50 protein-coding genes and 2 pseudogenes (1 of these 52 running past the window's edge) are annotated in these 56,594 nt (G+C 73.2%); 20 read left to right on the plus strand and 32 right to left on the minus strand.

Annotated elements, in window-relative coordinates; all coding sequences use genetic code 11:
• Positions 1-1,000: 1,000 nt before the first annotated feature.
• The 4 genes and pseudogenes from ACZ619_RS22825 (at position 1,001) to crcB (ending at position 4,424) form a co-directional block, all read left to right on the plus strand.
• Entirely contained in the window at positions 1,001-1,735 is a 735-nt protein-coding gene (locus ACZ619_RS22825; RefSeq protein ID WP_469602282.1) for a polysaccharide lyase family 7 protein, read from the plus strand.
• Positions 1,736-1,941: 206 nt separating this feature from the next.
• Positions 1,942-3,285: an endonuclease domain-containing protein gene (locus ACZ619_RS22830; protein ID WP_469601767.1), complete on the plus strand. Its 1,344-nt coding sequence runs from the start codon at positions 1,942-1,944 to the stop codon at positions 3,283-3,285.
• Between the two features lie 201 nt (positions 3,286-3,486).
• Positions 3,487-3,963 (plus strand): annotated as a pseudogene (locus ACZ619_RS22835) (fluoride efflux transporter FluC); the annotation flags it as partial.
• An 86-nt stretch (positions 3,964-4,049) separates the two neighbouring features.
• Entirely contained in the window at positions 4,050-4,424 is a 375-nt protein-coding gene (gene crcB, locus ACZ619_RS22840) for a fluoride efflux transporter CrcB (protein WP_469601770.1), read from the plus strand.
• 27 nt (positions 4,425-4,451) lie between these two features.
• Here crcB and ACZ619_RS22845 read toward each other — a convergent pair whose 3' ends face one another.
• From ACZ619_RS22845 to ACZ619_RS22860, 4 genes and pseudogenes are all read right to left on the minus strand, one after another.
• Complete coding sequence (locus tag ACZ619_RS22845; RefSeq protein ID WP_469601772.1) at positions 4,452-4,670, minus strand: hypothetical protein; 219 nt, start codon at positions 4,668-4,670, stop codon at positions 4,452-4,454.
• Positions 4,667-4,860 (minus strand): annotated as a pseudogene (locus ACZ619_RS22850) (cold shock domain-containing protein). The gene ACZ619_RS22845 and the pseudogene ACZ619_RS22850 overlap by 4 nt, the downstream one beginning before the upstream one ends.
• 182 nt (positions 4,861-5,042) lie before the next feature.
• A complete protein-coding gene (locus ACZ619_RS22855; RefSeq protein WP_469601775.1) occupies positions 5,043-6,305 on the minus strand; it encodes an esterase/lipase family protein in 1,263 nt (420 codons plus the stop codon).
• Between the two features lie 348 nt (positions 6,306-6,653).
• Positions 6,654-8,990, minus strand: coding sequence for an Orn/Lys/Arg family decarboxylase (locus tag ACZ619_RS22860; protein WP_469601778.1), 2,337 nt, complete (start codon positions 8,988-8,990; stop codon positions 6,654-6,656).
• Between the two features lie 394 nt (positions 8,991-9,384).
• Here ACZ619_RS22860 and ACZ619_RS22865 point away from each other — a divergent pair, with 394 nt between their 5' ends.
• Complete coding sequence (locus ACZ619_RS22865) at positions 9,385-10,851, plus strand: WGR domain-containing protein (RefSeq protein WP_469601781.1); 1,467 nt, start codon at positions 9,385-9,387, stop codon at positions 10,849-10,851.
• A 20-nt stretch (positions 10,852-10,871) separates the two neighbouring features.
• On the opposite strand, the gene ACZ619_RS22870 is transcribed toward ACZ619_RS22865, so the two are convergent.
• From ACZ619_RS22870 to ACZ619_RS22945, 16 genes are all read right to left on the minus strand, one after another.
• Positions 10,872-11,816 carry an aldo/keto reductase gene (locus ACZ619_RS22870; RefSeq protein WP_469601784.1) on the minus strand — a complete coding sequence of 315 codons (945 nt, stop codon included), beginning with the start codon at positions 11,814-11,816 and terminating at the stop codon, positions 10,872-10,874.
• A gap of 45 nt (positions 11,817-11,861) precedes the next feature.
• Positions 11,862-13,352 (minus strand): GMC family oxidoreductase, encoded by a 1,491-nt coding sequence (locus ACZ619_RS22875; protein WP_469601787.1) that lies wholly within the window; start codon positions 13,350-13,352, stop codon positions 11,862-11,864.
• A gap of 99 nt (positions 13,353-13,451) precedes the next feature.
• The gene (locus tag ACZ619_RS22880; protein WP_469601789.1) at positions 13,452-14,381 is read right to left on the minus strand and encodes a sugar nucleotide-binding protein; all 930 of its coding nucleotides are present in this window, start codon (positions 14,379-14,381) and stop codon (positions 13,452-13,454) included.
• Positions 14,378-15,418: an ROK family protein gene (locus ACZ619_RS22885; protein WP_469601792.1), complete on the minus strand. Its 1,041-nt coding sequence runs from the start codon at positions 15,416-15,418 to the stop codon at positions 14,378-14,380. The genes ACZ619_RS22880 and ACZ619_RS22885 overlap by 4 nt, the downstream gene beginning before the upstream one ends.
• On the minus strand, positions 15,399-15,782 hold the full coding sequence (locus ACZ619_RS22890) for a cupin domain-containing protein (RefSeq protein ID WP_469601795.1): 384 nt from the start codon (positions 15,780-15,782) through the stop codon (positions 15,399-15,401). The genes ACZ619_RS22885 and ACZ619_RS22890 overlap by 20 nt, the downstream gene beginning before the upstream one ends.
• On the minus strand, positions 15,775-16,983 hold the full coding sequence (locus ACZ619_RS22895) for a sedoheptulose 7-phosphate cyclase (RefSeq protein WP_469601797.1): 1,209 nt from the start codon (positions 16,981-16,983) through the stop codon (positions 15,775-15,777). Before ACZ619_RS22895 ends, ACZ619_RS22890 begins: the two co-directional genes overlap by 8 nt.
• Positions 16,964-19,039: a 4-alpha-glucanotransferase gene (gene malQ, locus ACZ619_RS22900; RefSeq protein ID WP_469601800.1), complete on the minus strand. Its 2,076-nt coding sequence runs from the start codon at positions 19,037-19,039 to the stop codon at positions 16,964-16,966. Before malQ ends, ACZ619_RS22895 begins: the two co-directional genes overlap by 20 nt.
• The gene (locus tag ACZ619_RS22905; protein ID WP_469601801.1) at positions 19,036-22,302 is read right to left on the minus strand and encodes a Cof-type HAD-IIB family hydrolase; all 3,267 of its coding nucleotides are present in this window, start codon (positions 22,300-22,302) and stop codon (positions 19,036-19,038) included. The genes malQ and ACZ619_RS22905 overlap by 4 nt, the downstream gene beginning before the upstream one ends.
• 5 nt (positions 22,303-22,307) lie before the next feature.
• Complete coding sequence (locus ACZ619_RS22910) at positions 22,308-23,264, minus strand: carbohydrate kinase family protein (protein WP_469601804.1); 957 nt, start codon at positions 23,262-23,264, stop codon at positions 22,308-22,310.
• Positions 23,261-24,364, minus strand: coding sequence for a sugar phosphate nucleotidyltransferase (locus ACZ619_RS22915; RefSeq protein WP_469601806.1), 1,104 nt, complete (start codon positions 24,362-24,364; stop codon positions 23,261-23,263). Before ACZ619_RS22915 ends, ACZ619_RS22910 begins: the two co-directional genes overlap by 4 nt.
• A complete protein-coding gene (locus ACZ619_RS22920; RefSeq protein ID WP_469601808.1) occupies positions 24,357-26,465 on the minus strand; it encodes a glycosyltransferase in 2,109 nt (702 codons plus the stop codon). The genes ACZ619_RS22915 and ACZ619_RS22920 overlap by 8 nt, the downstream gene beginning before the upstream one ends.
• Positions 26,462-27,913 carry a hypothetical protein gene (locus ACZ619_RS22925; RefSeq protein ID WP_469601810.1) on the minus strand — a complete coding sequence of 484 codons (1,452 nt, stop codon included), beginning with the start codon at positions 27,911-27,913 and terminating at the stop codon, positions 26,462-26,464. Before ACZ619_RS22925 ends, ACZ619_RS22920 begins: the two co-directional genes overlap by 4 nt.
• 8 nt (positions 27,914-27,921) lie before the next feature.
• Positions 27,922-28,722 carry an ABC transporter permease gene (locus tag ACZ619_RS22930; protein WP_469601813.1) on the minus strand — a complete coding sequence of 267 codons (801 nt, stop codon included), beginning with the start codon at positions 28,720-28,722 and terminating at the stop codon, positions 27,922-27,924.
• Entirely contained in the window at positions 28,719-29,591 is an 873-nt protein-coding gene (locus ACZ619_RS22935) for an ABC transporter permease (protein WP_469601815.1), read from the minus strand. The genes ACZ619_RS22930 and ACZ619_RS22935 overlap by 4 nt, the downstream gene beginning before the upstream one ends.
• Complete coding sequence (locus ACZ619_RS22940; RefSeq protein WP_469601818.1) at positions 29,588-30,634, minus strand: ABC transporter ATP-binding protein; 1,047 nt, start codon at positions 30,632-30,634, stop codon at positions 29,588-29,590. Before ACZ619_RS22940 ends, ACZ619_RS22935 begins: the two co-directional genes overlap by 4 nt.
• Entirely contained in the window at positions 30,631-31,923 is a 1,293-nt protein-coding gene (locus tag ACZ619_RS22945) for an aspartate aminotransferase family protein (RefSeq protein WP_469601820.1), read from the minus strand. Before ACZ619_RS22945 ends, ACZ619_RS22940 begins: the two co-directional genes overlap by 4 nt.
• Before the next feature lie 246 nt (positions 31,924-32,169).
• Between ACZ619_RS22945 and ACZ619_RS22950 the strand changes: the two genes are divergently transcribed.
• The 3 genes from ACZ619_RS22950 to ACZ619_RS22960 all read left to right on the plus strand — a co-directional run bounded on the left by ACZ619_RS22950 (position 32,170) and on the right by ACZ619_RS22960 (position 36,063).
• Complete coding sequence (locus tag ACZ619_RS22950; protein ID WP_469601823.1) at positions 32,170-33,237, plus strand: glucose-1-phosphate thymidylyltransferase; 1,068 nt, start codon at positions 32,170-32,172, stop codon at positions 33,235-33,237.
• Positions 33,238-33,577: 340 nt separating this feature from the next.
• A complete protein-coding gene (locus ACZ619_RS22955; protein WP_469601825.1) occupies positions 33,578-35,056 on the plus strand; it encodes an FGGY-family carbohydrate kinase in 1,479 nt (492 codons plus the stop codon).
• Between the two features lie 278 nt (positions 35,057-35,334).
• Entirely contained in the window at positions 35,335-36,063 is a 729-nt protein-coding gene (locus ACZ619_RS22960) for an MgtC/SapB family protein (protein ID WP_469601827.1), read from the plus strand.
• A 41-nt stretch (positions 36,064-36,104) separates the two neighbouring features.
• On the opposite strand, the gene ACZ619_RS22965 is transcribed toward ACZ619_RS22960, so the two are convergent.
• Positions 36,105-36,650: an EF-hand domain-containing protein gene (locus ACZ619_RS22965; protein WP_469601830.1), complete on the minus strand. Its 546-nt coding sequence runs from the start codon at positions 36,648-36,650 to the stop codon at positions 36,105-36,107.
• Between the two features lie 232 nt (positions 36,651-36,882).
• On the opposite strand from ACZ619_RS22965, the gene ACZ619_RS22970 reads away from it, so the two are divergent.
• Complete coding sequence (locus ACZ619_RS22970) at positions 36,883-37,422, plus strand: AMIN-like domain-containing (lipo)protein (protein WP_469601833.1); 540 nt, start codon at positions 36,883-36,885, stop codon at positions 37,420-37,422.
• A 34-nt stretch (positions 37,423-37,456) separates the two neighbouring features.
• Here ACZ619_RS22970 and ACZ619_RS22975 read toward each other — a convergent pair whose 3' ends face one another.
• The 4 genes from ACZ619_RS22975 to ACZ619_RS22990 all read right to left on the minus strand — a co-directional run bounded on the left by ACZ619_RS22975 (position 37,457) and on the right by ACZ619_RS22990 (position 41,361).
• Complete coding sequence (locus ACZ619_RS22975; RefSeq protein WP_469601836.1) at positions 37,457-37,681, minus strand: hypothetical protein; 225 nt, start codon at positions 37,679-37,681, stop codon at positions 37,457-37,459.
• Between the two features lie 153 nt (positions 37,682-37,834).
• Positions 37,835-37,969 (minus strand): hypothetical protein, encoded by a 135-nt coding sequence (locus ACZ619_RS22980; RefSeq protein ID WP_469601838.1) that lies wholly within the window; start codon positions 37,967-37,969, stop codon positions 37,835-37,837.
• A 220-nt stretch (positions 37,970-38,189) separates the two neighbouring features.
• Entirely contained in the window at positions 38,190-40,025 is a 1,836-nt protein-coding gene (locus tag ACZ619_RS22985; RefSeq protein WP_469601841.1) for a hydroxysqualene dehydroxylase, read from the minus strand.
• A 112-nt stretch (positions 40,026-40,137) separates the two neighbouring features.
• Entirely contained in the window at positions 40,138-41,361 is a 1,224-nt protein-coding gene (locus ACZ619_RS22990; protein WP_469601844.1) for an acyl-CoA dehydrogenase family protein, read from the minus strand.
• A 116-nt stretch (positions 41,362-41,477) separates the two neighbouring features.
• Here ACZ619_RS22990 and ACZ619_RS22995 point away from each other — a divergent pair, with 116 nt between their 5' ends.
• The 5 genes from ACZ619_RS22995 (at position 41,478) to ACZ619_RS23015 (ending at position 45,703) form a co-directional block, all read left to right on the plus strand.
• Entirely contained in the window at positions 41,478-42,020 is a 543-nt protein-coding gene (locus ACZ619_RS22995) for an RNA polymerase sigma factor (protein ID WP_469601847.1), read from the plus strand.
• Positions 42,017-42,835, plus strand: coding sequence for an anti-sigma factor (locus tag ACZ619_RS23000; protein WP_469601850.1), 819 nt, complete (start codon positions 42,017-42,019; stop codon positions 42,833-42,835). Before ACZ619_RS22995 ends, ACZ619_RS23000 begins: the two co-directional genes overlap by 4 nt.
• Before the next feature lie 95 nt (positions 42,836-42,930).
• Positions 42,931-43,737 (plus strand): ABC transporter ATP-binding protein, encoded by an 807-nt coding sequence (locus tag ACZ619_RS23005; protein ID WP_469601853.1) that lies wholly within the window; start codon positions 42,931-42,933, stop codon positions 43,735-43,737.
• Positions 43,734-45,134 carry a hypothetical protein gene (locus tag ACZ619_RS23010; RefSeq protein WP_469601855.1) on the plus strand — a complete coding sequence of 467 codons (1,401 nt, stop codon included), beginning with the start codon at positions 43,734-43,736 and terminating at the stop codon, positions 45,132-45,134. Before ACZ619_RS23005 ends, ACZ619_RS23010 begins: the two co-directional genes overlap by 4 nt.
• Positions 45,131-45,703, plus strand: a complete 573-nt coding sequence (locus ACZ619_RS23015) for a hypothetical protein (protein WP_469601858.1) — start codon at positions 45,131-45,133, stop codon at positions 45,701-45,703. Before ACZ619_RS23010 ends, ACZ619_RS23015 begins: the two co-directional genes overlap by 4 nt.
• A gap of 162 nt (positions 45,704-45,865) precedes the next feature.
• On the opposite strand, the gene ACZ619_RS23020 is transcribed toward ACZ619_RS23015, so the two are convergent.
• Genes ACZ619_RS23020 through ACZ619_RS23030 form a run of 3 tightly spaced genes read right to left on the minus strand, consistent with a single transcriptional unit; the run spans position 45,866 to position 47,541 of the window.
• Positions 45,866-46,564 carry a GntR family transcriptional regulator gene (locus ACZ619_RS23020; protein ID WP_469601861.1) on the minus strand — a complete coding sequence of 233 codons (699 nt, stop codon included), beginning with the start codon at positions 46,562-46,564 and terminating at the stop codon, positions 45,866-45,868.
• The gene (locus tag ACZ619_RS23025; RefSeq protein WP_469601863.1) at positions 46,561-47,064 is read right to left on the minus strand and encodes a flavin reductase family protein; all 504 of its coding nucleotides are present in this window, start codon (positions 47,062-47,064) and stop codon (positions 46,561-46,563) included. The genes ACZ619_RS23020 and ACZ619_RS23025 overlap by 4 nt, the downstream gene beginning before the upstream one ends.
• 51 nt (positions 47,065-47,115) lie before the next feature.
• On the minus strand, positions 47,116-47,541 hold the full coding sequence (locus ACZ619_RS23030) for an ester cyclase (protein ID WP_469601866.1): 426 nt from the start codon (positions 47,539-47,541) through the stop codon (positions 47,116-47,118).
• A 330-nt stretch (positions 47,542-47,871) separates the two neighbouring features.
• Between ACZ619_RS23030 and ACZ619_RS23035 the strand changes: the two genes are divergently transcribed.
• From ACZ619_RS23035 to ACZ619_RS23060, 6 genes are read left to right on the plus strand one after another with little or no spacing between them, the layout of a single operon-like run.
• Positions 47,872-48,486, plus strand: a complete 615-nt coding sequence (locus ACZ619_RS23035; protein ID WP_469601869.1) for an amino acid synthesis family protein — start codon at positions 47,872-47,874, stop codon at positions 48,484-48,486.
• On the plus strand, positions 48,483-49,034 hold the full coding sequence (locus tag ACZ619_RS23040; RefSeq protein ID WP_469601871.1) for an amino acid synthesis family protein: 552 nt from the start codon (positions 48,483-48,485) through the stop codon (positions 49,032-49,034). Before ACZ619_RS23035 ends, ACZ619_RS23040 begins: the two co-directional genes overlap by 4 nt.
• A 6-nt stretch (positions 49,035-49,040) precedes the next feature.
• Positions 49,041-49,772 carry an alpha/beta fold hydrolase gene (locus ACZ619_RS23045; protein WP_469601874.1) on the plus strand — a complete coding sequence of 244 codons (732 nt, stop codon included), beginning with the start codon at positions 49,041-49,043 and terminating at the stop codon, positions 49,770-49,772.
• On the plus strand, positions 49,765-51,255 hold the full coding sequence (locus ACZ619_RS23050; protein WP_469601875.1) for an aldehyde dehydrogenase: 1,491 nt from the start codon (positions 49,765-49,767) through the stop codon (positions 51,253-51,255). The genes ACZ619_RS23045 and ACZ619_RS23050 overlap by 8 nt, the downstream gene beginning before the upstream one ends.
• An 11-nt stretch (positions 51,256-51,266) precedes the next feature.
• Positions 51,267-51,485, plus strand: a complete 219-nt coding sequence (locus ACZ619_RS23055; RefSeq protein ID WP_469601878.1) for a tautomerase family protein — start codon at positions 51,267-51,269, stop codon at positions 51,483-51,485.
• Entirely contained in the window at positions 51,482-52,525 is a 1,044-nt protein-coding gene (locus ACZ619_RS23060) for an LLM class flavin-dependent oxidoreductase (RefSeq protein ID WP_469601880.1), read from the plus strand. Before ACZ619_RS23055 ends, ACZ619_RS23060 begins: the two co-directional genes overlap by 4 nt.
• A gap of 25 nt (positions 52,526-52,550) precedes the next feature.
• Here ACZ619_RS23060 and ACZ619_RS23065 read toward each other — a convergent pair whose 3' ends face one another.
• From ACZ619_RS23065 to ACZ619_RS23080, 4 genes are all read right to left on the minus strand, one after another.
• On the minus strand, positions 52,551-53,216 hold the full coding sequence (locus tag ACZ619_RS23065) for a nitroreductase (RefSeq protein WP_469601883.1): 666 nt from the start codon (positions 53,214-53,216) through the stop codon (positions 52,551-52,553).
• 33 nt (positions 53,217-53,249) lie between these two features.
• A complete protein-coding gene (locus ACZ619_RS23070) occupies positions 53,250-53,909 on the minus strand; it encodes an MSMEG_1061 family FMN-dependent PPOX-type flavoprotein (RefSeq protein ID WP_469601885.1) in 660 nt (219 codons plus the stop codon).
• Positions 53,910-53,979: 70 nt separating this feature from the next.
• On the minus strand, positions 53,980-54,753 hold the full coding sequence (locus tag ACZ619_RS23075) for an SCO2400 family protein (RefSeq protein WP_469601887.1): 774 nt from the start codon (positions 54,751-54,753) through the stop codon (positions 53,980-53,982).
• A 154-nt stretch (positions 54,754-54,907) separates the two neighbouring features.
• Positions 54,908-56,594: the 3' portion of a PAS domain S-box protein gene (locus ACZ619_RS23080; RefSeq protein WP_469601889.1), read on the minus strand. It continues 296 nt past the right edge of the window; the window shows 1,687 of its 1,983 coding nt (coding positions 297-1,983); the start codon falls outside the window, past its right edge; it ends in the stop codon at positions 54,908-54,910.

A 56,594-nucleotide genomic window follows, 5' to 3' on the forward strand; every position in this document is an offset into this window, starting at 1 on the left:
CAGCGGCAGCGGCAGCGGCAGCGGCGAAGAAACCCCCGCAACCACAACCCCCGGCTCGACCTTCCCCGCCCGCTACGCAGCCCCCTACATCGAGACCTGGAACCCCCCGACCGTCCTCACCCAGGCACACGAAGCCGGCCTGCGCTACGCAACCCTCGCCTTCGTCCTGGACGGCGGCAACTGCACCGCCACCCTCAACGGCAACCAGCCCCTCACCGACCAGAACTGGCTCCAGGCCATCCACGCACTACGCGCCGACGGCGGCGACGTCATCGCCTCCTTCGGCGGCGCCGCCGGCACCGAACTCGCCCGCGCCTGCACCACCACCAGCACACTCGAAACCCAGTACCGCAACGTCATCGACACCTACGGCCTCACCCGCCTCGACTTCGACATCGAAGGCACCACCCTCACCGACACCACCGCCAACACCCGCCGCAACCAAGCCCTCGCCAACCTCCAGAAAGACATCGAGAACACCGGCGGCCACCTCGACATCCAATACACCCTCCCCTCCGGCACGAACGGCCTCCAGACCGACAGCCTCACCCTCCTCCACAACGCCGAACAAACCGGCCTCCGCATCTCCCTCGTCAACATCATGACCATGGACTACGGCACCCACACCCACGACATGGGCCAAGCCGCCATCGACGCCGCCACCGCCCTGCACACCCAACTCGCCACCATCTGGCCCTCCCTCACCGACCAACAACTCTGGACCAGACAAGGCAACACCCCCATGATCGGCGTCAACGACACCCCCGACGAAACCTTCACCCTCCACGACGCCACCCGCCTCACCGACTTCGCCACCCACAAAGGCATCCAACAACTCGCCTACTGGGCCCTCGGCCGCGACACCCCCTGCACCACCACCGGACAACTCTCCGACACCTGCTCCGGCACCCCACAACAACCCCACGACTTCCTCACCACCTTCAACAAAACAACCACCACCACACCCGGCACGCCTACCGTCACCGAACCGGTCACGGGCCTGACGACCGGCGGTGCCACCCCGTCGCCCTCCGCGAGCACGGCGAGGCCGGAGACCGGGGGCGGCGGCAGCGGCCGTAGCGGTATCGACCTGTCGATCTGGCAGCTCCAGGAACCGGTCGGCTCCTCCGGGTCCCCGACCACGATCAGCGCCTCCCAGCTCCAGAACGGCTACGAGGACGACTACTTGTACACCGGCACGGACGGTGCCCTGACCTTCTGGTCGCCCGAGGCGGGCGTCACCACGCCCAACTCCAGGTACCCGCGCTCCGAGTTGCGGGAGATGGGGCAGGGCGGCGGCAGCGCCAACTGGTCGCTGTCGGGCACGCACCGCATGAGCGCCACCCTGCGCGTGGAGTCGGTGACGTCCAACGTGTGCGTCGGCCAGATCCACCTCGGTGAGGGCGGCGGCTCCACGAAGCCGTTGCTGGAGCTGTACTACCGCTCCAACGGCGACATCGTCCTGGGCACCGAGAACTCGCCCGCGGGCGGCCAGACCCTGCACGACGTGGGCAACGTCCCGGTCGGCGAGAAGTGGAGCTACACGATCGGCGTCTCCGGCGGCGACACCATCGACCTCACCGTGAACGGCAGCACCACGCACTATCCGATCGCCGACTCCTTCAAGTCCTACCAGCAGTACTTCAAGGCCGGCGCCTACAACCAGTCGGCCTCGAACAGCACCACCAAGGGCGCCAGGGTGGCGTTCTACGCCCTGGACGTGACCCACAACTGACACCCACAACTGACACCCACCACTGATCCACCACTGACCCATTCACACCCCCGCGCGGGCCCGCCGCCGGCGAGCGCCGGGTCCCACGGCCCGACGTGGGTGGAGTTCGTCGGCGAGCGCCGGGTCCCACGGCCCGACGTGGGTGGAGTTCGTCGGTGAGTTCCCGGTCTGCCGGGGGCCGGGACGGAGACGGTTAGCCTGTCGGTATGTCGGAGCGTGTGGTGTCCGGTCGGTCGGACGGGCTGATCACCTTGGCGGGCGCGGATGCTCTGTGGGCCGACGCGACGGCCGCCGGTGCCGTGCCGACGGCTTCGGGGGCCCTCACTCGCCCTCCCGCCCACCCCGAGGCGGGGTATGTCCTGCTCGGCGGGTGTGCGGTGGGGACGGTGGGGGTGCGCGGCGGCGAGTGGCGGGTGCGGGAGGCCGAGGTGCGCCGGGCGGCCGCGGAACTGAACGCGGTGGGGATGGACCGGCAGGACCTGGTTCGTGTCGGTCCGTTTCGCGGGGTGCCCAGGCAGGAGCGCGGGGAGGGAGCGTCGCTGCGTTGGCGCCGGCGCATCGCGGGGGAGGCGCGGGAGCCGGGTGGCCCCGGGCTGACGGCACGACGTGAGGCCGGCCGGCCGGACCATCTGGCGGGGATCGACTGGCGGCGGCTGCTCGTGGAGCGGACCCGGGACGGGGCGGAGCGCACGTGGTGGCTGCCGCGTACCGTGGTCAGGCTGCTGGACGCGGCCGAGCACGCCGAGGCGCGGTGGGTCCGGGCCGAGCGGTCCCGACCGGCAGGCGCGGCCGTCATCGAACGGCCCGCCCCCACCCGCCCGGCTTCGGACGCCGACGGTCGGCAGCCGACGGGCCCCGACAGCCCGGCAGTCCCACCGCGTCCGTACGGCAGGGAGCTGGAGGGCCAGTTGTACTCGGTGCTCAGCCGGAAGCCGGGTACCTCCCGCAGGGTGGCCGGGTGGGCGTGCGCCGTCTGCCGTACCGCACCGGCCACCGTGCTCGACCACTGCCACGAACACGGCTACGTCCGCGCCCCCGTCTGCCAGTCCTGCAACACCCAGGAACGCCCCGACCACCTGTACAGCAACGACATCCGCGTCGCGAACCGCTACACACGCCTCTTCGGCACCGGCACCGAAGACTGGCTCCGCCACTGGCACCGCTGTTCCGGCTGCCGCGCACGCACCACTCTTCCCCTGCCGCACCTCGCCGCCTGGACCGCCCACACAGCCTGCCGACCGCTGCGTCCGACCCACCCCGCCGCCGGTGGCCGCAGGCCCTGCGGTTCCCTGCGGGTGTCGTGGACGGGCAGTCAGAACACGCCCCGCACCTGCCTGTTCACGGTCGCCGTCGACTTCTGCCCCGTCGGGGAGCACCGCGTCCTGGCGCGGGTGCCCTACCGCGAAGCCGCCGAGCGGTTTCGCGCCTGGCTGGCCGAGACGGCCCCCGCGGTGGCCGCCGCGGCCGGCCCCGACCGCCTGGACGGCCTGCCCGCCCGGTCCCGGCCGGTCGTCGCGGACACCGGCGGCGAGGACCTGGAACTGTTCTGAGCGGGCCCGGGACCGGAGCCGGGCCTCGGGCGCGGGGTGATGCGGGGCGGGGCTATCCTTGTCGACGGCTGCGGTCTGTCGTCGCAGCGCGGCGGTGGGGCTCGCCGTGACCGAACCGCGGCAAGGACGCCGCCAACAGTCCCTACTTGCGAAGGTGTGTGCCCGCGTGCGCGGGCCCCGGCGAGTAGGAGACGTGTTTCCATGACGGCCCCGCGATCCCGTACGACCGACGATCCCACGGATCCCGATGTCGATCCGCGCGTGCCCGCTCAGCGGCGGCCGTCCTGGCGGCCCCGGAGACCGGTCGTGGCGGTCGTCGCGCTCGGCGGAGCGGTCGGGGCGTCGGTCCGGTACGGGGCGTCACTGGTGTGGCCGGCGGCGGGCGTCTTCCCGTGGACGACGCTGTGGGTCAACGCGGTGGGATGCGCGGTGATCGGCGTGTTCATGGTGCTGATCACGGACGTGTGGGTGGCGCACCGGCTGGTGCGGCCGTTCTTCGGGACCGGGGTTCTCGGAGGTTTCACGACGTTCTCGACGTACGCGGTGGACATCCAGAAGCTCGTGGACGGCGGCCATCCCCGGACCGGGCTCGGGTACCTGGCCGCGACGCCGTGCGTGGCGCTGGCGGCGGTGTGGGTCGCGGCGGCGGCGACGCGCGGCCTGACGACGGGGAGACGGCGGGGAGGCGGCGGTGGCAGGTCTGACAGTGCCGGCGCCCTGCCGGTGGCGATCGTGGTCGGGGACACCGAGGACGGGGTGAGGGCGTGAACTGGCTGCTCGTGATCTGCGGTGCCCTGGTCGGGGCACCGTTGCGCTACCTGACCGACCGAGCGGTGCAGAAGCGGCACGACACGGTGTTCCCATGGGGCACGTTCACCGTGAACGTGGTCGGCTGCCTGATCCTGGGGCTGCTGTCGGGGGCCGTGTCGGCAGGGGCCGCCACGGCGCGGGCGCAGCTGTTGCTCGGCACGGGCCTGTGCGGTGCGCTCACGACGTACTCGACGTTCTCCTACGAGACGCTCCGGCTGGCCGAGGACGGGGCGCGGTTCCTCGCCGTGGCCAACGTGGTCGCGAGCGTGGTGGCCGGCCTCGGGGCCGCGTTCGTCGGCGTGTCCCTCGCGCAGGCGCTGTGGGCGTGAGGCTGCCGGTGTCCGGCACGCTCGCGCTCAGGTGGGGAAATCCTCGTTGTCGCAGGTCAGCCAGGACTCGGTGATGGTCCTTGCCTCGTCCGCCTGTTCCGGTGTGACGACGCCCTCCATGTCCGGGCCGCGGCCCAGCAGGTCCCTGACGCATGCGCGCTCATCGGCGCTGACCACCCAGACGGACGAGGTGGAGGACCCGTCGTCGTGCCAGTCGAGCACGCTCAGGGTGTGCCGGTGGGTCATCGCGTCCTCCCAGCCCATTGGTTACGGGATGCGCGGATCGGCCTCACGGTCTCGGCCTGCGGGTGCTCCGGGCCCTGGGTGACGCTGTACTCCGCCTTCCGGTTCTCCTCCAGGGAGCGGTACGAGCCCGGTCCTGCCTCGATCGCCGAGAAGTGGACGAAGACGTCGGTGCTGCCGTCGTCCGTTCGATGAAGCCGAAGCCCGCTGCGTACGCAGCGGGTACACCGCCAGAAAACGACTGCCGACTCCACGGTATCGCCGACGCCCCCACCCCGCGCGCCGCCCTCGGCGACGCCGGCCCGGCCCATGGGGTGCGGGGCCCGGGGCGGGCGGGCTCGTGCGGGTGCGGCCCGCCCGCCCCGGTGAGGGGTGTCAGCCGGTGGCGACGATCTCGTTCACGATCCAGGCGCCGAGTTCCTCGGTCATGGTGGTGTGCGGTTCGTTGCGGCTGGCGCAGAGGAAGGCGTCGAGTTCGCTGCTGTCCGGAGCGATCGGCTTGTAGAGCGCCGTCTGGTCGTCGATGTCTCCCGCGGCGACGGCACTGATGCTGGGGATGAAGCAGGACGTGCGGATGACGTCCTTGTCCACGGTGTTGCCGAGGAACGCCATGAGGAGGCCGGCCAGGCCGAAGCTGCCCGGGTCGCTGCCGTCCGGCAGCGGCAGCGTGAACAGGCCGCCGGGCGCGCCGTCGATCTCGGGCAGCCCGCTGGTGCGGACCTCGACCGGCTGGCCGTTGGCCTTCTGCAGGCGGGCGACGACCTGGTCGCCCTGTGCCTGGGTCTTGAGCCAGGTGTCCTTCAGCGTCAGGCCGTCGCCCCTGACCGCGGTCACGTCGGCGTGGACGCCGTTGCCGGTGCCGGTGTCCACGCCGTTGGCGACGGCGATCCTGCGGACGGCGCGCGGCCATCCGCCGAGCTGGTCGAGTTCCCTGAGGAACGCCACCCGCTCCGGGGCGGGCGCCGGGGTGTCGTCGGTCTTCGCGATGTACCAGCGCGCCATCTGCTTCGCGGCGGGGCTGTTGAGCAGGCCGGAGAAGAGGCGGAGGGATTCGCCCACGACGGGGTGCTCGCTCCAGTTGTCCGCCGCGAAGTGGACGAACCCCTGGAGGGAGACGGGGAGCCAGGCGCCGTGGTGGGGGGAGTCGTAGGAGAGGTGGAGGGACGTCTCGTGGTCGGGGAGGGAGGGGTCCTGCTCCATCTTGGCCAGCGCGTAGCGGGTGACGATGCCGCCCATGCTGAAGCCGCCCACGACCAGTTTCGCGCGGCCCACCCGCTCGCTGAGGGCGCGGCGGATGCAGTCGATGGCGGTGTCGGCGTTGTCCGTGATGGACGCCGTCCGGTCGGTGTAGCCGAGGATGATCACGTCCCGGCCGGTGGCGTGGAGTTCGGAGATGAAGCGGAAGTCGCCGTTCTCCTCCAGGCCGTGCCAGAGCAGGTCGAGGTCGCTGGTCCCGCTGGAGAAGCCGTCGGAGAGGATGACGGGCCGGACGAGCTGCCGGCGGTTCAGCGGGCTGTAGTAGACCCAGGCGGTTCCGCCGGCGAGGGACCACTCCTCGTGCGGCTCCGGTGCGGAGGCGATCGCGGCGCGGGGTTCGGGGGAGACAGGGCCCCAGATGTCAACGACGGGGGTAGGCATGATCGGCTGACTCCTTGCGTGGTGGTGGGTTCGTCGATCGGCGGTCCCGTCACGTCGTCTCGTGCGATCACGACCGCCCGGAATCATGGTTGCAGAAGGTAGTCGAATCGCTACTTAGCGCGAATGTTCGGTCGTGTCCGGTCGTGCCTGCTGCTTGACAGCCGCCTGAGTGCCACTGTGCCGCCCCGCCCGGACGCCGGCGGGCCCGCACCGTGCGCGGTACCGGGGCCCGACGTCTCCCGGACGATGAGCCGAGTGGCCGTCATCCTGCCGCGAGCGTGGCCGGTGGCGACGGTGCTGAACGCGGGGAATCGCCGCCGCGGGCGCGGAAGGCGGACGGGGCTGTGGCTACGGGGCTTCCTCGTGCGGTGTGCGGAGGCATTCGACCAGGTAGTCGCCCGTGTCGGGGTCGGTGGTCACGCCGTGGGCCTCGCTGCCGAAGCCGGGGAAGGCGCGGTCGAAGGACTCCAGGGCGGTGAGGTAGCGCAGCAGCGGGCCGTCGGGGGCGCCGAGGGACTCGCCGGGCATGAGGACGGGGATGCCGGGCGGGGTGACGGTCACCATGGCGGCCGCGGTCCGGCCGGCGGCCTCGGCCAGACGGACGCGCTCCGTGCCCCCGCGGACGAGCTGCTGGTAGCAGTGGCGGGGCGGGTGGACCGGCGTGGGCAGGTGGCGGAAGGCCTCGTCGAGGGCGGCGACGAAGGCGCCGCGGGTGAGGTGCCGGTGCATCTGCGCGCACAGCTCGCGCAGGGTGGTGTTCCGGTAGCGGGCGGGATGCCGTTCGGTGAGGGCGCTCAGGACGCGGTCGAGGGGCGCGTCGCCGTCGTACAGGGCCTTGAAGTCCATGAGGGCGTCCATCAGGGTGCCCCACTTGCCCTTGGTGATGCCCATGGAGAACAGGACGAGGGCGGTGTAGCTGTCGGTCTTCTCGACGACGATGCCGCGGGCGGCGAGGTACTCCGTCAGGACACGGGCCGGGATGCCCCACGGCCGGGTCTCGCCGGTCGCGGTGACACCGGGGCAGGTGAGGGTGACCTTGACGGGGTCGAGGAGGCAGTAGCCGTCGGTGAGACCGTCGAAACCGTGCCAGGGCGCCCCCGGTTCGAGGTGCCAGCAGGACGGCTCGGTGGCCAGCAGCGCGGCGGGGGCGTCGGCGAACGCGATCCGCGTGCCGGTGGCGGGGTCGGTGACCTCCGGGGGCTGCCACACGCCGAAGAACCAGTCCGGCCGGTCTCCCGCGGCGGTGATGCGGCGGCCCGTGCGGACGACGGCCTGCCGGAAGCGGATCGCCTCGGTGACGGCCTCGTCGATCAGCCACCTGCCCTGCGGTCCGTCCATCATCGCGGTCGCCACGTCGAGGGAGGCGATGCCGGGGTAGAACGCGGAGGTGGTGCCGTGCATCATGAACGCCTCGTTGAAGCGGTCGTGTTCCACGGGTGCCCGGGGCGCCGGCCGGACGTGCACCATGGCGCACTGGGAGAGCGCGGCGAGGAGCTTGTGCGTGGAGTGGGTGGCGAACACCGTCGGCCGGTCGCCGTCCGCCAGGGTGTCCGGGCCCACGGCCATGCCGTAGCGGCCCCGGTAGAGGGGATGGAAGCGGGCGTACGCGAACCAGGCCTCGTCGAAGTGCAGCCGTGGCGTGCTCGGCGCGAGGGCGCGGGCGGTGGCCACGGTGTCGTAGCACAGGCCGTCGTAGGTGGAGTTGGTGACGACCGCGTACTGCGCCCGCGGTGAGACGGCGCCGGTGGTGAGCGGGTTCTCGGCGACACGCGCGCTGACCGCGTCCGGGGCGGTGACACCGGGCGGGAGAGGGCCCGCCAGGCCGTAGCCGTTGCGGGTGGGTACGAGGTAGACGGGACGGGCCCCGGACAGGACGAGGCCGTGCAGGACGGACTTGTGGCAGTTGCGGTCGACCAGGGCGATCTCGTCGGCGGTGACGCTGTAGTGGCCCACCATCCGGTTGCAGGTGGAGTCGCCGTGCAGGACGAAGTAGGTGCGGTCCGCGCCGAACACCCGGGCCGCGTTGCGTTCGGCGTCGCCGATCGGCCCGCTGTGCTCGTAGAGGGAGCCGAGCTCGCCGACGGAGATCGACAGGTCGGTACGGAAGAGGCGCTCGCCGTAGTAGTCGAAGAACGCCCGTCCGGCCGGCGACTTGAGGAAGGCCACGCCTCCGGAGTGGGCGGGGGTGTGCCAGGAGTACTCGTGGGCGTCCTCGAACCGGCTCAGGGCGCGGAAGAACGGCGGCAGCACGTCCTTGAGATAGGCGCGGGCGGCGGACGCGACGCGGCCCGCGATGAAGGCGGGGGTGTCCTCCAGCGGCCAGATGTAGCCGACGACGGTCTCCGACACCCACAGCGGGAGGCGTTCGAGGTCGTGGTCGGAGTTCTCGGTCATCAGCAGGAACACGGGCAGGTCCTTGAAGCGGCGCCGGATCCGGTCCAGGACCTCGGCCCCGCCCGTGGGGGTCGTGGGGGTCGTGGGGGAGGGGAGGTCCCAGGCGACCACGGCGGCCGCGATGCCCGCCTCCGTCTGGAGCACGGCCCGTGCGTCACGGGCGTCGGCGGCCTGCCGCAACTCCAGCCCCCGGTCCGCCAGTTCCTTGCCGATCCGCCGTAGGTGCTCCGCGCTGACCCCGCCGCCGAGAGGGTCCTCGTGCAGTGCCAGGAGCACCGTGCCGCTCGCCATGGATCGATCCGCCCGCCTTCCAGCGCCCAGGAGTGCCCCCGCCAGGCCGGGACACCGGAACCGCCCGACATCCGGTCGAACCGGTATGTGCGGGACGTGCCCAGTCTGGCCGGGACGCCGAGGACGGCCGCGGCCTTCGCGGGCGGGTTCACCCGCACGAGGTCGTCCGCGGACCCGGGCACGGCCGGTTCCGCCTCCGCCCGCTCCGGCGGCCGTCGGCGGGCGGGAAAATCCCCGGCGGGCTCAGGGACGAGGACGTCCTCGCCCTGGGGCACGGCAGCGATCCCTGCCTGCGCTGACGGGGCACCCCGCCGTTGTCAGTGGTGACCATTAGCTTGGGAGTCACTGGAGATCGGCCGAACCGGCTGACCGGGCCTTTGGGGAGGGGTGTGCTGTGTCCGCTGCGCAGGCACGACAGTCGGGGAGCACGACGTATCTGGAGCTGTCCCAGGAAGGCGGGGGTGCCCACAAGTTCTACGAGGTGACCGTCGAGGGGCTCGCCGTGTCCGTGCGCTACGGACGGATCGGCGTGGACGGGCAGCGCCAGACCTCCGCCTTCACGACCGTCGAGAAGGCGGAGGCCGCGGCGGCGAAGAAGATAGCCGAGAAGGTCCGCAAGGGGTACGCGCCCGCCGTGCAGGGCCGGCGCGCGGCCCGGCCCGTGACGCGGCGCCAGGTCACGTCCGCCCCGTCCACGGCGCGCGCGACCGCCCCGGTCCTGTGGCGGTTCCGCACCGGCGCCTCGGCGTTCGGCATCCATGTCGACGAGGACCGCTGCTGGGTCGGCAACCAGGACGGCCATGTCTACAACCTGAGCCACGACGGCGAGGTGCTGGCCCACTACTCCCTGCCCGACGGCGTGAAGTGCCTGGTCGCCGACGACTTCTGGATCTACGCGGGCTGTGACGACGGCCGGGTGTACGACCTCTCGGCGAAGGTGCCGTTCGCCGCCTACGAGATCGCGGCCGAGGTGGACATCTTCTGGCTGGACATCCACGCGGGCGTGCTCAACGTCTCCGATCGCAACGGCGGTCTGACGGTGATCGACCACGAGGACGAGTTCCAGTGGTCGCGCAACTCCTCCGGAGAGCACGGGTGGATGGTGCGCGCCGACGAGCACGCGGTGTACCACGGGCACAGCGGCGGTGTGACGGCCTACGCGGCCGACGGCAGCGGCCAGCTCTGGCACACCGTGACCAGCGGCAACGTGCTCTTCGGATGGCAGGAGGCGGACGCGGTCTACGCCGGGACGGGCCGGCGGGTCGTCCAGCGGCTCGCCAAGTCCTCCGGCGCCGTCGAGGCCTCCTACCACTGCGACGCCGCGGTGTACTCGTGCGCCACGTCGCCCGGCGGCCGGTACGTCTTCGCCGGCGACTCCGCCTCCTCCGTCTACTGCTTCACCGCCGACGGCACCCGGCTGTGGAAGCTCGGCACGGGCGGCGGCTCGGCGCTCTCCATGCAGTACCACGACGAACGGCTGTACATCGTCTCCACGGACGGCTCGCTCGCCTGCATCGACGCGAGCGAGGCCGCGATCAACGCGGCGCAGTCGGGCAGCGTCCCCGTCGCCGAGGACATCAAGCTGGCTGCCGCACTGCCGACGTACGCGCCGCTGACCACCGCCGCCTCCGTCGCCACCGTCAGCGCGGTGCCCGCGCCCGGGAGCGGGGTTGTCGTGGAGTGCTTCGAGCAGGGCGGCCGAGTGCGCGTGCGGGTGGTCTCCGACGGCTACCAGCCGGGCTGGAACGTCCAGTTCCCGCGCGCCATCCGCCAGGCCGGCGCCCGCTACGTGGTGGACGCGCTGCACTCCTCCACCGGTGGCTTCTACCGGGTGCGCGGTGAGATCAGACGTCTGGTGTGACGGGCGGGACACCCGGCCGGTCAGGGGAGGGGCGTCCCGCGCGCGGCGGTCCACAGCGCGTACCACTCCTCGTGGGTGAGGTCCGGTTCGCGCAGGACCGCGTCCCGGCAGGCGGTGATGCGCTGCGGGCTGGTCGTGCCGACGACCGGGGCGATGCCCGCCGGATGGCGCTGAAGCCACCACAGGAGGACGGTCTCCGGGGTGGTCTCCTTCCGCCGGGCCAGGTCCGCGACCAGCCGGCTCACCGGAGCGTCGGGGTCGGCGGTCAGCCGGCCCCGGGCCAGCGGACCCCAGGCCTGGAGCCGGATGCCCTCGGTCGCGCAGTACTCCAGCGTGCCGGCCCCGAAGCCGTTCCGCGTGCCGGCGCCCGTGTTGAACAGCACGCCCGCCTCCACCCAGTCCCGCCGGGCCAGGCTCATCTCCAACTGGTCGACGACCAGCGGGACGCCGAGGTGGGCCTGGAGGAACGCCAGGTGCGGGCCGCTCATGTTGGAGACGCCGAACTGCCGGACCAGCCCCTGGGAACGCAGGGCCGCCAGGGCCTCGGCGATCTCCTCGGGGTCGGCGAGCGGGTCCGGCCGGTGCAGCAGGAGGACGTCCAGCGCGTCCGTGCGCAACCGGACCAGACTCTCCTCGACCCGCCGCAGGATGCTCGCTCCCCGCAGGTCGTAGTGGCCGGGCCGCTCGCCGTCGGGCAGCCGGATACCGCACTTGGTCTGCAGGACGATGCGCTCCCGCAGCCCCGGGGTCCGGGCGAGCACCTCGCCGAAGACGGCCTCCGACTTGCCGCCCTGGTAGATGTCGGCGTGGTCGAACGCCCTGATCCCGGCGGCCAGCGCGGTCTCGATCGCGGTCTCGGCGTGCTGGATGTGCTCGGACGTGTACGGCCGGCTGTCCCAGCCGCCGCCCAGCCCCATGCAGCCGTACACCAGCCGGTGCGCGCGTATGTCGGGCTGTGCTGCCATGGCGGGTCTCCGTGGGCAGAGGTGGTGGGGGCGGGGGAGGCGGGGTCAGGCGCGCAGGGCGTCGGCGAGCATCTCGGCGACGGCCAGGACCGGCAGCTGGGTGTTGGCGGCGGGGACCGTCGGCAGCACGGAGGCGTCGGCGATCCGCAGGTTCGCCACGCCGTGGACCGTTCCGTCCGGGCCGACCACCGCGTCGGGGTCGTCCGCCGGGCCCAGGGCGCAGGTGCCGACCGGGTGCCAGTAGGTGCCCACCCGGGCGCGGAGGTCCGCGTCGGACAGCGTGTGGGCCGCCACCGGCTCCGCGGGAGCCGCCAGCGGCCGCAGCGCCGCGGCCAGTTCGGCGACCTTGCGCAGACCCGACCGCAGCACCGCCGTGTCGCGGCCGTCCGGGTCCGTCAGGAACGCGGGGTCGATCTCCGGGGGTTCGAGCGGATCGGCCGAGCGCAGCCGGACATGTCCGCGGGAGACCGGCTTCATCAGGAAGGCGGATATCCCGGCCTCGTACCGGCCCGGCGGGAGGCTGCCGAACAGCGGCGGGCCCGCCGTGGGGAGCAGGTGCAGGTCCCACGCCCCGTCCTGGCAGTACTCGCTGGCCGTCCGGATCAGCATCCGGCTGACGTACAGCCGGCCGTCCGCCTCCTTCGCGGCGAGGGCCGCGTCCAGCCCGGGTGTGGGGGACAGGGGCACGAACACACCGGGCTGGTCCGACAGGTTGGCGCCCACGCCCGGCAGATCCGCCTCGCACCGGACGCCGGTCTCCTCCAGGTGGGCGGCCGGTCCGAGGCCGCTGCGCAGGAGCACGGCGGGGGAGCCGTAGGTGCCGGAGGCCAGTACGTAGGTGCCGGCCGTCAGCGTCGTCCGGCCGCCGTCGCGCACGACCTGCGCGCCGTGGACCCGGCCGTCGCGCACGACCAGCCGGTCCACCAGGGCGCGGTCGAGGATCGTCAGGTTGGGCCGCGCCCGGACGGCCGGGTCCAGGTAGGCGAAGGCGGCGTTGACGCGCAGCCCGTCCACCGCGTTGAGCAGGGGGCGTCCGTAGCCGGGTGGCCCGGGGGTGCCCATGTCCACCTCGGGGTAGCCGAGTTCGCCCGCCGCCGTGAGCGCGGCCGAGGCCCAGGCGGAGAGCTCCTCGTCCGGCCCCGTGCGCAGGCCCATCCGCTCCACCGCCCTGCGCCGGTACGGCTCCAGGGCCCCGGCCGACCACCGCTCGCCGCCCGCGCGCGTCCACTCGGCGTGGTCGGCGAGCGAACCCCAGGTGTTCCAGGCGCCGTTGACGCACGAGGAGCCGCCGAGGACCCGGGCCCTGATCCGGTAGAACGCGGTGTGCCGCTCCCACACGTCGTCACGCGGGAGGGAGCGGGCGTCGCGCAGCCGCGGCGGCCACTCGGCCTGCGCCGGGCCGTAGTCGGGTCCCGCCTCCACCAGGCACACCGACCGGTCGGGGTCCTCGCTGAGGCGGGCCGCCAGGACGCACCCGGCCACCCCGCCGCCGAGGACGACGACGTCGTGGCCGGACGGGAAGGGGGATCTTGTCATCGTCACTCCGTTGTGGTGTCGGCGCGCCCGGGCCGCGGCGGGCAGGAGGCCGGAAGGGGGGGCGCGGCGGCGGGCCGGGAAGCGGGTGTGCGTGCGGGGTCAGGCGGCCGGGGGAGCGGCGAACGAGGGCGCCAGCAGGCGCGCCCCCTCGTCCACGCCCCGGAGGGCGATCCCCTTCACGCCGGGCAGATCCGCGAGGAGTTCACTGCTGAGACAGGTGTTCTCCGGACGCGAGGCGTAGCGGGTGCCGGCCCGCGGAACCGCGGTCACCAGGTCCGCCGGGGCGCGCAGCGCCCGCGCGATGGCGCGGGCCCAGTCGGCCCGGGTGACACGGTCCGGGCCGCCCAGGTGCAGCAGCGGGGGCAGCGGGTGCCCGGCGTGCAGGAGCGCCGCCGTCACCCGCGCGACGTCGTCCAGGAGCACCGGTGTCGTCCACTGGTCCTCGGGGACCTCGATCCGCTCGCCCCGGCGCAGGCGGTGGGCGCAGGAGGCGAAGAAGTTCAGCCACTTGCCCGCGTCGGCCGGTTCGTGGCCGTAGACGAGGCTGACCCGCAGGACGACGGCCCGGCCGGCCCCGGCGAGCAGCGCCTCCTCCGCCGCCAGCTTCGCCCGGCCGTAGGCGTTCGCCGGTGACACGGCCGTGCTCTCGGTGTTGTGGGCCGAGCCGCCGCCGAACACGTTGTCGGTGGAGATCATCACGATCCGGGCGCCCGGGGCCAGGGCGGCGAAGGAGTCGGCGACGGCGACGTGCGCGGCCCGTGCCTCCTCCGGGTGGTCCTCGCACCAGGTGACGTCGGACGGTCCGTGCACCAGGACGACCCGGCCGGGGCGCAGCCGGTCGAGCAGCCGTCGGCAGGCCCCGGCGTCGGTGGCGTCCAGGGCGCTCCAGCGGGCCCCGAACGCGGCGGCGGGCCGGGCGGGCGGGCGGCGCGAGGCGAGTGTCACTGGCTCGCCCGCCGCGGCGAGCCGGCGGGCGGTCGCGGCGCCGATCAGGCCGCTGCCCACCACGAGGGTGTGCTCCCCGGTCATGACGCCTCCCGGACGAAGGGCACCGGTGCGCGGTTCGCCAGCAGGCGGCCCACGCCGACCAGCCCGTGGTCGTCGTCGGCCACCCCGAGCGACACCATCCGGTCGATCTGCGCGGCGTCCAGGCCGAAGCAGCCGAGCCGCGCCAGCTCGGCCACCAGCAGGCGCCGGTACGGTTCGCCGACCGCCAGGGCGAAGCCGCCCATCAGGACGTAACGGCACACCCCGATCGACGCGAACACCCCGCCGATCGCCTGGGCCAGGCAGGTCACGGTGGCGCGCAGCACCTCCGTGGTGAAGGGGTCGCCCGCGCGGATTGCCTCGGCGACCAGCCGGTTGTCGACGCGGTCCGCCTCGCCGTCGCACGCCGCGCCGAGCCGGGAGCGGCGGAAGGCGGCGGTGTCGGCCCGTGCGGCCCGGCGGGCCGCGGCCAGCACACCGCGCCCGGAGGCGATGGCGCCCAGGTGTCCGCGGCCGCCGCAGTCGCACAGCGGCGCGTGCGGGGACGGGTCGCAGACCCAGTGGCCCAGCTCCCCGCCGTGGCCGTCGGCGTCCACCAGGACCTCGCCGCCGCGGAACACCTTGTTGCCGATGCCGGAGCTGACGGTGAGCAGGCAGAAGTCCCCGGGCTCGGTCGCGGCGTACCGCCAGGCCGCCGCCGTCAGGTCGTTCACCACGACGGCCGGTGTGCCGGTCCGCTTCGTGAGCAGTTCGCCCAGCGGCAGGGGGTCTCCGCGCCGCCCCCAGACGGTGGGGGCGGCCAGCACGAGCCCGGCGGCCGTGATCGGCCCGGCGAAGGCCACGCCCAGCGCCCGCGGCGACCGCCCCGCCGAGTGCGCGCCGACCTCCCGCACGATCTGCTCCACCACCCGCCGCTGGAGCACCGGCACCGGTGCGCCGGGGTCGCGGTGCATGCCGTCGACCGGTGTCCGGCGAACCCGGGACAGGACGCCGGTCGCCGGGTCGTAGGTGCCCACCCGGAGCGTGGTGCCGCCCACGTCGAGCACGGTGAAGGTGTCGTCAGCCGGCACGGCGCTCACCCGGTTCCTCCTCCAGTTCCACCTCGAAGACCAGCAGGCGCAGGTCCCGCTCGCCGTCGTTGAGCAGGCCGTGCTCCCCGTGGGGGCCGTTGACGACGATGTCGCCGGGGCCCACCCGGAACTCCCGGCCGTCCCGGTACATCAGGCCGTCGCCGTCGAGCACGATGTAGGTCTCGCGGTCGGCGCCGTGCCGGTGCCGGCCGATCGAGGTGCCCGGCGGCAGGACGGCCAGGTCGATGAAGTCCGCGCCCGGGCCGCCGGGAGGGCGGGCGAAGACACGGTGGGCGAGGATCGTGCCGAGACCGCCGTGGTCCCCGTCCTTGCCGGCCAGCAGGTCCCGCAGGTTGACCACGTCCTCAGGCATCGTGCCGCTCCCCGTCCGCCGCGAGGGACCGCAGGGCCGCCGTCAGGACGTCCTCGGGCACGTCCTCCAGCTCCTCCACGAAGGCCGCCTTGCCGATGCCGGTCGGCACGACCAGGTGCAGCTTGCGGCCCCGGCGCTGCCAGGAGGCGCTCAGGGCCTGTGCCATCAGCTCCGGTGTGCAGGTGGCGGGGTCGAAGACCGGCAGCCCGATGCGCCGCAGCAGCCGGACGATCCGGTCGCAGGTCTCCCCGTCCGCGAGGCCGAGCAGGCGCGCCAGGTGCGCGGACAGGGCCATGTCGACGGCGACCGCCTCGCCGTGCTCCAGGCGGTGTCCGCCGGCCGTCTCGACGACCGGGCTGAAGGTGTGGCCGAAGTCGACGAGCCGGGCCAGCTCGTGTTCCTGGAGGTTGGGGCAGAGCTCCTCCATCATCAGCCGCATCGAGGTGCGCAGGACGTAGGTCTCCAGGCCGCTGTCGGAGCGGTCCGCCCCGGTGCCGTCCCCGGGGCGGCGGAACGCGTCGGGGTGGCGTTCCAGTGCCCGGAACAGGTCCGGGTCGAGGATGACGGCCATCTTCACGATCTCGGCGAGCCCGCAGCGGATCTCCCGGTGCGGAAGCGTGGTGAGGAAGCCGGGGTCGTTCAGGGAGGCGTGCGCCGGGTGGTAGGCGCCGAACATGTTCTTCGTCTGGAGGGCGTTGACACCGGTCTTGACGCCCACGCCGACGTCGACCTGGCCCACCAGGGTGGTGTTGACCTTGATGTAGCGGACTCCCCGGGCGTAGATGGACGCGGCGAAGCCGACCACGTCGGCGACGATGCCGCCGCCGACGGCGAGCATCACACCGTGCCGGTCCAGGCCGTCCGCCTTGGCGAGGGCGCAGACGTGCTCCGCCGCGGCGAGCGTCTTGTGGTGCTCGCCCGTCGGTATGACGTGCAGGGTCCACTGGCCGGGCCCGGTGCGGGCGTCCAGGTAGGCGCGCAGCCGGTCGCCGTAGAGCCGGTGGACGGTGGGGCCGGTGAAGACCACCACCCGTCGGCCCTCCAGCCGGTCGGCGAGCAGGGTGTGGTCGGGGTCGAACAGCCCCGTGGTCAGATCGACCCGGTAGCGCGTGCCGTCCGGGGCGCTCAGGTCGAATCCGCCGGGATCCTCGCGGACCCCCGCCGGCGGATGGCCGACCCGATCAAGAACCTGGCCTGACATCTTTCTCCTCAGTCTTCTCACGATGCCGTCGAAGGTCCGCGAACACCCCGGACAGCGCGGCCGTGAGCGGCCGGCCGGGGAGGTCCTCCAGCGGTACGGGACGTCCCCGCTCGTCCGCCACGGGCAGCCGCCAGTTGGGGTGCACCGTGGACGTGCCGGGAATGTTCTGGGGTCTGCGGTCGCCGGTCGCGTCCGGCAGCCAGACGCCGAGCAGGCGTGCCGGGGTGCGGCACAGGAACCGGTGCAGCGCGACCACGTCGCCGTCCGGGTCGGGCAGCAGTCCGAGCCGTTCCAGCTCGGCCAGCCAACCGTCACGCTCGGCGGCGGCCTGGGCCTTCTCCGTCGCCTCGGGCCCGGTCAGCAGACCCAGTCGCGCGCGGAGTTCCACGTGCTCGCCGCTGAGCCAGGCGGCGGTCGTCGGCAGGTCGTGCGTGGTGAGGGTGGCCAGGCAGTCCCGCCGCCACTGTCCGGGCGGCAGCGGGCCGTGCCGTCCCTCCGAGCCGCCGAGGTACTCGAAGCGCTGCACGGACGTGCCGAGGATGCCGCGCTCGTCGAGCGCGGTGCGCACGGACTCCTCGACCGTGCCGAGATCCTCGCCGATGACGGCCGCACCGGCCCGGTGCGCCTCCAGGGCCAGCACGCCCAGCATCGCCTCGGCGTCGTAACGGACGTACGTGCCCTCGGACGGCGGCCGTCCCTCGGGGACCCACCAGAGGCGGAACAGGCCCATCACATGGTCGATGCGCAGCGCGCCCGCGTGCCGCAGCCCGGCCCGCAGCAGCCCGGCGAGGGGCCGGTAGCCGGAGGCGGCGAGCCCGTCGGTACGCCACGGCGGCTGGCCCCAGTCCTGGCCGTGCGGGTTGAAGTCGTCCGGCGGAGCGCCGACGCTCATCCCCGCGGCCAGGCAGTCCTGGAGCGCCCAGGTGTCGGCGCCCTCGGGGGCGACCCCGACGGCCAGGTCGTGGATCAGGCCGATCCCCATGCCGGCCTCGACGGCCGCCGCCTGGGCGCGGGCGAGCTGTTCGTCGGTGACCCAGGCGAGCCAGCGGTGGAAGCCGACCTCGGCGGCCAGTTCCCGCCGGGCGCGGGCGACGGCCGGGGAACGCGGGTCGCGCAGCGCGGACGGCCAGGACCGCCACCGTCCGCCGTGCACACCGGCCAGCGCGCACCAGGTCGCGAAGTCGGTCAGCGCCTCGCCCTCGTCCGCGACGAACCGCGCGAAGGCGGCGGCCCGGCCGGGCGGGAGCGGGACCAGGTGCACCGCGCGCAGCGCCTCGTGCTTGAGCGAGCGCACCGTCTCCCGGTCGATGAGATCCGTGCCGCGCAGCACGCCCTCGTTCAGCTCCCGTGCCCGGGCGGCGCACCGGTCGGCGGTGTGCCGCGCCTCGCCCGTGAGGTACGCGTACTCGGGGATCGCCTCGACCCTGAGGTGCAGGGGGTCGGGGTACCGGCGCGAACTCGGGCGGTACGGCGAGGGATCCGGCAGCGGGCCCGGCTCGACGGCGTGCAGCGGACCGAGCTGCACGAAGTCCGCGCCGAGGGCCCGCCCCGACCAGGACGCCAGCTCCGTCAGGTCACCGAGGTCGCCCATGCCCCACGAACGCCGCGAGAGCACCGAGTACAGCTGGACGAGGAACCCCCAGTGCCGTCCGGCGGGCACGGGCAGCCGTTCCGGTACGACGAGCAGGGGCACGCGGGCGTCGCGTCCCGGTGCCCTCGCGTGCAGGACGTGGCGGCCGGCCGGCAGCGCGCCGGACAGGCGGGCCGCGCCGCCCCCCTCCAGTTCCACCTCGGTCCTCACGTCCGGGGCGAGGCCGAGCGGGGGCACGGTGCCCCCGCGCACGACGACGCACTCGGGCAGCAGCCGGGCCGCCGCGCGCTCGCGGTGCGCGGTGAGGGCGGCGCGGGCCGCCGCCTCGTCGGCCGCCGCCACCCCGCAGGCGGCGAGCACGGCCACGAGGGTGTCCGGGGCGACCTCGACCCGGTGACCCCGGTCGGTGGTGTACGCGGTGGATATGCCGTGGGCGCGGGCGAGTTCGCGCAGGCCGCCGGTCACCGGACCCGCTCCGGACCGGCTTCCGGGCCGCTTCGCGCGATGCCTTGCGCGATGCCTTCCGGGGGGCGTTGCGCGGTGCCTTGCGCGGTGCCGTCCGGGGCGCTTCGCGCGGTGCCCTCGGGGGTGCCTTGCGCGATGCCCTGCGCGGTGCCGTCCGGGCCGCTTCGCGCGGTGCCTGCGGGGGTGCCTTGCGCGATGCGCTGCGCGGTGCCGTCCGGGATGCCTTGCGCGATGCCCTGCGTGATGCCCTGCGCGGCGCCCTCCGGGCATCCGAAGAGACGTTCCAGGACGACGGCCACGCCGTCCTCCTCGTTGGTCGGCGCGGTCTCGTCCGCCATCGCCCGCAGCGCCGGGTGGGCGTTGCCCACGGCCACCCCGTGCGCGGCCCAGGCCAGCAGCGGGATGTCGTTGGGCATGTCGCCGAACGCGATGGTCTCGGCCGCGTCGAACCCGAGGAGCCGTGCCGCCCGTTCCACGCCGGCCGCCTTGGTGGTGCCGGCCGGGAGTACCTCCACCATCCCGCTCACCGAGTGCACGACGGTGACCTCGTCCCCGCACACCTGGCGGGCGGTCGCCGCCACCTCGTCCTCCGGTACGTCCGGGTGGTGCAGGACCAGCTTGTCGATGGGCTCCGTCCACAGCAGCCGGCGGTCGGTCGTGACGTCCCACCCGTGCCGGACGCGTTCGCCGAAGCGGGGGGTGACCTTGAACCGGCTCTCCGGCGGCGCCGTCACCACGCCCAGCTCCAGCGGCCCCAGTTCGGCCTCGACGCGTTCGGCCACCCGGCGCGCGAGGCCGAGGTCGAGCGAGGCCGAGGTGAGCAGCCGGTCGGCGCCCGCGTCGTAGAGCTGGGCACCCTGGCCGCACACGGCGAGACCGCGGTAGCCGAGGGCCGCCAGGTACTGCTTGCAGGCGGCGGCGGGCCTGCCGGTGACCACGAGGTGCCGGGCTCCCGCGGCGGCCACCGCGGCCAGCGCGCGCAGGGTGCGCTCGGAGACGGTCTGGTCGTCCCGCAGCAGGGTGCCGTCGAGGTCGGTCGCCACGAGCCGGAACGGCGGCGGGCCGGCCGGGGTCTCGACGGGGACGGTGTCCCAGGTGACCCGCCCCGACGCCAGGGTCAGCATGACGAGCAGCCGGTGACCGACGAGCGGCCCCTCCACCACGCCCCGGAAGACGCCCTCGCCCACCGGTTCCAGGGGCGCCAGGACGACCCCGCTGCCCGCGGGCACGGCCTCGTCCGAGGCGATGGCCTCCGCGGCGGACTCCAGGTCGGTGGCGCGGCCGCCGGTCCCGGGCGCCGCCGCCTCCACGTGCCGGGCCCCCGGGTGCCGGTACTCGACGTGCAGGCGGCCCGCCGGGTCCCGTCGGGCCCGGCACCGCTCGCGCACCCGCGCGGCCCAGTCCTCCCGGCCGGCCGCGCGCGCGATCTGTGCGCACCGGGCGAAGTCGGCCCGCGCGTGGGCGGCTTCGAAGAGCCGCTCGTAGGCCGCGTCGTCGAGCGGCGCGCAGCGGCCGTAGGCCGCCGTGTCGCCCAGGGCCGCGGCGGACCGTGCGACGGCCTCGCGGTGGCGGACCCAGTCGGCCGCGGGCAGGGCGTCGAACCAGCCGTAGCGGATCGCGTCCTCGGCGGGGAAGACCGGGGGGCGCTCGCGCAGGACGTCGGTGAACGCGGCGAGGCGCCGGTCCGCGCTGCGTGCCCAGGTGAACCCACGTGCCAGGACACGGGAGTTCGCCGACAGGCGGGCGTAGTCGTCGGGGGCCGCGCGCCGCAGGGCCGCGGCCTGGCGTATGCGCTCGGCGAGCGCGCCGGCGAGGTCCTGGTCGTCGTCGCGGAACGAGCCGGGCAGCGCGAACCCGGTGGCGCCCGGGTCGTCCGCGGGAAGGGCGTGCGCGAAGTGCGTCGTGACGCTCTGCGCGGTGGCGATCGGCACCGCGCCGCAGGCCATCGCCTCGGCCTGGGCGATCAGGAACCCGTCGAGCTCGAACTTCGAGGGGAAGACGCAGAAGTCCGCGCAGGCGGCCTGCTCGAACAGGGTGTCCTCGTCGGCCAGCCGCCAGTCCAGGTGGATCCGGCCGGGATGGCGGTCGGCGACCCGCTGGAAGTGCGCGTTGCCGGCGGGCGCGTCCTGCCCGCCGCCGCTGGTGGCGAAGCGCAGCAGGAAGACGGCCTCCGTGCCGCTGGTCAGGACCTCGTCGATGGCCCGGACCAGCTCCAGCTGCCCCTTGTGGTGCACCGCGTAGCGGGCGGCGTGGTAGAAGACCGGCAGCCCGGGGTCGAGGCCGAGGGAGCGCAGGACCGCCGCACGGTCGACCGCCGCGGGATCGCGGGCCAGCCAGCTGTCGGATATCCCGCAGCCCCCCATCAGCAGTTTGTGCGCCCGCTCGCGCAGCATCCGGGAGACGGGAAGCGTGTGGAAGAGGCTCTCGAACGGGGTGTCCCGGAAGGTGCTGTAGTAGTCCCGCTGCCCCGGCGAGACGAAGTCGACCAGGTCGGCGTGGGCCAGGACCATCGGCAGGAACGCGATGTGGTCCGGTCCGTACTCGGCGTGCATCCGGGTGCCGGCCAGCGCGCGTGCCATGGTCGCCGTCGGGCTGTCCTCGGGGGGCAGCGGCTCCTCGAAGGCGTCCAGGTCCGCGCGTACGCCGAACATCTCCAGCAGCCGCTCCACCTGCGGGCGGTACACCTTCTGCGTGATGGGCGCGTTGGCCGCGACCGTGCTCACCGTCCGCAGGGACGGATCGCCGGCGAACAGGGTCGGCAGCAGGTAGTGGTAGTAGGGCTCGAAGCCGTGCACCACCGCCTCCTCGCCCCGCAGGTGGCGCTGGACGAAGTGGGCGCCCGCGACCTGGAACACCAGCGGCTTGAAGAAGGCGAGGTCCCTGCCCTCGGTGCCGGGCGGCGGATAGAGCCGGTCGGGCAGCAGGTCCAGGTGGGCGTCGGAGAGGAAGTACACGTCCACGCCGGCCAGCCGCAGCCGGTGGGCCCGGGTGGTCAGCTCCAGGGTGACCTCGGCCGGGTGGTCCGGCCACACCTTGGGGTCGAGCACGAGCGGCACCCGGTGCTCGTGGACGTAGGGCAGTTCCTCGATCGGGTGGTCGTGCCGCAGCGCGTCCAGGAGCCCGTGCGCGGGGGTGACCAGCGAGACCCGGTGGCCGCGGGCGGCGTACTCGCGGGACAGGTTCCACACCAGCGGGGAGAGCCCGCCGCGCATCAGGCGGTTGTCGAACCCGCCGCACTCGAACGCGAAGTGGATGACGTGCACGCGCGTCACCTGCTCGCCACGGCGCGCGCACTGGCCGCGCGCAGTCCCGGCAGGTCGATGAACTCGGTGTGGGTGCCGACGCTGCCGCACGCGAACGCGCCGGCCACCGAACCGGCCAGCACGCACTCCTCCAGTTCCCGTCCCTCGAACAGGGAGTGCAGGAACGCGGTGACGAACGCGTCACCGGCACCGTTGGTGTCCACGACCGGTCGTTCGGGGCGTACGGCGGGGAAGCTGCGGATGCCGTCGGCGCCGCGCTCCAGCAGGTGGCAGCCGTCGGCGCCGTCGGTGGCGACCACGAACCGGGCCCGGCCCTCGGCGAGGATCGTCCGCAGCACGGTGTCCAGCCGGTCGTGGACGGCCGCCGCGCTGAGGAAGACGTAGTCGGAGTTGAGCGCGTAGTGGCGGTGGTGCGGGTTGTGCCCGTCCCAGTCGTGCAGATCGGTGGAGCTGGTCACGCCGAGGCGGTGGATGTCCTCGTACATGTCCTGGTTGTGGCCGACGATCGAGAGGTGGACGTGGGCCGAGCGCTCGACGAACGGCAGGTGGAAGTCGCGGGGCAGCCGGAGGTCGCCGGGGTGCCGGCCGTCGTAGAAGGAGAAGCGGCGGCCCTTCGGGTCGACGAGGTTCGCCGAGCGGGGCGTGCCGTGCGGGGAGACGAGGTGGCTGAAGTCGAGGCCCAGGCGTTCGTAGTGCTCCAGCACCATCCGGCCCTGCGGGTCGTCACCGAGGTAGTCGACGAACTTGGTCCGCAGGCCGAGCGTGTGCAGGCCCAGGGCCACACCGTTGCCGGTGTGCCCGACGTAGTCCCGCAGCGGCTCCACGAAGACCGAGTCGCCCGGGGGCACACGGAGTTCGTCCACGGGCACGATGGTGTCCACGCCGACGCCGCCGACCACCAGGACGTCGTATGCGGTCGGCCGCCGGTCCTCGTCGGGGCGTCGGTGTTCGGGCAGAGTCATGCGCTCACTCCTTCGGCAACGTGCTGAATGTGTCCGTCCTCCAGGACGACCGCTCCGTCGATGTCCGCGCCGGGCGGTATCACCGCGCCGGGCAGCACCACGCTGCGCCGCACCCTCGCCCCGGCGCCGATCCGGACACCGGGGAAGAGCACGCTGTCCGTGACGAGTCCGGCGTTGACGAGGTCGGCGGGGATCACCGACGCGCGCACCCCGGGAGCGTCCTCGACCCAGCGCCGTCCGACCGCCGGCCGCACCGTCCTGGGCATCCGCTCCACGGGCAGCGCGGGCCGGGGCCCCGCGAGGGCCAGGTGCGCCCGGTGGTAGCGCTCGACGGTGCCGATGTCCTCCCAGTGGCCGTGGACCTCGTGGCCGCGGATGTGCTCCCCGGCCGCGAGCATCGCGGGGATCAGGTCGCGGCTGATGTCGTGCTGCCAGTCGGTGCCGTCCAGCTCGCCCAGGTAGCGGCGCAGCACGGCGGCGTCGAACACGCAGAACGCCGCGAACACCAGGTCCGAGGTGGGGTTCTCGGGTTTCTCCGTGAACTCGGTGAGCCTGCCGCCGTCGTCGAAGCGGACCATGCCGAACAGGTGCACCCAGCGCGGGTCGATGCGCTGGTAGGCGACCGTCAGCGCCGCGCCCGAGGCCCGGTGCTCCTCGACCAGCGGGCCGTAGTCGTACCGGTAGACGTGGTCGGCGTGCAGGACGAGGACCTGCTCGGTGCCCGGCGTGAAGACGTGATCGGCCTTGCGGATCAGGGCGTCGGCGGTGCCGCGTTCCGGCGGCCAGGTGCGCGGCGGCAGGTGGGCGGGCACCTGCCGGCCGCGGTAGGCGTCGTCGTACGGTCCGAAGTGCACCCGGAATCCGGGCGCGCCGTTCCACACCCGGTGCAGGTCGTCCATCAGCTGCCGCTCCTCGTACTGGGAGAGGAGCAGCACCTGGGACAGGCCCGAGGCGCGGGCGTTGGCCAGGCTGAAGTCGATCAGCCGGCAGGTGCCGCCGTAGGGCACCAGGGGTTTGAGCCGTCCCGTGCCGAGCGGGCCCATACGGCGGCCCTCACCGCCCGCGAGCAGCACGGCGCGTACGGAGCGCAGGTCAGCCATGACGCACCTCGTCCCAGGTCGTCCGTCCCGAGGACAGGGTGAGCAGCAGCCGGCCGTCGGCGCTCGGAGCCTCGCCCACGAAGACGCCCGTCCCGGTGCGTTCCAGGGTGCGGACCTCGGGCAGGGCACGGGCCGAGCCCCGCCGCGGCTCGACGACTTCCACCCGTTCGGCGTGCGGCAGCCGGTACTCCACGCGCCCGTCGGGCAGGACGCGGGAGCGTTCGCGCAGCCGGGCGCTCTCCTCCCCGGGCACCGCCCCGGGGAGGCGTTCGAGGACACGCTCGCAGGCGGCGAAGTCGGCGCGCCGCCACGCGGCGCGGAACATCTCCACGGCGGCGCCGGCGTCGAACGGCGCACACCGCTCGTAGGCCGGGATGTCGCCGTGCTCGACGGCGGCGGCCGGGGTGAGCAGGTCGTCGGGGAGGAGGTCGAACCAGCCGTGACGCAGGGCCAGTTCGGGGGAGAGTTCCGCGGGCAGGCCCTGCCACAGCCGGGTGAAGGCCGCCAGGTGGAGGTCGGCGCAGTGGTCCCAGGTGAAGACGCGGGCGACGGCCGCGGCGCGCCCGGACAGTTCGCGGTAGCGGCCGGGATCGTCCGTCCACAGGGCCGCGGCCTGCCGGACGCGGTCGGCGAGTGCGGAGACGAGCAGTTCGTCGTCCTCCGCGAAGGACCGGTTCACGGCGAATCCGGTGGTCGTCCCGGGGCCTTCGGCGTGCCGGAAGTGCTCCATGCCGCGCTGGTCGGTGGCGATCGGCACCGCGCCCACGGCCATCGCCTCGCCCTGGGCGATCAGGAAGGTGTCCATCTCGAACTTCGAGGGGAACAGCGCGAAGTCGGCGGCGGCCGCGAAGGAGAAGACCCGCTCCTCCTCCACGCGCTCCCACTCGAAGTGCAGCCGCTCCGGGTGGCGCGCGGCGATCTCGTGGAAGAAGGGGTCGTCGATGCCGTTGCCGGAGATGCAGCGGATCACGAAGTTGGCTTTGAGGCCCTCGCCGAGCACGCGGTCGACGGCCCGCATCAGCTCGATCTGGCCCTTGTGGTGGACGGCGTAGCGGGCGTTGTGGAAGAACGTCGGCAGCGCGGGGTCCAGTCCCAGGCCGCCGAGCACCTCGGCCCGGTCGACCGAGGCGGGGTCCCAGGCCAGCCACCGGTCCGAGATGGCGCAGCCGCCGACGAACATCTTGGCTGCGTTGCGGCGCACCACGTCGGCGATCGGCAGCCGCCGGAAGAGCGACTCGAAGGGGGTGTCGTGGAAGCCGGCGTAGAAGTCCAGCTGGCCGGGGGAGAGGAAGTCGACCAGGTCGGCGTGGCCGGCGGTCAGTTCGTAGAGCGCCACGTGGTCCGGCGGGTAGGTGTAGTGCAGGTGGGTGAGCTGCTGGTACTGCACGACCGCCGCGGGCACGTCGGGCTCGGGGTCCGGGCCGGGCAGCCCGACGTCCACACCGAGCAGTTCGAACAGCTTCGCCACCTCGGGCGCGTAGACCTTCTTGGCGATCGGCATGTTGCTCTGCACGTTGCTGACGACCAGCTTCGTCGGGTCGTCGCGCAGCGCGGGCGGCAGCAGGTAGTGGTAGTACGGCTCGTGTGCGTGGACGATCGCCCTCTCGTCGCCGAACCAGGCGCGCAGGAACCGCACGCTGTCCACCTGGAACACCAGGGGCTTGAAGAACACCAGGTCGCGGCCCTTGGCTGAGTACGGCGGGTAGAAGGTGTCCGGCAGCCGGTCCAGGTAGTCGTTGGCGAGGAAGTACAGGTCCACGCCCTCCAGGCGGATGCGGTGGGCCGTGGTGCGCAGCGCCAGGTCGACCTGGTCCGGGAAGCCGTCCCAGACCCGGGGGTCGAGGACCACCGGCAGGGTGTAGGCGTCCTCGTAGGGGAGGTCCTCCACCTCGTAGCGCTGCCGCAGGTCGTCGAGGCGGCCGTGGGCGGGGGTGACGATGGAGACGGTGTGGCCGCGGGCGGCGAAGGTCCGGGAGAGGTTCCACAGGTAGACGGACGTGCCGCCCTGGAGGAAGGTGTGGTCGAAGCCGCAGCACTCGAAGTACGTCTCGACGATGTGCATCCGGGGCGCGTTCAGGACGGTCGTGTTCAAGACGGTCATGTCCTCGCGGGGGTGGTGGGGGCGGGGGCGGCCAGCGCGAGCGCGTGGCGCAGGTCGATCGCGGCGTGGTAGGGGCGGGCGTGGTCGTGGTTGTAGGCCAGCTCGTGCAGGAGGCGGCGCAGGTACAGCAGCCGTCTCAGCGGGCTGTCCGGGGTCCGTCCGAGCAGCAGGCGCAGCACGTGCTCGCGCCATGCGTCGGCGGTGCGGAAGACGCGTTCCAGCACCGCCCGTCCCGTGGCCGGCAGGCCGGGTGCCCCGTCGAGGGAGCCGTTCATGGTCTCGGTCGAGTCGATGCCGAGCCGGCGGGCACTCTCGAAGGCGGCCTCGTCGGCGGCGAAGTACTCCAGGGCGCGCTGCACGGCGACGAGGTCCTGAAGGGGGGACTGCGCGGCGTAGCCGGGGCCGTCCGCCGGCAGGGCGGGCGTGGACAGGTCGATGACGCTCATCCGCCAGTCGCCGTCGGGCCCTTCGGCGCACAGCAGGTGCGACAGGTGCAGGTCGCCGTGGCAGGGGCCGGCCCCCGGTGCCGTCGGGCTGTCGGCGAACTCGGCCCGCAGTGAATCCAGTTCGGCCTCCAGGGCGTCGAAGGCCGCCCGCCTGGCGGCGCGGGGGAGGGGCGCGTCGGCCGCGGCCAGCGTGTCCCGCCGCGCCGAGGCCGCGGCCAGGGCGTCGGAGACCGGGTAGCCGGCGGCGGGAGCGCCGAGGCGGACCGACAGCTCCCGGTGTAAGGTGCCGAGGAAGTTCCCCGCGGTCCGCAACCCCGCTTCGAGCGGCCGCAGATGGTGGCGCACGAGCTGCTTCGGTACGGCGCCGTCCGTGAGCCTCGGCCACAGCGAGCGCAGGTTCTCCCGCAGCGGTGTGTCGATGCCGTGCCCCGGCACGTGGCGGTACAGCACGCCCAGCGGGTGGCGCGTCCCGCGGACCGGGTCGGTGTACGTGCTGTCCCCCGCCCACCGGGGCGTGTGTCCGCTGCCGCTCATGAGGCGCAGCACCTCGGGCTCGTGCACCGCAGCGCCCAGCGACCGGTAGGTCTTGTGGATGTACGGCGAGCCGCCGATCCCCACCAGGGACAGCGAGTTGGAGGACCAGCCCTGGTCGAACGGCAGCGGCCGGACCTCTCCGGCCGGCGGCGAGGGCGCCCGGCGGAAGTCCAGGTGTCCGCCGTGCCGGGTGCGCAGCCGTGTCCCGGCGAGCACACGGCGCACCGCCGCGAGCCCGAAGGTGCCCTCGCCCCCGGCCTCGGTGACCGCGCCCGACGCATCCCGGTGCGCGGGGACGAGGAGCCGCTCGCCCGAGGCGGGGCCGCCGAGCGCGGTGACGACCAACAGCAGCTCCTGCGAGCCCAGTTCGGCGTGGTCGACCAGTTCGTAGCGCTCGGCGGCGCGCAGGTCGCGCGACAGCCACGACGCGTTGCGCAGCAGGGGTTCGAGATGTTCGTCGGAGAGCACGGCTGTGATCAACTCCCTGTCATTTCGTAGGCGTTGATGCCCCGCCGCCACACGGTCAGGGTCAGGGCCAGGGCGACGGCCGTCACCGGCGGCAGCCAGACCACCAGCCCGGTGGCGCCGGTCAGCAGGTAGACGCACGGGACGTACGCGGTGAAGGCGAAGGGCAGTACCCAGGTCAGCAGGGCGCGCAGCGAGGGGTGGTAGATGTCCAGCGGATAGGCGGCGAACTCGGAGACCTGGCTCGCCGCGTACATCGACGGCAGGCTGGTCACGGTCCAGAAGGACAGCGAGGCGAACAGCAGCTTCACCGAGGTGTGGATCAGGGCCCCGCACAGCACCAGCAGGGGAGCGACGAGCCACTGCACCCCCGTCGGACGCAGCCCGAGTTCGCTGCCGGACCAGCTCACCAGGACGGCGCCCACGGCCAGTTCGCCGAGTCCGTCCGGGTGGAAGAACCGCTCCGACAGCAGGGAGAACAGCGGGTTCACGGGACGGATCAGATAGCGGTAGAACTCGCCGCGCTGGACCAGCTTGCGGCCCAGCTCCCACAGCTGGTCGGTGAAGAGGTGGTCCAGTCCGCGCGGCAGCAGGGAGAAGCCCAGCAGGAACAGCACCTCGTGATAGCTCCAGCCGCCCACCACGGGAACCTGCCGGAAGACCAGCCCCACCACCGCCGTCTGCAGGCCGACGCGGACCAGGAACGCCCCGGCCCCCAGGACGAAGTCCACGCGGTACGCGCTCAGCCGGTGCAGCCCGACCCCGCCGAGGAACACGGCCAGTCGCAGATGGCGCCAGAGCGTGCGGGTCATCCGCCCAGCACCTCCAGACGGCTCAGCGAGGCCCGCCACAGCACGGCGCTCAGCAGTCCCAGACCGCCCGCCCAGCCGAGCTGCCGGGCGAGCACACCGGCCGCGCCCGCCACACCGTCGTAGCGGCCGAGCAGCAGGGTGAGCGGGCCGTCGACCATTCCCTGGAAGGGCAGCGCGGCCGCCAGGGCCGCGAGCGGTCCGGGCATCAGGGCGAGGGGCACCAGCTGACCGGCGAAGAAGGCGACCACGCTCTGCTTCACCATCCGCACCCCCCAGGTGTTGGTGGTGACGAAGCCCGTCATCCCGGTCAGCAGGTTCACGAGGAAGGCGAGCAGCACGGAGAGCACGGTGGACACCAGGAACAGCAGGGCGTCCACGGGCCGGGGCACGGTGAGCGGCACGATCAGCGCGAACAGGGCCAGCACGGGCACGGCGACCAGGACGGCGTTGGCCGCGACCACCGGCAGACAGGCGAAGAACCGCACCAGCGGATAGCTGACGGGCCGGACCAGCAGGACGGCGACGTCGCCCCGGTAGACCTCGGCCGCGACCTCGTCGTCCACCCGGTTGGCGTGCAGGACCTGGAGCACCTGCGCCATCAGCAGATAGGTGGTGATGCCCTCGGCGCCGAAGCCGCCGGGCCCGCTGCCGGGCGGGGAACCCGCGTACACGGCCCGCCAGAGGAAGACGGTGACCGCCGCGCCGGCCGCGGCGGTGACACCCGTCGTCACGAACGTCGACCGGTACTGGAGCAGGGACTGGAGCCCGCCGGTGGCGAAGGGCAGGTAGTGGCGCACGCGGTCGCGGACGCGGTCGCGCGGCGCGGGGTGCGGCGACCGCTCGCGCCCGGGTACGGCGGTCCCGCTCATGCCGCGCCCCCCTGGGACGGGCCCCGGACCCCGGACGTCACCGGATCGCCGCGCCGGCCGGCGTAGATCCGGCGCAGGACGTCCTCCAGGTCGGGCTCGGGCGCGTAGCAGTCCGCCAGGTCGAAGTGGTCGAGCAGGAAGGCGAGCACCTGCCGTGAGGTGAACCGCTCGACCGGGTAGTCGACCCTGATCCGGCCGTCCCCGGCGCCGGAGGCGTGCACCCCGGGCAGCCCCTGCTCGATCCGGGCGCAGGCGTGCCGCGGGTCGGGACCGCCCCGGTGGTCGAACACGACGGAGCGCCGGTCGGCGGTGCGCAGCAGGTCCCGGATGCTCCCCTGGTGCACCACCCGCCCCCGGTCCACGACCAGGGCGCTGTCGCAGATCGCCGCGATGTCCATGATGTCGTGGCTGGTGAGGACGACGGTCGTGCCCAGTTCCCGGTGGACGTGGTTGACCAGGTGGCGGACCGCGTCCTTGAGCATCATGTCGAGACCGATGGTCGGCTCGTCCCAGAAGACGACCGCCGGGTCGTGCAGCAGACTCGCCGCGATCTCGGCCCGCATCCGCTGCCCCAGGCTCAGCTGGCGCACGGGCGTGGTGCCGAGGGCGTCGATGTCCAGCAGCTCCCGGTACAGGGCGAGATTGCGCCGGTACACCGGATCGGGCACGTCGTAGATGCGCCGCAGGATGCGGAACGAGTCCGGCACCGACAGGTCCCACCAGAGCTGGCTGCGCTGGCCGAAGACGACCCCGATGCCGCGGGCGTTGGCCTGCCGGTGCCGGTAGGGCTCGATGCCGCGGACCAGGCAGCGTCCGCCGGTGGGGGTCATGATGCCGGTGAGCATCTTGATCGTGGTCGACTTGCCCGCCCCGTTGGCGCCGATGTACGCCGTCTTCGACCCGGCCGGGATCGTGAAGGAGACGTCGTCGACCGCGCGGACGATCCGGTGCTCGCGGGTGAACAGGGTGGACAGACTGCCGACCAGACCGGGTTTGCGCTCGGCGATCCGGAACTCCTTGACGAGGTTCTCCGCGACGATCACGTCAGCACCCGTTCCATGGCCCGCTCCAGGAGGCCGACGCCTTCGTCGAGCAGGGGCTCGTCGATGGTGAACGGCGGTGCCAGGCGCAGGATGTGACCGCCGAGGGCCACTCTCAGCCCCAGGTCGAGGGCCGTGGCGTACACGGCGCGCGCGAGGTGCGGAGCCGGTGTGCGGCTGCGCCGGTCCGTGACGAACTCCAGCCCGTACAGCAGCCCCAGCCCGCGCACGTCGCCCAGGTTCTCGAAGCGGGACGCCAGCGCGGACAGCCGGTCCTGGAGCAGTTCGCCGAGCACCCGGACGCGCGCGATGAGGCTGTCGCGCTCGACGACCTCCAGGGTGGCCCGCGCCGCCGCGATCCCGAGGGGGTTGCCCGCGTACGTCGACGCGTAGGCGCCGGAGCCCGAGGCCGCCGCGCTGCGCAGCAGATCCGCCCGCCCGGCCAGCACGGCGAACGGGAACCCGCTGGCCAGGCCCTTGGACAGGGCGACCAGGTCGGGCTCGACACCGAACTGCTCGCCGGCCAGGAACGTCCCCGTCCGGCCGCCGCCGGTCAGCACCTCGTCGGCGACGAGCAGCACCCCGTTGCTCCGGCAGCTGTCGGCGATCTGCTCCCAGTAGCCCGGCGGCGGCACGACGACGCCGCCGGCGCCGAGCACCGGTTCGAAGACCAGCGCCGAGATGTTCGGTTTGTCGGCGATGTGCCTGCGCACCAGCGAGGCGCAGCGCAGCCCGCACGACGGGTGGGTCAGCTCCAGCGGGCAGCGGTAGCAGTACGGCGAGTACCCCAGCACCGAGTTGCCCGCGAAGGCCTGGTGGCCGAGGTCCCAGTGCACGAGCATCCGCGCGCCCATGGTCTTGCCGTGGAAGCCGCCGCGCAGGGCGCCGATCCGGTTGCGGCCCGGCTCCGCGGTCGCCTGCACCACGCGCAGCGCGGCCTCGACGACCTCGGCGCCGGTGGAGAACAGGGCGTAGGTGTCCAGCTGTTCGGGCAGCAGCCGGGCCAGCAGCTCCAGCAGCGCGGCCCGGTCGGGGGTGGCCGAGTCGTGCACGTTCCACAGCCGCCGGGCCTGCGCGGTCAGCGCCTCGACGACCTCGGGGTGCCCGTGTCCCAGGGACTGGGTCAGGGTGCCGGCGGCGAAGTCCAGGTACTGGTTCCCGTCGAGATCGGTGAGGACCGGGCCGCGCCCCTCGGCGAAGACCCGGCGCCCCACGGCCGCTTCCTCCGAAGCGCCCGGCGCCAGATGCGCGGCCTCACGTTCCAGCCGTTCCAGCTGGTGCCGACCTGTCACTGCTGCTCCCCACGCTCGGTGCGAACTGCCGTGGCATGCACCGGGGTTGATCGGCGCAGGCAGTGAGTCAAACATCAACTACTGCTCATCTGCAAGGAATTGCTGAAACTTACAGACCGGCCTTGCGGTTTCGGTGCCGCCTCTGCTTGAGTCGGGATCAGCTCAACCGGTGGCACCGCGACTTCCGTTCGAGGAGAGATCCGTGCGCATCCAGACCCCGTCCCCGCCGCGACGCGGACGGCCCGCGTGAAAGCGCTGGTCCTCGCGGGCGGCACCGGCAGCAGACTGCGGCCGTTCACCCACACCCGCGCCAAACAGCTCCTGCCCATCGCCAACAGGCCGGTGGTGCACTACGCCCTCCAGGCGATAGCCGACGCCGGCATCGAGGAGGCGGGTGTGGTGGTCGGCCCGCACACCGCAGACATCCGGCAGGCGGTCGGCGACGGTTCGGCCTTCGGACTGCGCATCACCTACCTGCACCAGGAGCAGCCCCTGGGCCTGGCCCACGCGGTGCTGATCGCACGGGACTTCCTCGCCGACGACGACTTCCTGCTGTACCTCGGGGACAACTACCTGGAGGACGGCGTCGCCGGATTCGTCCGCCGCGCCGAGACCGGCCGGGACGCCGCCCGCCTGCTGCTCACCCCGGTGCCCGACCCCACCGCCTTCGGCGTCGCGGAGGTCGACGGCGACGGACTGGTGCGGCGGCTGGAGGAGAAACCCGACCGCCCCCGCAGCGACCTCGCCCTCATCGGCGTCTACGCCTTCGGGCCCGCCGTGTACGAAGCGGTACGCGCCATCCGTCCCTCCGGGCGGGGCGAGCTGGAGATCACCCACGCCGTGCAGTGGATGGTCGACCGGGGCCTCGCCGTGCGCGCCGAGACGACCACCCGGCCCTGGCGCGACACCGGGAGCGTGGACGACCTGCTGGAGGCGAACCGGCACGTCCTGGACCGGATCGAGGGGCGCGTCGACGGCAAGGTCGATCCGCACAGCGTCCTGATCGGCCGGGTCCGGATCGCCGAGGGCGCCGTGGTCAGGGGGTCGCGGATCGTCGGCCCCGTCGTCGTCGGGGAGGGCGCCGTCATCAGCAACTCCAGCGTCGGCCCGTACACCGCGGTCGCGGAGGACTGCCGGATCGAGGAGAGCGAGATCGCGTTCTCGGTGCTCCTGCGGGGCGCGTGCGTCGAGGGCGCCTCGCGCATCGAGGGCTCGCTCATCGGCCGGGAAGCGGTCGTCGCCGCGTCCCCCCGCCCGCCCCACGCCCACCGCCTCGTCATCGGCGACCACAGCAGGGTGCAACTCACCTCGTGACACCCCGAGCCCGCGTCACCGGCCCCGCCCGGCCCCACGCGTCCGGCCCCACGCGTCCGGCCCCCACGCGTCCGGCCCCACGCGTCCGGCGGCGCCCGTTCCGCGGCCGCGGCGCCGAGGCCGACCGCGTTCCGGCGACCGGAGGATCCGGGCCGGCGGCACGAGTCGCATGAACCGCGGCCCCGAAGCCCCGTCCCCGTCGGGTGCCCGCCGTCCGGACCCGGTTCCCGGTCCCTTCGGCGCCAGGTGCGCCGTCTTCGGGGTGTCCGCCGGTCCGTGCCCGCATCCTGTCCTCGCGGGACTCCTCCCGCCGCCTCGACGACGGAACGGACGCATGGGCATGAGCGAGCTCGTGATGGGTATCGACACCGGGACCGCCAGCACCAAGGGCGTGCTCGTCACGCCGGACGGGACCGTGCTGGCGACGGCCGTACGCCATCACTCGATGTCGCTGCCCAGACCGTCGTGGGCCGAAGTGGACGCCGCCGCCGTCTGGTGGGCCGACCTCGTCGCGGTGGCCCGTGAACTCATGGACGGGATCGGCCCGCACACCCTCGCCGGGCTCTGCGTCAGCGGTGTGGGCCCCTGCCTGCTGCTCTGCGACGACGACCTGGAACCCGTGCGGCCGGCCATCCTCTACGGCATCGACGGCCGGGCCGGGCGCGAGATCCGCGACCTCACCGAGCGGCTCGGCGCCGACACGGTCCTCAGTCGCTGCGGCAAGGTCCTCAGCACCCAGGCCGTCGGCCCCAAGATGCTGTGGATGCGGCGCAACGAGCCCCACGCATGGGCGCGCGGAACACGGTGGTACAACTCCCACTCCTACCTGGCCGCCAAGCTCACCGGGGCGTACGTGCTCGACCACCACACGGCCAGCCAGAGCGACCCGCTGTACGACCTGCACGCCGGATCCTGGGCCGCGGACTGGGTCCCGGACATCGCTGGCCACCTGGAGATGCCCCGGCTCGTCCACCCCCACGAGGTCGTCGGAACCGTGACCGCCGCGGCGTCCCGGGCCACGGGCGTCCCGGCCGGCACCCTCGTCTCCGCCGGGACCGTCGACGCCTGGGCCGAGGCCCACTCCGCGGGCGTACGGCACCCGGGCGACCTCATGGTCATGTACGGCTCCACGCTGTTCTTCGTCCAGGTGCTGGGCGCCTACCGGGCGCACCCCGGACTGTGGACCACGGCGGGGGTGGAGCCGGGCCGGCGCACCATCGCGGCCGGCATGTCCACCTCGGGATCCCTGACCCGGTGGATCCAGGACGTCACCGGAGGGGCTTCCTTCGACACCCTGGTCGCCGAGGCCGAGGCCGTACCGCCCGGTTCGGACGGCCTGCTGATGCTCCCCTACTTCGCCGGTGAGCGGACCCCGGTCTTCGACCCGGACGCCCGGGGCGTGGTCGCGGGCCTGACCCTGCGTCACACCCGCGGCCACCTCTTCCGGGCCGCCTACGAGGGCATCGCCTTCGGCGTCCGCCAGATCCTCGACTTCCTGGAGGACCCCGACGACCCGGTCCGGCGCGTCGTCGCGGTCGGCGGCGGCACCCAGGGCGGACTGTGGACCCAGATCGTCAGCGACGTCACCGGCCGCGACCAGCAGGTACCGGCGCAGACCATCGGCGCCTGCTACGGCGACGCCCTGCTCTGCGCGGTCGGGCTCGGACTCGTACCGCCGGACACGGACTGGGCGGTCACCGAGACGACCGTGCGGCCCCGCACCGGGACGCGCGAGGTGTACGACCGCCTGTACGCGTCGTACACCGCGCTCTACCCCGCCACCAAGGACATCGTGCACGGTCTCGCCGCCATGCAGTGACCAGCGCGTGCGCACGCGTGTGTCAGGGGTGAAGCCCACCCGTTCACGGCACCTGACGCCGTGTCACGCTGCCACACTGCTGAGTGATCACCGCGGTGGGCCGGGTGCGGACCGGGCCACCGCGTCGGCTCCGTCGTGTCGGGCCGCCACCGTGGCACCCCCTTCGACCCCCTGCTCGCCGACGCGTGGAACGGCCGGCGCCCAGCCGAACCGATGAAGGAGGCGGAGGGCATGATCCCGGGCCTCCGGGTAGGGATCCTGCCGTACAGGAGGTGTGCATGAGCGGACTGGCGGCCCCGTTGTGGGACGTGGGCAACGGACAGGGACTGCGGCAACTGTCCGAACTGGGACTGGCGTTGGTGCTGTCCAGCCTCATCGGCTGGGAGCGGGCGGCGCAGCAGAAGAGCGCGGGGCTGCGCACCCACACCCTGGTGGGCATCGCCAGCGCCCTGATGATGGAGGTCTCCCAGCACGGCTTCACCAATGTGCTCGGCCTGGACAACGTCTCCTTCGACCCCTCCCGGGTGGCCGCCCAGATCGTCTCCGGCATCGGCTTCATCGGCGGCGGGCTCATCTTCGTACGACGTGACGCGGTACGCGGCCTGACCACCGCCGCGACGGTCTGGCTGACCTGCGCGGTCGGCATGGCCTGCGGCGGCGGGCTGCCCATCCTGGCCTGCGCGGTCACCGCGCTGCACTTCCTCGTCGTACGCGGCTACCCGCTGCTCGCCGACCGCCTCGTCCCCGGCGCCGCCGCCTCCGCCTTCGAACTGCGCATGACCTACCGCACCGGAACGGCCCTGCTGCCCCGGCTCATGGAGACCTGCACACGACGCGGCTTCCGCATCCTCCAGGTGCGCGTCGACCGCCTGCCCGGCCGCACCGACCCGGCCGCCCAGGTCCTCCTGGAGCTGGAGGGCAGCGCCGACCCCGCCCCGCTCACCGCCGAACTCTTCCAGAGCGACGGGGTCATCGACATCGAACTGACCACGGCGTCCGACGCGTAGCCCCGCCCACGCGGCGGACGCCCGATCGACCCGCCGCGCGGTCAGACGGCAGGGGAGCCGGCGACTGGTCCGCACATCAGGTTGCCCGGCTCGGCGGGGTCGTCGCTGATCCAGAACTGCGTCCACAGGACGGCGAACTCGGCGCGGCCGAGGTAGCCGTCGCCGTCCTGGTCGAGGCGGTCGAAGACGTCACCGGTCGCGATGCCGCGGCCGTGCCAGGTGTCGACCAGGCTCTGGTGCTCACCGCGCGAGATCCGGCCGTCCCCGTTCTCGTCGACCGCGTCGAAGATGGCATCGGCCGTGTCCGACACCGCCTCGGGCATCGTCGGCAACAGGTCGACCATGGCCATCAGTTCGCCCATGCCGATCCGGTCGGCCCCGCCGCCGACGTCCGACAGGTGCTGCCACCACCCCAGCGTCACCTCCCTGACGCGGGAAGCCAGTTCCGGCTCCGAGGCCACCCGTGGCAGCCGCAGCCACCGTGCCGACAACTCCTGGAAGTCCCCCTCGTCCAGGTAACCGTTTCCGTCCACGTCGAACACGTCGAACATCGTCCGGACCTTCGCCCACTGGAACCCACTGGCCACCGCAAGCCTCCTCGCTCAGCGTGCTCCACTCACACTGCCCACCCCCGCCGACGCCCCAACGGCGCCCGGGATCGCATGCCGGGTGCCACGCGACACCTCACCCCGCCCGAACGCTCCGAGCGCCGGTTTGGCCTTCCGCGTCCCGACGGACCGTGCCACGGCGCACAACCTTCCGGAACGCCATCGGTCTGACCAGACACACACCTACGCGAACCACTACCAGGGGGTAGTCATGCGACGAACAGGTACCGCACTGGCCGCGATGATGCTGGCGGGTGGTGGTCTGCTGGCCGCCACGGTTCCGGCGGTGGCCGCGCCGACGGCCGTGGACTGTGCCGTGACGTGGGGAAGCCTGGACAAGACCGGAGCCTTTGCCGCGTCGAGGCGACTGACCGACGTCCGGGCCGGGCAGCACGAGTGTTTCGACCGCCTGGTCTTCGACGGCGCGGGTACGTCGGCCGACCCGATCGGCTACAGCGTCCGCTACGTCGACGAACTGCACCAGGACCCGTCCGACGTCGTCGTTCCGATCGAGGGCGGGGCCGTTCTGGAGATCTCGCTGTTCTCCCCGCGCTACGACCCGGCGACCGGAGAGCCCTACCCGTCGCTTCCGGCCGTCGACGTCACCGGGTACCGGACGTTCCGCGAGTTCGAGTTCACCGGCGGCTCCGAGGGATACACCCAGGCCGGACTGGGCGTCCGCGCCCGGCTGCCGTTCCGGGTCTTCCAGACGGCCAACCACCTCGTGGTGGACGTGGCGCACACCTGGTGACCCGGTCCGGCCGACGCGTGACGCGTTCCTGCCGTCAGGACCGGCTCCCGACGTCCCACCGGTCCGGGCCGACGCCCCGCCAGTCGATGAGCACCGAGTCCGCGAGTTCTTCGGGCTCGATGTCCAGCCCGGCCCGCCGCAGGAACTCCGTCAGGTCCCGGCGGCTGTGTGCGAGGCCGAGGATCTCGCCGTCCACACGCACCCGGCGGCCGCCGGTCGGGGAGGGCGGCTGGACGACTATCGGGCGCCTTCGGCTCATCTCTCCAGGATCATCCGCACCGCTCGGGCCCGCACCCCGGCCGCTCACCGGAAGATCCCGGAGATCGGCCGCGCGGGCGGTTGAGAGGGACGGGCGGAGTGTGGGAGCGGAAGTGGAAGCCGGGACGGCCTGGGTTCGTACATGTGTTCGATGTTAGCCACTCCGGGGCCGTGCGGCATCCATGCCGCGGCGGTGGGGGTCGTCCGTCTCTTCCGCGGGCAGCGGCTGGTCGCCGTCGTAGAAGAAGCTCGCGGGCCGCTCCAGGAACTCCAGTCGCCGCCGCAGCACGGCGTGCTGGTCGGTGATGTCGTGCGCAAGGGCTTCGCGCTGGTGCTGTCGGCCGAGGAGACCACGGACCGGCTGACGGCGCGGACCGGACGTCGGGGCGGACCGGACGTCGGCGGACGGCCGGACGTGTACCCGCCGAACCGTGGGCCCGACCGGGGACCGGTCCGGCGCGTCGCACGATGTACCGCGGGCCTGGACGCCGTCGGGGAACCGTGGGCGGTTAGCCGAGGTCGAAGGTGTTGGGCAGGCCCAGCCGGTAGCGGACCTCGTCGACCCGCTTCAGGGGTTCCATCTCCGGCGGCCGGAACAACTCCCAGAGACGGCAGCGCCCGGCGCCCGAACCGTCGGCGTCCAGAAGGGCGTTGACGGCCCGGCGCGCCGACTCGTTGGCGCCCTCCATGGTCGCCAGGTCCACATCCGTACGCACGTAGTCGCCCGCGAGGAAGAAGTTCGGCACCGCGGTCCTCGCGGACGGCCGGTTGTAGAGGGTGCCGGTGGGGTGGATGAGGAGCTGTTCGCGGTTCTGCGGATCGGGACCGCCGAGGCCCGTCACCGAGGGGTCCATGAACCAGCCCAGCCGGTCCTCGTCCCTGAGCGTCGTCTTGCCGGAGTCGTTCAGCCCGTCCTTCAGCTGGGCCCACAGCTCGGCGACGATCTCGTCCTTCGTGCACTCACGGGCCGTCCTGCCGTACAGGATCCCGGGCTTGTCCCACTCGGAGATGATCGTGGACAGGCACTCGTGGGCCTGTCCGTCTCCGTAGTCGTGCGAGAAGTCCCGCACGTCCCAGAACTGCGCCTGGCCGATGCCGGTGACCGCCCACGGCGAGTCGAGGCAGTTGATGTGGCCGTGCACGACGGGGGTGGGCGTGCGCAGGTAGAACATCACGCCGGTCATCCAGTCCGTCTTCAGCGCGTCGCACCGCCCCAGCTGCGGGTCGGCGGCGCGCAGGGCCGGGCCCCAGGTCACCCGGGCGTGCTCGACCGGCAGCGCGCAGACGTAGTGGTCGGCGGTGACGGTGCGCTCACGGCCGTCGTCGCGGGCCGCCACCCGTACGCCGGTCACCCGGCCGCCGTCGTACACCACCTCCCGGACCTCGGTGCCGAGCTCGAACTCGACGCCCAGGGAACGCAGATGGGTCTCCCACGGGTCGATCCACGCCTCGCTGGTCGGGGCGTTCAGCACCCGGTCTACGTCCGCGTCGCCGTCCATGCCGCGGCCGAGCAGGCCCCACAGGATGAGGGCCTCGATGATGACGCGGCCGACGGTACGGGTGGAGGCGATCTCGGCGCGGGTGGCGACGAGGTTGCGGGTCTGGCCGATGCCGAGGAGGACCTGGTACTCGCGGCTCATCTCGCCGGCCCGGATGAAGTCCCACCAGGCGACCTTCTCCCACTGCCCCTCGCGGCGGGCGTCGCAGCTGGTGAGGTGGACCAGGAGACGGTCGGCGAAGTAGGCGGCCTCGGTGGCCGGCAGACGGGAGGCGAGATCCAGCACCGACAGGATCTGGTCGCGGAGCCAGGACGGGGTGAGGTCGCCGGAGGCGGGCGGGGTGGTGACCCGGCGGAGCGGGAAGTGCAGGTCCGGGCGGCCCGACCCGCGCGCGAACAACTCCTCCGTGCCGTTGCGGAGGTTGCCGTGGACGCCGTTCGCGTTGCCGGGGAAGGGGATCCGGCGCATGGTGTCCGGCAGGTTCCGGTAGAAGCCGGGGAAGAAACGGAACCCGTGCTCGCCGGGAAGCGGCTTGCGCCCGCCGGTTCCGGTCCCGGGGACGTCCATGGAGCGGGCCTTGCCGCCGAGGACGTCGTAGTACTCGTAGACCGTGACCCGGTAGCCGCGTTCGGCGAGTTCGTGGGCGGCGCTGAGGCCGGAGACCCCGCCGCCGAGGACGGCGACGCGCTTGCCGGCGGAGGCCGCGGCCGCACCGCCGGCCGCGGCCAGGACGCCGACCGCTCCACCACCGACCGCTCCGGCGACCGCGCCCCCGGCCGCCGTCAGGAAGCGCCTGCGGCTGTGTCCGTCGTGCCCCTGGGGCAGCTGCGCGTGTTCTGTTGTCATGGTCAACGGAGGGTAGGGAGGGGTGCCGGGGACGGACAGCCCTTTCCCTTGTCACTCACAGTATCCTCACGAACACGAAGAGGCAGTGACGATGTGTCCGTGCGGAGGAGGGCTAGAGGAACGGGGTCCCCGCGTCGAGGCCCGACAGGATCCTGCCGTACAGCTCCAGGTTGGCGGCGGGGTTGACGAAGGAGTGGAGGTTCAGGGCGTTGAGGTCCCGGACGATCCGCTGGATCGGCACCTCCCGGTGCAGGGACGAGGCGCCCGAGGCGGATCCGACGAGGTCGGCGGCCTCCTTGCACAGCCGCGCCAGATAACCGCACTGCGCCCGGATCCGGGCCCGCTCCTGCGCGGTGTACGGCTCCCCGGCGGCGGCCTTGGACTCGATCAGTCCCACGAAGTCGGCGGCGAGCAGTTCCGCCGAGGAGACCTTCATCGCGGCCTCGGCGAACTGGAGATGCGTCACCGGCGCCTCGTGCTGGCGCTCGTAGAAGGTGTAGGTGATGCCCCGCCGGTGGATGCGCTCGTCGAACTCCGCCAGCGCCGCCCGCGCCAGCCCGAGGGCGTTCGCGGCCGTCCAGGCGCAGAACATCAGCAGCACCGGCATGCGGTAGAACGGGTCGTCGCCGTTGCGCCGCGACGGATACGCGCCGGCCAGCAACGGCCCCACCGGCAGGACGCGATGGGCGGGCACGCGGACGTCCTGGGCGGCGACGGTGTTGCTCCCGCTCCCGGCCAGCCCGGTGACGTCCCAGTCGTCCAGCACCTTGAGGTCCGTCATGGGGATCGCCAGCCAGAGCATCTCCGGCGGGCCGTCCGGGGTGTCGGCCAGCGCGGTCAGCAGGTGCCAGTCGGCGTCCTGACAGCCGGTCGCGAAGGGGGAGTTGCCCGTCACCAGGTAACCGCCGTCCACCGCAACGGCTTTCGAGGTCGGGATGAGGGTGCCGCCGACCCGTACGTCGGGACCGGTGAAGATCTCGTCCTGGGCCTCGTCGGGGAACAGGGCCGCGATGAACGCGCACCCGGCCTGGATCAACGTCATGAACCCGGCCGACCCGCACGCCGCGGAGACCTCGCTCAGCGCGTCGACCTGGGTCCGTAACGAGCTCTGGTGGCCGCCGTAGTGGCGCGGGACGTTCATACGGTGGATCCCGGCGTCCGAGAGCGCCTCGACGACCTCGCGCGTCACCCGCCGCTCCCGCTCGGCGCGCGACGCGTGCGAGCTGATGAGCGGCCGGAGCTCGCGTACGCGTCGGAGAAGGTCGGTGTCCGGACGGGGTGCTGGCGAACCGGCCAAGGGGCTACCTCCGGTCTCGGGCCGTAGAAGACCCCTCACCGTCGCGCCGATCCCGGTGGCTGTCAACGCCACCTCGGACCAGTGAAGTCGATCGGCGTGTGACCGGGATCACGGCGGTGGGAAAACCCGGGGCGCGGCCCGGGCGTCTAGCCGGTGTGAGATCAGTCAGGAAGGCACCACGCACACCGGACGAGGAACGTCTCGTCCGGCTGGTGGCCAGGGGCGACCGCGCGGCGTTCGAGGAGCTGTACCGGCGTACCGCGCCGTGGATGGCGTCGCGGCTGCGCCGCCGGTGCGCCGACGAGCAGATCGTCGCCGAGGTCATGCAGGAGACGTATCTGGCGGTGTGGCGCGCGGCGGGCGCGTTCGCGGGCTCCTCGGTCGAGGGGACCGCCGCCGGATGGCTGTGGACCATCGCCGCCTTCCGGCGCAGGGCCCACCACGCCGAGCCGCCGGCCGCCGCCGCGCTGCCCGACGCGGCGCCCGCCGCCGAGGAGGAGGCGCTCGCGACGGCCGTCGGCGGCGACGTCGGCGACGCGCTCCGGCGCCTCGCGCCCGAACTCAGACAGGTGCTGGAGGCCATGGTGCTCGACGGGCTGTCCGTCCGGGAGACCTCGGTACTGCTCGGACTGCCCGAGGGCACGGTCAAGACCCGTGCCCGCCGGGCCCGGATCGCGATGCGGGAGGCGCTGGCGTGAACACGGAACACGCGTCGACGCGGATCATCGACGCCTACGCGCGCGGCGACACGGACATCACCGCCGACGAACTGTGGGCCCTGGAAGCCCACCTGGAGGCGTGCGCGCTGTGCCGGGAGCGGCTGTCGGCCGCCGTCACCGCCGGGGCGCCCGCCGTGGCCGCGCTGGTGGACACGGTCTGGTCCGGCCTCGAACCCCGGCTGGCCGGCCCCGCCCCGACGCCGCGCCGGCGACGCTGGGCGGCGGGCCTGTCCAGATGGCTGACGCCCGCCATGGAGCCCTGGCTGGCCATGGTCGTGAGCGTGACACTGCTCGCGCTCGTCCTCGACCTGGTCCACACCGGCCTCGGCGAGGTGTCGCTGGTGCTGCTGTTCGCCCCGGTCCTGCCGGTCCTCGGCGTCGCGGCGTCCTGGTCGCGCGGCCTGGACCCGGCGTACGAGCTGACGGCCGCCGCGCCGAGGGCGGGCCTTCACCTGGTGCTGCGGCGCACCGCGGCCGTGCTCGCGGCCGTCGTCCCCGCGCTGCTGGTGGCCGGAGAGCTGACCGGGGTGACGGCCGCGCAGTGGCTGCTGCCCTGCCTCGCCTTCACCTCGGCGACCCTGGCGCTCGGCGGTGCCATCGGTGTGACCCGCGCGGCGTTCGTGCTCGGGGGCGTGTGGGCCGGCCTGGTCGTGGCACCGACCGTGGCCACCAGCCGTACGGCCGTCGTCCTCCAGACGGACAGCCTGCCCGGATGGGGGATCGTGCTCGCGGTCGGCACCGCCGTCGTGATCGCCCGCAGAGGCGCGTACGGCGTGCCGGGAGCCCATCGATGACCCCTCGGACCCCTCGGACCCCTCGGACCCCTCGGACCCCTCGGACCCCTCGGACCCCTCGGTCTCTTCGGATCACCGGAAAGGAAGAGCACGGCATGAACGTGGTGAACGCGGCCGACCTCGCGCCGACGGCCCACGCCTGGCAGATCGAGGCCGCCGGGCTGAAGGTCGGGGTCGGCAGGAACCGTACGGCCGTCGACGGGCTCGACCTGTCGCTGGGCACCGGCGTCCACGGACTCCTCGGCCCCAACGGCGCGGGCAAGACCACCCTCATCCGGACCCTGGCCACCGTGCTGCGGCCCACCGAGGGCAGCCTGGAACTGCTCGGGACGTCCGTGCATGGCCGGGGCGAGCACCGGGCGGTGCGCCGCCGGATCGGCTACCTGCCACAGGAGTTCGGCTACTACAGGCGCTTCACGGTGCGCGAGTTCGTCGAGTACATGGCCTGGTTGAAGGAGATGCCGAAGGCGGACATCCCCGGCGCCGTGCAGCGCGCCGTGGAGCGGGTGGGGCTCGCGGACCGTGCCGACGACCGGATGAAGACCCTGTCGGGCGGCATGGTGCGCCGGGTCGGCATCGCCCAGGCCATCGTCAACGACCCGGCGATCCTGCTCCTGGACGAGCCCACCGTCGGCCTGGACCCGGCGCAGCGGCTGCGCTTCCGCGAGCTGCTCCAGGAGCTGGGCACGGACACCTGCGTACTGGTCTCGACCCACCTGGTGGAGGACGTCGCCGCCGCCTGCACCGACGTGGTGGTGTTCGCCGAGGGGCGGCTGGTCTTCCACGGCCCGCCCGGCGAACTGGCCTCGCTGGGCGGGCCCGAACACGTGGGGGACAGCCCGCTGGAGCGCGGCTACTCGGCCCTGCTGCTCAACCCCGCTCAGGAAAGCGGAAGTTGGTGAACTCCCGCGTACTGCGCATCGAGTTGAGGCGTTCGGTCGCCCCGTGGGCCGGGGCCGTGGTCCTGACGACCGCGCTGGCGTTCCTGTACCTGATCCCCGGATCGTGGTGGACGGGCACCGCCGCGTGGACGGCCCAGTGGACGTCCATGGCCCTGTGGACCCGCGCCCTGCTGTTCTACCTGTGGCCGCTCGCCGTGGGACTCGGCGCGTTGCAGGGGCTGCGCGACCACCGCTCCGGGACGACCGAGCTGCTGACGAGCACACCACGGCCCGCCCGCCACCGCGCGGCCGCGCTGGCGGGCACCACGGCGCTCGCCCCGGCCGCCGCGTTCGCGCTCCTCGTCCTGGCGGGCGGGGTCCAGGTCGCGGGCAACACCCGCTACACGCATGTCGGATGGCTGCCGATCTCACTCGTGGGGGCGCTCTCCCTCGCGGCCGGGGCGGTGCTGGGGATGGGCGTCGGCCGGGTCCTGCCGTCCGTGCTCACCCCGCCCGCGGCGACCATGGCCGCCTTCGTGTTCACGGCCCTCATGCAGACGTCGCTCGGCCGGACGCCGACGCCAACGGCGAGCGGGCTCCCCACCATGGAGCCGAACCGGGTCTCCCTGCTGTCCCCCGCGGTGCAGGAGGCGCGCGACGCACTGGTCACCCTCTCCACCCCGGTGCACGTCGGACGGACGGTCTGGCTGCTCGGCATGGCCGCGACCGGCTTCGCGCTGCTGGTCGCCGCGACCCCGCGCACCCGGCTGACGGCCCTGGCCCCCGTCCTGGCCGGCGCGGTCGTCGCCCTGCTCGTCCTGCCCTCCGACCCGCGCCGGATCTACGTCGTCGACGAGGCCGCCGCGCGGCCGGTGTGCGACGGCCCGGTGTGCGTGACGAGGACCCAGCAGGCGCGGCTCGCCGACCTGGCGGGGCCCGGGAAGGAGGCGCTGCGCAGACTGCGCGCGGCGCTGGGCGGCGCGGCGCCGGTCTCGGTCCGGGAGAACGCCGCCGTGGCACCCGAGGGCTCCGTGCCCAAGTGGTCCAGCGCGACCGTCCTCTTCGACTTCGACGACGACATCATCGCCACCGCGAAGGGCGCCGGGCTGACCCGGGCCCTCGTCGCCAAGGCCATGGTGCCGGGGTGCACCCCCCTCGGCTGGGGCGGCTTCGGGAACGACGACTACGCGCGGACCGTCGCGGCCGCCTGGGTCCTCGGGGACCTCGAACCGCTCCCCGGCTCCTCACCGGCGGGGCTGAGCCGCGAGGCCGAGGACCGGGCCCGCCCGGTGTGGCGCAGCCTCGTGTCGCTGCCCCGGGCCGAGCAGCTCGCGCGGATCCACGCGATGCGTGCCGCCGCGCTCTCCTGCGAGGGCGACCCGTTCGAGATCCTCGCCGAGGGCGGCGCGTCCCGATGAGGTGGCTGACGCTGTACGCCCGGTCCCGTCAGGTGCCCGCCTCCTTCGCCGCGGTGGTGATCGGCGCGGTGGCGGTGTGGGCACTCGCCCGGGCGGGCGGCGGGCCCGGTGATCCCCGGCTGCCCGTCCTCGTCCTCGCCGCCGGGGCGATGGCCGCCTCGATCGGGCTCGGCGGTCAGGACCTGGCGCTGGACCGGACGGCCGCGATCCGCTGGGCGCCCCGGCGGGCGGCCCATGTGCTGCTGGCCGCCGCGGTCGTCGCCGCGGTGCAGGCGGCGGCGCCGACGACGGGCGGGGTCATGGCCACCGCCGCGTTCGCCGTACGCGACAGCGCGGGCCTGATGGGCCTGGCCGCCCTGGGCGCGGCGGTCTCGGGCGGCCGGTACGCCTGGACACCGCCCTTCGCCTGGCTCTCGGCCGCGTTCCTGGCGCCCCCGCCGACGACCGCCCCGACGCGGGTGGCGAGCTGGCTGCTGCTGCCGCCCGGCGCCACGGCGGCCACCTGGACGTCCCTGGCCCTCACGGCCGCGGGCACCACCGCCTACGCCCTGGCGGGCCCGAGACGCTGACCGCCCGGAGCCGACCACGAGACGCGGGCCGGACCAGGACCGGAGAAGCGGCGGCACGCACGGCCACACCCGGAGGCACAGCAGCTCCGAAGGCCCGATCCGATGTCCGACGGGCACCGGGTCCGGCTCGACGGACCGGTCGGCGTCGCCGCCCGGTGCGGGTCAGGCCGGGCCGGACCCCTGGCCCGGGTCGCCTGCGGGCAGGCCCGCCAGCAGTGCGCGCCGGCTGGCTCCGACGTGCTCGCGCATGACGCGCTCGGCGCTGTCGCCGTCCTTCGCCAGGACCAGTTCCAGGACCAGACGGTGCTCACGGTCGGACTGGACGACCCGGCCCGGCCGGCTCAGCGAGGTGTTCACCAGCCGGGAGTACGCGAGCTGGTTCATCAGGACCCGGTAGTGGGCCTGCAGCTTGCCGTTGTCGCAGCCCGCGATGAGCAGGTCGTGGAACTCCTGGACCAGCGCCGCGTACCGCTCGCGGTCGTCCCGCTCGACCGCCGCGTCGGCCTCGCGCAGGTTCCGTTCGAGCGCGTCGATCTCGGGCACACGGCCGCGCTGGGCGAGGAGCCGTGCGGCCGCGCCCTCCATCAGCTCCTTCATCTCGAAGAGTTCCGTCATCTCACGGCGGGACGGGACGGTGACGAACGTCCCGACGCGCGGCCTGATCTCGACGAGTCCCTCGGTCTGCAACTGCTTGAGGGCCTCGCGCACCGGCGTACGGCTCACCCCGAACTCGTCGGCGAGGGCCGCCTCCGAGAGCGCGGTGCCGGGTCCGGCGTCGCCCCTGATGATCCGGCCGCGCATCTCGGCGATCACCGCGGCCTGCATCGACCCGTTCGCCGGTTCGCTCCTCGCGCGCCTCATCCCAGGGACGCCAGCGCCCCGCCGTCGAAGAACCGGCCCGCGCTGTAGACCATCGGCGGGTGCTCGGTGACCTCGGCGTGCACGACCCGGCAGATGAAGATCGTGTGGGTGCTGGCACGGAGCCGCTCGCGGATCCGCACCTCCATCCGCGCGCTGCTCCGGGCGATCAGCGGGCTGCCGTACGGGCCGCTCTCCCAGTCCAGGTCCGCGAACTTGTCGGCGGCCTTGGTCGCGAACGTGCCGACGACGTCGAGCTGGTCGGTGGAGAGGATGTTGATCGCGAGGTGGTCCGCGCTGAACAGGCAGTCGTGCGTGGACGAGGTGTGCTGGATGCAGACCATCACCGTGGGCGGGTCGAGCGAGATGCTGGAGAAGGCGTTGACGGCCAGCCCCCTGGGGGTCTGCCCGTCCATCGCGGTCACGACCGTGACACCGGTGACGAACTGCCGGTTCACCTGCTTCATCACGTCGAGGTCGGGGGTGGCGGCGAGCGCGGTCATGAGGGTGCTCCTTGTCATCTTGGTCGTCGGTCCTGTCCCTGCCCGGCCCCGTCAGTCCTGCCCCACGCTGATGATGCCCAGCGCCACCAGCAGGGCCCGGGGATCCCAGGTCACGTGCTCCTCGACGATCCGGTCCGCCTCGAAGCGGGCGAACGTCGCGCCGCTGATGTCGACGCGCCGCTTGGTCGGCGGCACCCCGAGGAACGAGTTCACGTGCGTTCCGCTGCTGTGCCAGCGGATCGCGGCCCGGTCGCCCTCGACCACGACCTCGTCGATGACCGTGGTCAGGTCCGGGAACGCCGCCCGCGTCGAGACGATCGACGCCTTGAACGCTTCGAGGTCCTGCGGGTGCGGGTCCGCCCCGTGGCGCAGATAGGCCGGGCTCAGCAGCGCGTCGAGCGCGTCGACGTCACCCTGTCCCCAGGCCTCGGCCCATACCTGGGCGATGCGTTCCCCACGAACGTCGGTGTGCGCCATCTCTTCCTCTTCCACAGTCGCCGGCCTTCTCTGCAAGGACGGGGAGGCGGAACCGCTCGCTGCTCCCCTGCGGTCGCACGGCCACCTGAAGGGTGAGAACCGGCCCGCGTTGGCATACAAGAAGCAGTAAGTCACGCCATGGTGGGAGCGTCAAGGGTGCGGCGGTGGCCGGTTGGCCGACCGGCTTCGACGGCCATCGGAATGTGCAGCTCAAATGCCATTTGATGACAGCAGGAGGGGCGGCCTGGGTGGTGTGCGGGGAGCATTCGGGCCGGAACCCTTGACCGGTTTGCGGGTGCGTGCCTATGGTCCTGTGCCATGCAAGAGAGCGTGGAACACACTGACGACGGCATCGGTCTCCGCAAGCTCGTGCTCTACCGGGACGCCGTCCTGACCGAGGCGGGCGAGGCGCCCGCGCGGCCCGCGTGGCGCGCCAGCGTCGCCGCGGTGATCCGGAACCCGTGGCTGGGCACCGGTCCCGCGACCGACCTGAACCCGGAACAGGCCCGCATCGCACCGGCGCTCGCGAAGCTGCTGACCGGCCGGCTCATCACCGCGCTGGGCGGTGCCGACGAGATCGAGTCGTTCGGCAAGGCCGCCATCGTCGGCACGGCCGGCGAGATCGAGCACGCCGGGGCACTCATCCACACCCCGTACTTCGGCAACCTCGTGCGGGAGTTCCTCGAGGGCGAGTCGATCATCTGCTTCGCCGACACGCGCGCCGAGGCCGGCGAGTCGCTGATCGTCCCTCTCTGGCACAAGACCCACGCCGCGACGCGCAGCCACTACCAGACCATCAGCGCCCGGGTCTCCGACGGGCCGCGCGCCGACGAGATCGTCGTCGTCGCGGCCGCGTCGACGGGGCCGCGCCCGCACCCCCGGATCGGGGACCGTCTGACCGACCCCGTCGTCACCACCGAAACCCTGGAGGTAGTTCCCTCATGAGCGTCCGCAGGATCGTGACCGTCGTCGAAGAGATCCACAGCGAAGGCGGCCGGCAGCTCGCCCGGCCCGCCCGGATCGCGGTCGTCGCCGCGGTGATCGAGAACCCCTGGGCCGGACAGGGCTTCGTCGAGGACCTGGGCCCCGGCATCGAGGCGAACGCCTCCGACCTCGGCGCGCTGCTCGCCCCCGCGGTCCTGGACGCCCTCGGCGAACCCGCCGAGGCGTACGGCAAGGCCGCCATCGTCGGCCTGGACGGCGAGATCGAGCACGGCTCCGCGCTGATCCACACCCTGAAGTTCGGCGACCACTTCCGCAAGGCCGCCGCCGCCACCACCCTGCTGCCGGCGGTCGAGAAGCGCGGCCCGGCCGGTGTCGTCTTCGACATCCCGCTGAAGCACATCACCGACGCCACGATCCGCTCCCACCACCAGAGCTTCGAGGTCCGCGTCAGCGACGCCCCGCACCCCGGCGAGATCGTCATCGCGCTCGCCGCCGCCGCTCAGGGCCGCCCCCAGCAGCGCCTGGCGCCGCTCACGACCGAACAGTAGGTGCCCATGAGCAAGCCGACCGTGGTCCTGCTGCACGGCGTGGGGCTCGACCGCACCATGTGGGAGCCGGCCGCCGCGCTCCTCGCCGACCGCTACACCGTGCTCACCCCGGACCTGCCGGGCCACGGCACCCGCCCGCCGGTGCGCGACGGCGTGACCCTCGCCGACCTCGCCGACGGGGTCGCCGGCGGGATCCCGGCCGGCTCGCACCTGGTCGGGTTCTCCCTGGGCGCGCTGATCGCCCAGCACCTGGCGCTGCACCGGCCCGAACTGGCGGCCACCCTGACCTCGGTCAGCTCGGTGTGCGCGCGGACGGCCGAGGAGCGGGCCGCCGTCCTCGCCCGGCTGCGCACCGCGGAGAGCGACTTCACCGCGAGCGCGGCCGCGTCCCTGACCCGCTGGTACGACGGTACGGACGTCGGCGCCGACCGGGTGGCCCGCACCTGGGCCACGCTGCTCGCCAACGACGTCGCCTCCTTCCTCGGCTGCTACCGCGTCTTCGCCACGGCGGACGCGGAACTCGCCCCGGACCTGGGCGCCATCGCCGTACCCGCACTGGCGGTGACCGGGGCGGACGACCCGGGCTCCACCCCCGAGATGAGCCGCCGGCTCGCCGCGGCGCTGCCCGACTGCCGGGCGGTGGTGGTTCCCGGGGCGCGGCACATGCTGCCCGTCGAGCGCCCCCGGGCGCTGGTCGACGCCCTCACGACCTTCCTCGGAGCGTGTACACATGTCTGACCTCACCACACTGCACCACTTCATCGGCGGCGAGCGGGCGGAGCCCGCGTCGGGCGAGTACTTCGAGAGCACCAACCCGGCCACCCGCGAGGTCCTCTACCGGGCCGCGCGCGGCGACGCCACCGACGTCGACCGGGCCGTCACCGCCGCGCGCGACGCCTTCGAGGACCCGCGCTGGCGCGACCTTAGCCAGACGCGCCGCGGCCACCTGCTGCGCCGGCTCGGTGAGCTGATCGCCGAGAACGCCGAGGAACTGGCCCGCGCGGAGACGCTCGACAACGGCAAACTGCTGCGCGAGATGCGCGGACAACTGGCCACGCTGCCGGAGTACTACCACTACTACGCGGGCCTCGCCGACAAGATCCACGGCGACTTCATCCCCACCTCCGACCGTCAGGTGCTGAACTACACCTCCCGGGAGCCGCTGGGCGTCGTAGGGGCGATCACGCCCTGGAACTCCCCGCTCACGCTGACCAGCAGCAAGCTGGCCCCGGCCCTCTGCGCCGGCAACACCGTCGTGATCAAGCCGTCCGAGCACACCTCGGCGACCGTCGTCCGGCTCGCCGAACTCGCCCTGGAGGCGGGCTTCCCGCCCGGCGCGGTCAACGTCGTCACCGGGTTCGGGGCCGAGGCGGGGCAGGCGCTCGTCGACCACCGCGGCCTCGCGAAGATCTCCTTCACCGGCTCCACCGCCACGGGCTCCCGCATCGCGGCGACGGCCGCCGGCCGGTTCATCGGCGCCACCCTCGAACTCGGCGGCAAGTCGCCCAACATCGTGTTCGAGGACGCCGACCTCGCGAACGCGGCGATGGGCGTCGTGGCCGGCATCTTCGCCGCCGCCGGACAGACCTGCATCGCGGGCAGCCGTGTCTTCGCCCACCGCTCCGTCTACGACGAACTGCTGGAGCGGGTCGCCGACCGCGCCAGGACCATCCGTATCGGCGACCCCCTGGACGCCGGCACCGAACTCGGCCCGCTGGCCTTCGCCGACCAGCGCGACAAGGTGGCCGGCTACGTCGACCTCGGCCGCGACGAGGGCGCCCGGGTGCTGACCGGCGGACGCGCCACGGACGGCGGCGGGCTCGGCGGCTACTTCTACGAGCCCACCATCCTCGTGGACGTCGACAACGGCATGCGCGTCGTGCGCGAGGAGATCTTCGGCCCCGTGCTGGCCGTGATGCCGTTCGACTCCGAGGAGGAGGTCGTCCGGCTGGCCAACGACACCGAGTACGGCCTCGCGGCCGGCGTCTGGACGACGAACCTCGCCCGGGCCCACCGGATGGCGGCACGGCTGGAGGCCGGGACCGTCTGGGTCAACACCTACCGCGCCATGTCCCCGATGTCGCCGCGGCAGGGCTTCAAGTCCAGCGGCGTCGGCGTCGAGCACGGCACCGAGACCGTCAAGGAGTACACGCGCCTCAAGAGCGTGTGGATCAACACCAGCGAGGAGCCGGTGGCCGACCCGTTCACCATGCGGAGCTGACCGGAGCCGACATGCCACAGGTCGACATCACCCTCGCCGAGGGCCGCACCCCGGAGCAGATCCGGGCCCTGCTGCACGAAGTGCACGCCGCGGTCCTGCGCACCACGAACACCAAGCCCGAGCACATCAGGGTCGTCGTCCACGAGGTCCCCCGGTCCCACTGGGCCACCGGGGACATCACCCTCACCGAGATGGACGCGGCCGGCCCGCAAGACGAGGAGCAGTCATGAGGTTTTCGTTGTTCGTCCACATGGAGCGCTGGGACGAAGAGGTCAGCCACCGCGAACTCTTCGAGAATCTCACCGAGTTGACCCTCATGGCGGAGGCCGGCGGCTTCGGCACCGTATGGATCGGCGAGCACCACTCCATGGAGTACACCATCTCGCCGAGCCCCCTCCCGATCCTCTCCTACCTGGCCGCCCGCACCACGACCATCCGGCTCGGCGCCGGCACCATCGTCGCCCCGTTCTGGAACCCGATCCGCGCCGCCGGCGAGTGCGCGCTGCTCGACGTCATCAGCAACGGCCGGATGGAGGTCGGACTCGCCCGCGGCGCCTACCAGTTCGAGTTCGACCGGCTCGCGGGCGGTCTCTCGGCCCGCGACGGCGGCAAACACCTGCGGGAACTCGTCCCCGCCGTGAAGGCGTTGTGGGAGGGCGACTACGCCCACGACGGCGAGATCTGGCAGTTCCCGACGTCGACCAGCGTGCCCAAGCCTCTTCAGCAGCCGACCCCGCCCGTGTGGATCGCCGCCCGTGACCCCGACTCGCACGACTTCGCCGTCGCCCAGGGCTGTAACGTCATGGTCACCCCGCTGATGAAGGGCGACGAGGAAGTCGTCGACCTGAAGGGCAAGTTCGACACCGCGGTGGCCAACCACCCCGAGGTGCCGCGCCCCGAACTGATGGTGCTGCGCCACACCCACGTCCACTCGCCCGACGAGCCCGAGGGGTGGCGGCCCGCCGCAGAGGCGATCGGCCGGTTCTACCGGACCTTCGACGCCTGGTTCGGCAACGCGGCCACCCCGGTGAACGGGTTCCTCGACCCCAGCCCGGAGTCGAAGTTCGAGGGCCGCCCCGAGTTCGCGCCGGAGTCGCTGCACCGCACGGCGATGATCGGCACCCCCGCCGAGGTCGTCGAGCGGCTGCGCGCCTACCAGGAACTCGGCGTCGACGAGTACAGCTTCTGGATCGACACCAGCCTCTCGCACGAGGAGAAGCGCAGGTCGCTGGAGCTGTTCATCAAGGAAGTCGTCCCCGCGTTCCAGTAGACGGCGCGCTCCACGGACCGGCGGGTCACGTTCCGACGAAGCTCACGGTCTCCGTGAGCTCCGCCCGCCCGGTCCGCAGCCGTGGCACGCCTTCCTGCTCGTGACCGACCGCGACACCGCAGAGCAGCACGTGACCGCCGTCGGCGCCGACCGTCCGGGCGACGCTCTCGCGGAACATCGTCCACATCACCTGCGGGCAGCTGTGCAGCCCTTCCGCCCTGAGCAGCAGCATGACCGTCTGCAGGTACATCCCCGCGTCCGCCCACTGCCCGGGCCCCATCGCCCGGTCGAGGTAGCAGAACAGCACGACGGGCGCTCCGAAGGCGTCCGAGTTCAGGGCGGCGATCCGCACGGGCCGGTCCGGGGCGTCACGGTCGATCCCCAGCGCCCGGTAGCGCTGGGCGGCCGCGGCCGAGAAACGGTCCCGGTACGGCGCGGACAGCGGGGCCGGGTACATCGGGTACTCCCGCTCGTCACCCGGGTCTCCCGCCAGCGCCCTGGCCGTCGCACGCGCCTTCAGCTCGGCCAGCGGTTCGCCGGTGACGACGTACAGGTGCCACGGCTGGAGGTTCCCGCTCGACGGGGCGCGTGCCGCCGCCGTCAGCACCCGTTCGAGCACCTCTCGGGGCACCGGCTCGGCGCTGAACGCGCGCACCGCCCGCCGGCTGTCCACCGCTTCGTACACGTCCACGTCCACTCGTCCCCTCGGCCGTCGGGCGGCCCGTCACTCGTAGCGGTACTTGAGGGACTCCGCCTCCGACCGCTCGATGTCGGCGATCGTCAGCTCCGGCATCCGCAGCTGGGCCAGCGTCACCTCGGCCGAGGTCGGCTGGGCGTCCGCCGCCGGCCACTGCTCCGGCTTCCAGGCGCCGCCGCGCAGCAGCGACTTGGGGCAGTGCGGGTACACCTCCTCGATCCCCACCACCAGCGCACTGGCCGGCGGCTTGCCCACCGCGGTCAGCTGCGACAGCAGCTCCGGGCGGGTGGAGACACAGGCCCGGCCGTTCACCCGCAGTGTCGTGGTGCGTCCCGGGATCACGAACAGCAGCCCGGCGCGTCCGGTGGCGACGACGTTCCGCAGGGTGTCCAGACGCTTGTTGCCGGTCGCGTCCGGGATCGCCACCGTCCGTTCGTCCAGGACCGCGACGAACCCGGCGGGGCCGCCGCGCGGGGAGACGTCGCAGTTGCCGTCGGCGTCCGAGCTGGCGACCAGGACGAGCGACGAGCACCCGATCAACCGCCTGGTCTGTTCGGTGAGTTCGGTCATCTGCTTGCGCACTGCCGCGGCGTTGGGCAGTGCGTAGACCCGGCGCAACGCCTCCTGGTCGGACACGGCGTCGAGGCGGAGCGAGTCGAAGGCACTGCCCACGAGAGGTGACGTCATGCCCCGACCCTAGCGGGACGCGTCAGCGGCTCCGGCGGGGTGCGGCGGGCCCGTCCCGGACGGACCGCGGTCAGTCGATGCAGAGCACGAGCAGACAGAGACCGGAGGGCGAGGCGGCGGACGCCGAGGGGGTCGCCGTCGGGGCGGACGTCTCGGTGGCGGCCGTGGGAGTTGCCGTGGCCGCGGGCTCGGTCGCCGTCCCCGTCGCGGTGGTACCGGACGTCGTGGCCGCCGACTGGGGCTGGGCGGAGGCCGTTGCCGTGGGCTGGGGCGATGCCACGGAGTCCGGCCGCTGGGAGGCCGGCGTGGCCAGGGGTGTTCCGGCGGCCTGTTCGTGCGGCGCGTTCACCGCGGCCTGCCGCGCGGCGGGGGTGGTGGCCGGGGCCCGGTGACGGCCGGTCGGCGCGGACGCCGTCGGAGCCGGCTCCGTGGCCCGGTCGTCGGCGACGCCCATGGTGGTGGTGTCCGGGGCCGTGGCCGCCTGGGTCCGGTCCGTGGACTGCCGGTCCAGCGAGGCGACGGTCAGGCCGCCGCCGACCAGCGCGACCGCGGTCGCCACCACGGCCCGCCGCTGGTTCCGCTTCCAGCGGGCCCGCTGCCGGCGCCGCGCGGCCCGGCCCGCGGGCGCGGGCACGGCGACGGCGTCCGAGCCGTCGCCAGGATGCCCGTACGGGTCCTCGGGAGCCTCGTCCGCGGGGGCGTCCGGGTCCGGCCGGGCGGGCGTGACCGCCGTGGCGGGGGCCGGCACATGAGGGTGCGGGGCGATGTCCGGGGCGTAGGCGCCGCATCCCGGGCACACCAGGGCACCGTTGAGATGCCGACGGCACGAGGTGCAGTAGTCCATCCGCGGTCTTCCTGACTCGGCTGCGCCGACGGCGTCCTGAGCCGCGGCCTGGTCTCGTTCGCACGTGAGGCCGAACGGCCAGAACGGTAGCGAGCCTTTGGCCAGGCAGTGTGCAGCCTGTGTGGCGCTTCTGCGCAGATGCCGGTCGCGGTGCTCACAGCCGGAGGGTGAACCAGGTGGTCTTCCCCTCGTCGGTGGGCCGCACGCCCCAGCTGTCGGCGAGCGTGCGGACCAGCAGCAGCCCCCGCCCGGACTCCTCGTCCTCGGCGGCCCGCCGCGGCCGGGGCAGCTGCGGACTGCGGTCGCTGATCTCGACGGTGAGGTCGGTGGCGGTGCGGTGCAGATGCAGGTTGATGGGGCCCGAGCCGTGCTGGACGGCGTTGGTCAGGGTCTCGGAGAGCAGCAGCAGCGCGTCGTCCACACCGCTCGCACAGTCCCAGGAGACCAGCGCCTTGTGCAGGAAGGCCCTCCCTTTCGGCACCGACTCGGGGCAGGCCGGCAGGTCGGTGCTCAGGGCCGCCAGCGGCGCGGCCGGGAGCTGCGCCAGCAGCAGGGTCACGTCGTCGTTGTGGCTCTCGGCGTCGGGGAGCAGGCTCGCCAGCACATGGTCGGCCGCGGTCTCCAGGGACGGCGTGTCGGTGAAGAACTTCTCCAGGACCAAGGTGAGTTCGGAGATACGGCCCTCGATGTCGCTGCCCGGCGTCTCGATCAGCCCGTCCGTGTACAGGACGAGGGTCGCCCCGGGCGGGACGGCCGTGGAGGACTGCTCGTAGAGGATGCCGCCCACCCCCAGCGGGGCGTTCACGGGCGACTCCAGCATGCCGACCCCGCCGCCGGTGTCCACGACCAGCGTGGGCAGATGGCCGGCCGAACAGACCGTCACCGTACCGGAGTCGGGGGCGATGATCAGGTAGCAGCAGGTGACGAGCTGGTCGGGGACGTCGAGGTCGGCCACGCAGGAGTCCAGCGCCTGCATCAGCAGGTGCGGCTGCATCCCGGTCTTGGCCAGCGCGTGCGCGGCCGAGCGCAACTGGCCCATCACGGCGGCGGCTTCGAGGCCGCGGCCCATCACGTCACCGATCAGCACGCCCACCCGGTCGGCGCCCAGCGGTATCAGGTCGAACCAGTCGCCGCCCACACCCGCGCCCTGCGTGGCGGGCCGGTAGCGGCTGGCGGTGGCCAGCCCGGGGAGCGCGGGCGGGGTGCCCATCAGGCTGCGCTGGAGGGTGAGCGCGATGTGCCGCTGCTGTTCGTACAGCGCGGTGAGTTCGGCCTCGGCCCGCTTGCGGTCGCTGATGTCCCGGACGATGGCGCAGGCGCCGACGACCCTGCCCCGGGTGTCCCGCGTCGGCCACAGGGTGACGTCCACGTCCAGCAGCGTGCCGGAGCCGGTGACGCGCAGCGTCTCGAAGTGCTCGACCTTCTCGCCCTGGCGCAGCCGGTCCAGCAGCGCGTTGATCTCGCCGCGGAGTTCGGGCGGGGCGAGCATGGACACGTGCCTGCCGATGGCCTCCTCGGCGGTGTAGTGGTAGAGGTCCTGGGCCGCCGCGTTCCAGTAGGTGATGTACCCGTCCAGGGTCTTGGCGAGGATGGCGTCCTGGGAGGACTCGACGAGGGCGGCGAGCTCGTTGATCCGGGCCTCGGCGGCCTTGCGGTCGCTGACGTCGCGGACGGCGGCGGACACCAGCAGCCCGTCCGCGGTCTCCATCGGGCTGAGGCTGATCTCGACCGGGAACTCGGTGCCGTCCTTGCGCAGCCCGTGCAGTTCGAGACCGGCGCCCATCGGACGCACCTGCCGGTTGGCCGAGTAGCCGCCCCGGTGCAGGGTGTGCTGGCTGCGG

The sequence above is a fragment of the Streptomyces sp. NPDC104367 genome, from assembly GCF_055583825.1.

Coding starts and splice junctions, on each gene's coding strand:
- ACZ619_RS22930 (WP_469601813.1), bottom strand. CDS start 28,722: ATGACCCGCACGCTCTGGCGCCATCTGCGACTGGCCGTGTTCCTCGGC.
- ACZ619_RS23020 (WP_469601861.1), bottom strand. CDS start 46,564: ATGAGGCGCGCGAGGAGCGAACCGGCGAACGGGTCGATGCAGGCCGCG.
- ACZ619_RS22975 (WP_469601836.1), bottom strand. CDS start 37,681: ATGAGCCGAAGGCGCCCGATAGTCGTCCAGCCGCCCTCCCCGACCGGC.
- ACZ619_RS23050 (WP_469601875.1), top strand. CDS start 49,765: ATGTCTGACCTCACCACACTGCACCACTTCATCGGCGGCGAGCGGGCG.
- ACZ619_RS22845 (WP_469601772.1), bottom strand. CDS start 4,670: ATGACCCACCGGCACACCCTGAGCGTGCTCGACTGGCACGACGACGGG.
- ACZ619_RS23015 (WP_469601858.1), top strand. CDS start 45,131: ATGAGGTGGCTGACGCTGTACGCCCGGTCCCGTCAGGTGCCCGCCTCC.
- ACZ619_RS22890 (WP_469601795.1), bottom strand. CDS start 15,782: ATGCCTGAGGACGTGGTCAACCTGCGGGACCTGCTGGCCGGCAAGGAC.
- ACZ619_RS22935 (WP_469601815.1), bottom strand. CDS start 29,591: ATGAGCGGGACCGCCGTACCCGGGCGCGAGCGGTCGCCGCACCCCGCG.
- ACZ619_RS22920 (WP_469601808.1), bottom strand. CDS start 26,465: ATGACCGTCTTGAACACGACCGTCCTGAACGCGCCCCGGATGCACATC.
- ACZ619_RS22855 (WP_469601775.1), bottom strand. CDS start 6,305: ATGCCTACCCCCGTCGTTGACATCTGGGGCCCTGTCTCCCCCGAACCC.
- ACZ619_RS23060 (WP_469601880.1), top strand. CDS start 51,482: ATGAGGTTTTCGTTGTTCGTCCACATGGAGCGCTGGGACGAAGAGGTC.
- ACZ619_RS23075 (WP_469601887.1), bottom strand. CDS start 54,753: ATGGACTACTGCACCTCGTGCCGTCGGCATCTCAACGGTGCCCTGGTG.
- ACZ619_RS23030 (WP_469601866.1), bottom strand. CDS start 47,541: ATGGCGCACACCGACGTTCGTGGGGAACGCATCGCCCAGGTATGGGCC.
- ACZ619_RS23070 (WP_469601885.1), bottom strand. CDS start 53,909: ATGACGTCACCTCTCGTGGGCAGTGCCTTCGACTCGCTCCGCCTCGAC.
- ACZ619_RS22860 (WP_469601778.1), bottom strand. CDS start 8,990: ATGGCGAGCGGCACGGTGCTCCTGGCACTGCACGAGGACCCTCTCGGC.
- ACZ619_RS23045 (WP_469601874.1), top strand. CDS start 49,041: ATGAGCAAGCCGACCGTGGTCCTGCTGCACGGCGTGGGGCTCGACCGC.
- ACZ619_RS22880 (WP_469601789.1), bottom strand. CDS start 14,381: ATGACCGGGGAGCACACCCTCGTGGTGGGCAGCGGCCTGATCGGCGCC.
- ACZ619_RS22960 (WP_469601827.1), top strand. CDS start 35,335: ATGAGCGGACTGGCGGCCCCGTTGTGGGACGTGGGCAACGGACAGGGA.
- ACZ619_RS22915 (WP_469601806.1), bottom strand. CDS start 24,364: ATGGCTGACCTGCGCTCCGTACGCGCCGTGCTGCTCGCGGGCGGTGAG.
- ACZ619_RS22875 (WP_469601787.1), bottom strand. CDS start 13,352: ATGACAAGATCCCCCTTCCCGTCCGGCCACGACGTCGTCGTCCTCGGC.
- ACZ619_RS22970 (WP_469601833.1), top strand. CDS start 36,883: ATGCGACGAACAGGTACCGCACTGGCCGCGATGATGCTGGCGGGTGGT.
- ACZ619_RS23025 (WP_469601863.1), bottom strand. CDS start 47,064: ATGACCGCGCTCGCCGCCACCCCCGACCTCGACGTGATGAAGCAGGTG.
- ACZ619_RS23040 (WP_469601871.1), top strand. CDS start 48,483: ATGAGCGTCCGCAGGATCGTGACCGTCGTCGAAGAGATCCACAGCGAA.
- ACZ619_RS23005 (WP_469601853.1), top strand. CDS start 42,931: ATGAACGTGGTGAACGCGGCCGACCTCGCGCCGACGGCCCACGCCTGG.
- ACZ619_RS22870 (WP_469601784.1), bottom strand. CDS start 11,816: ATGGCAGCACAGCCCGACATACGCGCGCACCGGCTGGTGTACGGCTGC.
- ACZ619_RS22985 (WP_469601841.1), bottom strand. CDS start 40,025: ATGACAACAGAACACGCGCAGCTGCCCCAGGGGCACGACGGACACAGC.
- ACZ619_RS23055 (WP_469601878.1), top strand. CDS start 51,267: ATGCCACAGGTCGACATCACCCTCGCCGAGGGCCGCACCCCGGAGCAG.
- ACZ619_RS22895 (WP_469601797.1), bottom strand. CDS start 16,983: ATGTCAGGCCAGGTTCTTGATCGGGTCGGCCATCCGCCGGCGGGGGTC.
- ACZ619_RS22955 (WP_469601825.1), top strand. CDS start 33,578: ATGAGCGAGCTCGTGATGGGTATCGACACCGGGACCGCCAGCACCAAG.
- ACZ619_RS22830 (WP_469601767.1), top strand. CDS start 1,942: ATGTCGGAGCGTGTGGTGTCCGGTCGGTCGGACGGGCTGATCACCTTG.
- ACZ619_RS22910 (WP_469601804.1), bottom strand. CDS start 23,264: ATGACTCTGCCCGAACACCGACGCCCCGACGAGGACCGGCGGCCGACC.